This is a genomic window from Ahrensia kielensis DSM 5890 (assembly GCF_000374465.1).
In the GTDB taxonomy this organism is placed as follows: Bacteria; Pseudomonadota; Alphaproteobacteria; order Rhizobiales; family Rhizobiaceae; genus Ahrensia; species Ahrensia kielensis.
This window is the reverse complement of record NZ_KB894528.1, coordinates 115,343-173,013: the sequence shown is the minus strand read 5'-3', so window position 1 is coordinate 173,013 and position 57,671 is coordinate 115,343. Positions and strand designations below refer to the sequence as shown.

Here is a 57,671-nt window from a genome sequence, read left to right as displayed (position 1 = left end):
ATCCGCATCGGCATCCGCATCCGCATCAGCATCGGCATCAGCGTCGGCATCCGCATCGGCGTCCGCATCCGCATCGGCGTCCGCATCTGCATCGGCGTCGGCATCCGCATCAGCATCAGCATCAGCATCAGCATCGGCGTCCGCATCCGCATCGGCATCGGCATCGGCATCAGCATCGGCATCGGCATCGGCGTCCGCATCGGCATCGGCATCAGCATCAGCATCCGCATCCGCATCCGCATCGGCGTCGGCATCTGCATCCGCATCCGCGTCCGCGTCGGCGTCAGCGTCGGCATCAGCATCAGCATCCGCATCAGCATCGGCGTCCGCATCGGCATCAGCATCAGCATCGGCATCGGCATCCGCATCGGCATCCGCATCGGCATCGGCATCAGCATCCGCATCCGCATCCGCATCTGCATCCGCATCAGCATCGGCATCCGCATCGGCATCAGCATCAGCATCCGCATCGGCGTCGGCATCAGCATCCGCATCCGCATCAGCATCGGCATCTGCATCTGCATCGGCATCGGCATCCGCATCAGCATCAGCATCAGCATCGGCGTCGGCGTCGGCATCCGCATCCGCATCCGCATCAGCATCAGCATCAGCATCGGCATCGGCATCGGCATCGGCATCCGCATCGGCATCCGCATCCGCATCAGCATCCGCATCGGCATCGGCATCGGCATCAGCATCGGCATCTGCATCTGCATCGGCGTCCGCATCAGCGTCTGAATCGGCGTCAGCGTCCCCTTCAGAGTCCGGATCTTCAGGATCAGGGTCTGTCTCAGGGTCCGGATCTTCTGGATCAGGGTCTGTCTCAGGCACTGTACGAGGCTCAGGATCTTCTGGATCGGAATCGGTATCAGAACTAGCTGAACCTAATCCAATTACGGCCGAAGCGGCTCCCACTCCAGCCAGAGCGCCGAGAACCCCCAAGGCACCAACACCGTCAGCGCCTGCCACAGGGATAATTCGAAGGAATAACGCTTCCTCCCCTCCGCCGAGAACCTCCGTCAAGACAGAAAAAAGTCCGTTGTCATCAACGAAAAAAACTTCGATACCGTCTTGGTTTAAAAAATAATCCTCAAGGCGAAATGTTTCACCATTCGCCATTCTAACGAGGAGATCGTTTCCGACTTGATCGGCTGACACAACTGAATCGGCGTCAGCGTTGACTATCACATCACCCTGCCCTCGAACCGTAACATTGATTACCTCTCCATCATTTACGATTGAGACGGTATCAGGCGTGCGGGTGGTAATAGACATAATCGTTCCCCTAAGAGTTTTTTTTATTGAATTTTATAAAGCGTACAAATTCTACTTTCGTGATCAGGACCAACACCTCAGCGAGACAACTTAACGCTACCTCACGTTGCATTTCTAATAATTAGTATCGAATCTGATTTATTAAGAATCAGTGAATCGTTGTATTTTGTGAGTATTCAAAGATTAAAAACCCTATAAAACCAATAAAAAAACCTCTACTAAATGTAATTTTGAACTTCGAAGAATTATCGCTATACACTCCACCATTGGTTGCATTTTAACTAAATCGATTTATGAGCCCAATTTCACATCGCAACCCGTTTCATGAATTTACATTCCAGCGCGGTGTTACCCAACGTCACTTAAGGGCGTTTTGGCTATCGTATTTTCTAAGAATTAGACTGTGGAAAATATGCTTATTTAGCTTCGTAAGGCGCACCTTACCCGCTTGCATGAATGACATCAGTTTGGGGGCAGCTTCGCATTGCCGCCAGATAGATTCGCGCTTCCGTTTTCATTTGAGAACAGATCGTAACAGCAATCAGTATCGCGATGATTTTGTGTATTAGCTTTTTTTGGCAGCCTAAACATGTCAATCGATCAAGGCTCGCCTAGCGCGTTCAAGAACGCCCCGATGGCTTTTTTCATCCCAGTTGAAATGAGACATTCGCAATCAAGCATTAAGAGAGAACAAGAAACGCTCGACCTTCAGCATGAGCTGTGTCTTGCTCATGCTAAACTAAATTATAAACATACAAATAGAATAATGGCGGAGACGAAGGGATTCGAACCCTCGAGACAGTTACCCATCTACGCCCTTAGCAGGGGCGCGCCTTCGACCACTCGGCCACATCTCCGAGACCGTTGCTATATAAAAGATGTTATGATTTCAACGGTAATTATGCTGCGAATGGATTTCTTTTGTTAAAATCAAAAGAAGAAGTGCCCATTTGGCTATAATTCATATACCGCTAGCCCATAATTTTACCACGAGACAGCCATGACAATCAAAATAGACGCCCATATTCAAGCTTTACCTGCAACGATTCCCTTTGCGGCTCCCGAACGCACGGAAAGAGAATCAGGCAAACAATTTGTGGCGCGTCTTGGCGCGAATGAAAATAATCTGGGCTGTTCACCAAACGCGATTGAAGCAATGGCGCGTATCGCCAGCCAAAGCGTCGGCCAATATGCTGATCCTGAGAACTTTTCACTGCGGCTCGCACTTTGCCAGCATCTTGGCATTGAAATGAATAATGTCGTCATTGGTTCAGGCATTGATGGGCTGCTTGGCTTGATTGTGCGTATATTCTCATCGCCCAAAGATACGATTTTGACGTCGGCTGGTGCTTACCCGACTTTCAATTACCATGTCGCAGCCTATGACCGCACATTACTGACTGTGCCTTACCGCGATGACCACGAAGATCTTGATGCACTGGCTCAAGAAGCACAGAAAACACGTCCAGCCATTGTTTATGTGTCCAATCCGGACAATCCGATGGGAACATGGTGGCCTGCCAAAGATATTGAAAACTTCATCAACAAAATCCCTGAAGACACATTGATCATTCTTGATGAAGCCTATGGTGAAACAGCCCCCGAAGGCACCCTGCCCGCGATTGATTGCACGCGCGCGAACTTGCTACGCGTTCGCACCTTTTCAAAAGCGTATGGCATTGCAGGCCTTAGGTGCGGCTATGCCATTGGCAACAGCGCATTGATTTTACCTTTCGAGAAAATCCGAAACCATTTTGGCATCAATATTATGGCGCAGGCTGCAAGTGAAGCAGCCTTGAAGGACCAGAAGTGGCTCATCCAAACACTTGAAACAAATACGCAAGCACGTGATCGTTTGAGCGCAATCGCAATCGAAAACGGTCTAAAACCAATAAAATCTGCAACGAATTTTGTGACCATCGATTGTGGGCAAGATGGCGCCTACGCAATGCAAGTTCTCAAAGGCCTCATGGAACACAGAATTTTTGTGCGCAAACCAATGGCCCCTGTTCTTGATCGCTGCATCAGAGTTAGCACCGGTAAAGATGAAGAAATCAATCAGTTTTCAACGGCACTTGCCGCTGTGTTAAAAGATTTACAATGAGCGACGAAAAAACAATTACCGGTCATGATGCCATTACATTGGCGCGTGAAAGCCGTCACACACTCATCGAAGATATTTTCGCGATTTCCATCGGCGTTATCCTCGTTTCTTTTGGTGTATTTCTGTTCAAGCTTGCCGGCATCGTGCTTGGCGGCGTGGCCGGCATATCGCTGATCGTCAGCTATGCAACGGGTCTCAAATTTGGGCTTTTGTTTTTCGTTATAAACTTGCCGTTTTATTTTTTCGGCATGGGTAGCATGGGCATTCGTTACATCGCCAAAACATTTTGCGCGGTGATGGGCATGTCTGTTCTTGTGCCATTTTTCCCAAATTACATTGAGATTGGCACCGTACATCCAACGCTTGCGGCCATAGCAGGCGGCACCATGATTGGGCTGGGCTTGCTGGCGTTATTTCGTCATGGCGCAGGTCTCGGCGGCGTCAATATTTTGGTATATTGGCTGCAAAACAATAAAAACATGCGCGCAGGATATGTTCAGCTTGCGATCGACTTTGTCATTTTAGGCGCAGCGGCTTTTGTCGTCACGTGGGAACAGCTATTCTGGTCCGTGATCGGTGCATTGATTTTCAACATGATTTTGGGCGTCAACCACAAACCTGGCCGTTATATGGGTGCCAGCTAAGCGCCTCGTCTTCCAAATCATTGCCAAGCATCAGCACAGACTAATACATGTTCTATAGACGCGCCCCAATGTGGGCGCGGCAGTACACCAATTAGTGTGTTGTCATCCACTCACGTGCTGAACGCAATGCTGAAGCAATTTCAGGTTTTGACATATATTCTGAAATCTCGCTGCGAAGCTGAGCTGCTCGCGGTGATCCTTTGATCGCTGCAATGTTAAGCCATTTATGTGCTTCAACAAGATTGATTTCGCAGTCGCGACCTGTCGCAGCAACCAAACCCATTTCAAAAAGAATATCAGCAGTAGCGCCTCCGCCGATTGCTGCCATATCCGCATTTTCCATCTCAAAACGTGCCATTTTACATTCCCCTGTACATTATCACTGTTGTTTTATTTCTATCGAGCCTGTTTGAAGCCCGTTTTTGTTATGGGGGTAGAATGACCCTAATTTTTGAATTCCTTGCTAAAAAGCGTCCTTAATTTTGAGCAAACACGATTAAAATACTTTATAAATTTATATTATCGTTAAACATTCAACACATTGATTTTAAATAGTAAAATAGTAAATTCTCATCTCGTAAACCATATGGGCTTCAACCATTCATTCACCTTGATTTGTGGAGGCCATAAAAATACGCGTTAAATTTGAAATGCATTTTACCTAAAATGATCTGCATAGATCGTTCAACTAGTCTGTTGATGCTGCTCAGCTCCGCGTAAAATATCATTTTACTTTTACGTGTGCGTCAATATTATATATCGCAGGCTGGTCGAGCGTGACCGGACACATCGGGAGGACATCATGAAGAATACTTTTTTTGCGGCACTGGCCGCGACTGCATTGCTCACAACACCAGCGATGGCAGCAGACATTGAAGGCAATTGGCGCACTGCAAGCGGCGAGACTGCAAAGATCGCTAAATGCGGCGGGTCATTTTGCATTAATCTGACAACGGGCAAATATAAGGGCAAACAAATCGGCAAGGTTTCAGGCAGCGGCCCTTACACCGGCACGGTGACTGACCCTGCAGATGACAAGCAATATTCTGGCAAAGCAACCGTATCAGGTTCTACTATGAAGATGCGTGGCTGCGCACTGAAAGTGTTCTGCAAAACACAAACGTGGAAAAAGCTCTAATCTTTCAAGCATCATCAAGACTATAAAGGCGGCCATCTGGTCGCCTTTTATTTTGTCCAGCGAGCAGAGCCCTTTAAACTCTAGCAGAACGTTAGTTGGACTTCTGGCCGAACAAAATGCTTTGGGCGGCATCATTGCCCGCAATGTTTGACTGCTTATCCAAGTCTTGGGCAATGGACATGCCGCGTTTTACAGCAGGACGGTCCATCAACGCCTCATACCAGCGTTTAAGGTTGGGAAATGTGTTTAAGTCTTGTCCTTGGCGTTCATGCCGGCTTATCCAGCCGATGCAGGCGATATCGGCGATTGAATAGTCAGCCCCTGCAAGCCATTCATTGTCAGCCAATCTGCGATCCATCACGCCATAAAGGCGGTTGCATTCATTTGTATAACGATCAACCGCGTACTCAATTTTTTCAGGCGCATAAATGCGGAAATGGTGCGCTTGGCCAGCCATAGGCCCAAGGCCGCCCATCTGCCACATCAACCATTCTTCAACCGCAACTCTGCTGCGCTCATCGGCCGGATATAGTTTTCCGGTTTTACGCCCAAGATATTGAAGAATTGCGCCAGATTCAAAAATCGAAATCGGTGCGCCATCTGGACCATTGGGGTCAACAATTGCAGGCATACGGTTATTCGGTGCAATCTTGAGAAAAGATGGCTCGAATTGATCGCCCTTCCCGATATTCACGAAATTGACGTTATAAGGCAGGCCTAGTTCTTCCAATGCGATGGTAATTTTCCATCCGTTGGGTGTCGGCCAATAATATAGTTCGATTGCAGCTGTCATTTTCATCTCCCGATGCAAGCAAATAAACAGACCATTTCCTTACTGCCAAGGCCGCCTGTCTCTGAGTTCGTCTGTTTTGTTCATTGCTGCAGATAGAAACCTGAACGGAATATGAATGAGGGTCTCAGCAATGGTTCACCGACAGTCCCGCATATTGTCCTTACACAATGAGGGACAGACAATGCTAACACGCCGCTTCACTATTATTTGTTTGATTGCAACGCTCTTCGCAATGGCAATCGTTTCGCTGCTCAATAATACGACACGTCCAGCTTACGCTCTGCAAATCGATTTTAGCACACCGTGCGTTTATCAGGCTCCTCATAGCTGCCGTGCGCAATAAGGAATTTACTTATGACTAATATTTATCAAAAATATCTTCGTCCGAGCTTACGCGTTGCTGCTCTTGTCATGCTTTTTGTAGGCCCACTTGCAGGCATCGCCTCAGCCATTGCTGATGGTAATAGCAAAAGCACCAATGGCGCTGGTTTCGTACTTTATGTATCTTTGATGCGCGGATAAGAATTCTACTTAATTTTCGTCAATTGACTGTCATTATTGTTGGTCTATAAATGGCCATGAAAACAGAAAACAAAATACACGCGGGCGCATCGGCGCTCAACACCCCCTCTACAAAAGCGAATTACTTGCTGCCGCCTGCTGCGCTGCCCCAATATTTCGATAATGCGGCAGACGCTGTTGCTGCGCTGACTGCGCTTTATGAACGCAACACGACTTTCCTGTACGAGCATTTCAATAAACTCATCAAAGGCGGTGATAGTGATAAGCGGGTTCGTGCTTACTACCCCGCGCTTTCGATACGCTCAGATAGTTATGCAAAAGCAGATTCGCGTCTGGCATATGGTCATCTGGCTCAGCCTGGCCATTATGAGACGACGATCACACGGCCAGACCTATTCAAAAATTATCTCACGCAGCAAATTGATCTTTTGATACGCAACCATGATGTCAAAGTGGAAGTGTCAGAAAGCGGCACGCCAATTCCGCTTCACTTTGCCTTTAAAGAAGGCACCTATGTCGATCAGTCAGATCCCGACGCCATGGTTCGCCCGCTTCGCGATATTTTTGATGTGCCAGACCTTAATGTTACCAATGATGACATTGCCAATGGTGATTTTGAGCCGCGTGAAGGTGAGCCATCACCGCTTGCACCGTTTACCGGACAGAGAATTGATTATTCTCTTGCGCGACTTGCTCATTATACAGCAACAAGCCCGAGCCATTTCCAGAATTTCGTTCTGTTTACGAACTACCAGTTCTATATCGACGAATTTTGCGCCTATGCGCGCAATGAAATGGCTGACCCAAACAGTCAATATATCGCATTCGTTGAGCCCGGCAATCTTGTGACGAAACATGGTGAAACATCCCATGCTTCTGGTGTTGAACCACAACGGCTGCCGCAAATGCCTGCCTATCACCTCGTTAAAAAGAATGGCGGCGGCATCACGATGGTCAATATTGGCGTTGGCCCTTCTAATGCGAAAACGATCACGGACCATATCGCCGTTCTTCGTCCCGATGCTTGGTTGATGCTTGGCCATTGCGCCGGCCTTCGCAACACGCAAGCGCTTGGCGATTATGTTCTTGCTCATGCTTATGTGCGTGAAGATTCAGTGCTGGATGATGACTTGCCATTGTCCGTTCCGGTTCCTGCGCTTGCAGAGGTTCAAGTTGCGCTTGAACAGGCGGTTGCCGAAGTCACTGGCCTTGAAGGCTATGAGCTTAAAGCAATTATGCGTACGGGCACGGTTGCGACTATTGATAACAGAAACTGGGAACTGCGCGATCAACGCGGGCCGGTTAAACGGCTTAGCCAGTCACGTGCTATCGCCTTGGATATGGAATCGGCGACGATTGCAGCGAATGGTTTCCGCTTCCGTGTGCCCTATGGCACATTGCTGTGTGTTTCTGACAAACCGCTACATGGCGAGTTAAAACTGCCGGGCATGGCAACCGATTTCTACAAGCGGCAGGTCAATCAGCATCTGATTATTGGTATTCGTGCAATGGAAAAGTTAGGCCAGATGCCTTCGGAACGTTTGCATTCACGTAAGCTTCGCAGCTTTTCAGAAACTGCATTTCAATAATAGCACAGGACATTTGTATTATTTGTAAGATTAGTTGAGTTCCACAAATAGCACTTTGAATGGAACTCACTAGCGCGGCACGCATTGTAGACCCACACAAGGTGATATCTATAGAGCGCCATATATTTACGCTCAAAGGTATCACCTCACTGCAATGCTTTGTTCGCTTTGAACATGGCCAATTAAGAGGTCAAATCATGACTTTACGTAATAATATTATTACCCTTACTTCAGCTGCAACGCTTGCCGCACTGCCGATCGCTTCAACTGCCTATGCGCAGGATGCCGGTGTACAGCTTGGACAATTAACATGCGAAGTTGATGGCGGAACAGGGTTCGTGTTCGGCTCCTCTAAAGATATGACATGCTCATTCACACCCGCTAATGCCAGTGAACCAACAGAAACCTATGTTGGTCAAATCGACAAATATGGCGTGGATATCGGCTTTACAGGCAAATCAATTATTGGCTGGACTGTCGTTGCAGCCGAAGCTGATAAATATGCCCCTAATGCTCTTGCCGGCACATACTCTGGCGCTTCTGCGTCCGCAGCTTTTGCAGCAGGATTGGGCGCAAATGTCTTGGTTGGCGGCTCTGCTGATTCATTTGCCCTTCAACCGCTCAGCCTATCAGCATCTGAAGGGGCCAATATCGCTGTTGGCTTTACGCAGATCACACTTAAATAAAGTGACATTAAACTCATGAATTAATATTGGCTCGGCTATTAATGCCGAGCCTTTTTGTATAAGTTCCATAGGCATTGTTCGGGCTTGAGCCAATGCTGCAAATCACGCATGCTCTGCACAGATTTTGAGGACCGACATGCCAGCACTTCCCCGCTCTACAATGCCCTTATTTGTTGGGTCCGCCTTTCTTATGTTTGCGGGCGGCGTTAACGGGTTGATCTTGCCTTTGCGCGGATCAGTCGAAGGCTTTTCGTCGTTTTCACTTGGCCTATTGGGTACGGGATGGGCGATTGGTTTCGTGCTCGGCTGCCTGCTGGTGCCGCGCACGGTGCAACGTGTCGGCCATATTCGCGCATTCGGCGCCATGACTGCGCTGGCTGTCGTCTCAATTCTTGGCTCGCTTATCATTATACATCCTGCGGCGTGGATACCGCTGCGCGGTGTTGCCGGATTTTGCTTTGCTGGCGCAGCGATGATCGTGGAAAGCTGGCTCAATGAGCGTTCTGAGGCCAATGTTCGCGGCCGCGTGTTTGGCATTTACACGATGGTCAATTTGGCAGCGGTCACAGCTGGCCAGATGGTCATCACATTGGGAGACAGCAATGCGCCCCTATTCTTCGTTATCGCTGCGATCTTCTATTCACTCGCTTTGCTGCCGACGGCGCTTTACACAGCCGAACAACCGCAACCTTTGACAGAGACAAAGCTTGATCTTGCAACGCTTTGGAAAAACTCTCCGATTGCCGTTGCGGCGGTTATTCTTATCGGCGTTTCCAATAGTGCCTTTGGTACGTTGGGTGCGGTTTACGGCGAACGCATTGGCCTGTCTGTGCCTGCGATTGCCCTGTTTATGAGTGTTTCAATTCTTGCAGGTGCCGTCGCGCAAATTCCCATTGGCTACATTTCTGACAAAATGGATCGACGCATTGTGCTTGTGGCTGTTGTAGCTATTGCAGCACTGTGTGATGCTTATTTTGTATTTTGGGAGCCACAAAGCGCGACAGCCGTACTGATTGCATCAAGTCTTTTTGGTGCCTGTATTTTTGCCATGTATCCGGTCGTTGTTGCCCATGCCAATGACCACGCACCAGACAATTATTTTTTGCGCACATCATCAGGACTGCTGCTCTTGTTTGGCTGCGGCTCAATTGGCGGGCCGCTTATTGCCGGTGGCGTCATGTCATTTGTCGGCCCATCTGGCCTGTTCATCACAACGGCTGCGGCTCATGTTTTGTTGATTATTTATGCCATCTACCGGATCACACAGCGTGCACCAGTGCCTATGGATGAGCGCGGCGATTTCGTGAATATGTCGCCGACGCGTATGCAAACAACTGAAACAATCGCGATGGACCCGCGTGTTGAAGAAGAAGAGCGTGAGACACAATCTGCGCAATAAAAAAGCGCGGGTTTAAAACCCGCGCTTTTATTCATTTAGAATTGATCCGATAGATTACATATTCGGATAAACGGGACCTTCGCCGCCTTGCGGTACTGTCCAGTTGATATTTTGGTTCGGATCTTTGATATCACATGTTTTACAATGCACGCAGTTTTGCGCGTTGATCTGAAAGCGCACATCATCTGATGCTTCATAATCATGTGGTGCAGTGATTGTATTGCCCGCGCTATCCACCCATTCATAAACACCAGCTGGGCAATAACGATAAGAAAGTCCTGCAAATTCAGCATATTCCGATGATTTTTGAAGTTCTTGATTCAAAACCTTCAAGTGAACAGGCTGGTTCTCTTCATGATTTGTATTTGACAAAAACACTGATGAAAGCCGATCAAACGTAAGCACGCCATCTGGTTTTGGGTAATTAATTGGCTTGTGCTTATCCGCTTTTTCAACAGAAGCAGCATCCGTTTTTTCATGCTTCAAAGTGCCCAGCGGCGACCAACCCTTGGTGAGTTGGTTGATCCACATATCAATGCCACCAATGCCGACACCAAGCGCAGTACCAAAACGTGACCATAGCGGCTTAACATTACGGACTTTCTTCAAGTCGTCGCCGATTTCACTGCTGCGCCATTCATTTTCATAGGTGATAAGCGCATCATCATTGGCCTTGCCAGCAGCTAGCGCTTCAACCACTTTTTCCGCAGCAATTATGCCGGAAAGAACGGCATTATGTGATCCTTTGATACGCGGCACATTCACAAATCCTGCCGAGCAACCAATCAGTGCGCCGCCTGGAAACGACACTTTCGGCACTGATTGCCAGCCGCCTTCAGTAATTGCGCGCGCGCCATAAGAAATGCGTTTGCCGCCTTCAAATGTTTCACGAATACGCGGATGCGTTTTGAAGCGTTGAAACTCTTCAAATGGTGAGAGGTATGGATTTTTGTAATTCAGATGCAGCACAAAGCCGACAGCAACCTGATTGTCTTCCAAATGATAAAGGAATGAACCACCACCGGTTTTCATATCAAGCGGCCAGCCAAAAGAGTGCTGAACAAGGCCCGGCTTATGCTTGGATGGATCGACCTGCCAAAGCTCTTTAATGCCGAGGCCAAATTTGCCTGGTTCGCAATCCTTATCCAAATCAAACTTGTTAATCAGCTGCTTGGCGATAGAGCCGCGCACACCTTCTGCGATCAGCACATATTTGCCGTGAAGCTCCATACCGCGTGCGAACATCGGACCGGGCGTGCCATCTTTTTCAATGCCCATATCACCGGTTGCAACACCTTTCATTGCGCCATTATCATCGTAAATGATTTCAGCGGCAGCAAAGCCTGGATAGATTTCAACACCAAGCGCTTCGGCGCGGGCCGCCATCCAGCGTGCCACATTACCAAGCGAAACAATGTAATTGCCATGATTGTTCATCAATGGCGGCATTGCAAAATTTGGCAAGCGTATAGAGCCAGCAGGCCCGAGGAATAGAAACTGATCATCCGTAACGGGTGTTTTCATTGGATGATCGGGATCATTTCGCCAATCAGGGATTAATTTGTCGAGACCGATAGGATCAACCACCGCACCTGAAAGAATGTGAGCGCCGACTTCGGCCCCCTTTTCCAGAACAACAACGGAGAGATTTTCATCGAGTTGCTTGAGCTTAATCGCAGCGGCAAGACCAGCAGGACCAGCGCCAACAATAACGACATCAAACTCCATACTCTCGCGTGGTTCATTCATTGGGTTATCGCTCATCAATGTCTCCCGATTATTTGCCCAGCATTTGCTGAGGCTGTCTTATCTTTACAGTGCCAGACCCGCTAACCAAATACAGCCAGCATAGCAATCTCCAACACTTTTATTCTGTTTGTCGTATTTAATTTTGACGTTTACGTCAATAATGCAAGATAAAATGTCGCTATGAGACTGGAATGCATAACTATGCTTATTGAACTTTGGCCTTGGAATTTCCTTTTAATGCGTAACTGTGCACGATATAGAACACAACAATGAGCGATACCGAAAATACATCTGAAATGACTGTCGAGGCAATTCATTCCCTTTTGCGCTTTTATGCCGAGAGTGGATTAGATTTCCCCATATCAGATGTCGCTTTGGATCGTTTCGAAATGGTTCCTGAGCAAGCTGCTCCTCAAAGTGTTGCACCTGTTGAAAACATCAAGGCTGAAAACAAAAAGAGCACTGATCCGCACGAACCTGAATTGATGGAAATGGACCCGCGCAAACGCATGAAAGATGCACCGCGCCCCATCGCACAGGCAAATTTAGCTGTCACTCTTCCTACAGAGGAAGTTGTTGCCAAAGCCATTGCAATGGCCGATGCGGCACAAGATTTGGATGCACTTAAGCAAGCGGTAGAAACTTTTGAGGGCTGCAATCTGAAAAGAAGCGCTCGCTCCACGATATTTGAAGGCGGAAAACGCGGCGCTAGGCTTATGATCATCGGCGGCGCGCCGACCGGTAACGACGATAATGCTGGCAGCGCGTTTTCAGGGCCCAACGGCTTATTGCTTGAAAAAATGCTGGGTGCGATTGGCCTATCGCGCCATGAAGATGTTTATATGTCCTATTGCGTGCCGTGGAATCCACCAGGAAATTCCGCACCAACGCCGCTGCATTTAGAAATGTGCGCTCCTTTTCTTGCTAGGCAAATCCAACTCGCAAAGCCCGAATTGATACTTGTGCTTGGCAATGGCGCTGTGCGTCATATTTTAAAGACGCGCCAAACAATTATGCAGGCACGTGGAAAATGGACTGAACTGCCCAATTTCGGCATCCAAGCCATTGCAACCTTTGATCCAGCGATGCTGATTACTCAGCCAAAGTTGAAACGTCATGCTTGGCTCGATTTATTATCGGTGAAAGCAAAATTAGCCGCGCAATAGTGAGTATTCCATTTGCGACACAAAGTTCATTTATATGTCGCATTTGTTTGATCTGAGCCAGTTCGAACAGCGCATAGAGCCCGCAAATTCACAGCCCTTTTAAATGGTGCAAAAGACAATGATTTTACAGCTTCGCCCCATTGCAGGACTGTTGATATCAACATTCTTCCTTCTTATCGGCTCCGGTTTAACCGGTATCCTATTGCCGCTGCGCGCAGGGCTTGAAGGCTGGTCTCCGCTGACCATTGGCTTTATGGGCGCATTTTATGCAGCATGTTTTGTTGGCGGCTGCGTTTACATTCCGCGTCTTGTTCGCCGTGTTGGTCATGTGCGTGTTTATGCCGTTGTTGCGGCCATGTTGGCGATCTCATTGATGGCCCATTCGATTTTCGTCAATATTCCGGTTTGGTTTTTGCTGCGCGGCGTTGCGGGCTTTGCTTTGTCAGGTGCTTATATGGTGGTGGAAAGCTGGCTCAATGAGCGAAGCACCAACGAATCGCGCGGGCTTGTTTTCTCTTCTTATATGGTCACAAACACAGTCGGGCTCATGATCGGGCAATTTTTGCTGATCACATCGGACCCTGCCCTCACGACATTATTCATTCTTGCAGCTATGAGCTATGCCGCAGCGATTATTCCAACCGCCGTATCGCCAGCTATATCACCGCAGCCGCCAGCAGAAGTGAAAATTGATATCAGGCGCCTTTATGCAATGTCTCCTGTTGCAACCGTTGGCGCATTTGTTACTGGTTTCACATTCGGAGCATGGAGCTATCAAGCGCCTGTTTACGGCTCCCTACTCGGCTATTCCGGCTCTCAGATCGCGATAATGCTTGTTGTGGCAATGCTAGGCGGCGTTGTGCTTCAATTTCCGCTGGGCCGCGCATCAGACAAGATGGACCGCCGCTATGTCATGCTTGCAGCGACAATGGTCGGCATTATCGTTTCTGGCATACTCACATTTTACGAACCGACCAATAATATAGCGCTGTTTATTGCCATGTTCGTGTTTGGCGGCATCATGATGCCACTTTACTCGCTCGTGGTTTCTCACGCCAATGACCACGCAGAGCCAGGTGCATTTATTGAAACATCATCGAGCCTGCTTATTGTTTATGCGATTGGCTCTATGGTCGGTCCGATTATTGCTGGCCTATTGATCGGATTGGTCGGAGGTGCGGGATTATTCTCGACAATTCTCGTTGGATTTATTGCCTTTGCAATTTTCACAATAATGCGACTGAAAGTAGCAGATGCGCCGACAGAAGAAGAGCGCGGCGAATTTGCGTATACATCTTTTGGCCGCACGCAGACGCCGGAAATGTATCAGCTTGACCCCCGCTCAGATGAAGAAGTCGACCCGTCGGAAAGTGGTGTATGAGGCTAAAGCCCCTTCATATTGGCGGATCTGCGTTCTGCAGAGCGTTTAATTCCCAAAGAACGCTCACGGAAGATGATGAAAATACCGGAGCCGACAACAATGAGCGAGCCGATAATCGTTGACCATGATGGTGCCTCGCTGAAAAGCCAGATGCCGATGGCAAGTGAAAAAATCACGGAGGTATATTCAAAGGGCGCAATGATCGAAGTTTCCGCGTAGCGATAACTTTGCGTCAGCAGGATTTGGCCAAGCCCGCCGAAAACACCTGCAGCAACCAAAAAGCCTATCTGGTTCCAACTAAGGGGCTCCCAGCCGAACGGAAGCGTCATAAGTGCAAACGCACTGGCTGTGATTGAGAAATAAAGCACAATGGTCGGCGTGCGCTCGGTTTTGACAAGCTGCCTTACCAATACAAATGCAAAGGATGCTACAATCGCCTGCAAAAGCGTTGCAATCACACCTAATGCTTCTTGGTTCTCAAACCCACCAGCGCCGCGCAAAATTTGAAGTTTCGGCCAAGAAATAACCATCACACCGACAAAACCAACCATCACCGCTCCCCAGCGATAACGACGCACGACTTCGCCCAGAATAACAGCGCCTAATACAATGGTGATTAAGGGGCGCGAATAACTCAGCGCGATAGCATCTGGCAATGGTATGCGCGTCAGCCCATAAAATCCGAGCCCCATTGCAAACACGCCAATAGCGCCGCGCCAAATGTGGCTTTTTAAATGATTAGTTTTCAGCACGCCTTTATGTTGCTGGGTAATCAACAGATAGATGACAATTGGCCAAATGGCCCAAAATGAACGGTAAAATGCGATCTGCCCAACAGGCAATTGCCCTGCAAGTTTGATCACAGTTGCCATAACCAAAAACGCGCAAACAGAAATGATTTTGAGTGTAATTGCTAAAAGCGGATTACTTTCGTCCGCTTCATTTTGATCTTCTACTGCCACGATGCCCGTCACTTTCTTTGGGCAAGCCAATAGCAGAGGCAAGACGATATGACGAGGCTCATAAATGCTCTTTGAGGAAGATGTTACAAATAATTCACCTGCATATAAAACGCCCCGCAGTTTCGTGCGAGGCGCATAAAGAGCATTAGAAATCTGCGGTTAGCTTACCGCTGCAGACAGAGAGCGTTCAATTTCTGCGACAGGATGGTTCACTAAGGTTTTCGGCAGTTCCATACAGACTTTGCTCTGCACTTCCTTATGCAAAAGCGGACGCACCTCACCGAGCGTATCAGGATCAAGCGCTAAGACGACATTATCAAAAGACCCTTTGTGTGCTTTTGCATAGAGATCCTCTGCTAGTATTTTAGAAAATGTCATCTCCATGGATTCTTTATCCGACATATCCGGCGGCTGTTTTCCTGATGGACCTTGATCCGCCAAATCGCCCGGCTTTAACGAGCCTTCAGCTTTGAGTTTGATATTGAGGTTTGTGCCAATATTGCGAAAATATTGGGCTCCTTCACCGGAGCCAACGACAATCAGTGCGTCAGCTGGAACTGTGCCTTTAGACATTTTGTCTCCTTCGGGTTTTTCATTACTTATCGACCCAATTTAACAACGCTGGCCTTCGATGATAGTTCCCCCAAATTGCCACGAAATTTTGGCCCGATTGACCATAAGAATTGAAATAACTTTAGGGGCTTAACAACAGGCCATAGATTTACCTATAACCAAACTTAAACAGTCCCTATCTCTACACCTTAAGGTCATCTATGCGCACGCAAACTGGAACAGCAATTCTACTCGAAGACTACCGCCCAAGCGATTATCAGATAGACAAGGTGGATTTAGATTTCTCTTTAGATGCGCAGGAAACTCTTGTGACATCCATCCTGTCCATGCGCCGTGCTGAAGGCGTTGCGGAAGGCGCGCCTTTAGCGCTGCATGGCGATGAACTTGAGCTCGTCTCTATGGCCGTTAATGATACGGCACTGAGCGAAGATGGTTATGAATTATCCGCAGATGGCATCAGCATATACAAGCTGCCTGCGAGCGACGTCTTTACCCTAAAGATCGTCACAAAAATCAATCCGACAGCGAACAAAAAGCTGATGGGGCTTTACCGCACATCTGGTAATTTTTGTACGCAGTGTGAAGCTGAAGGCTTTCGCCGCATCACATACTACCTAGACCGACCAGACATTTTGTCTGTTTTCACTGTTCGCATTGAAGGTGACAGCAAGACCGTTCCGTTGCTTCTTTCAAACGGAAATTGCACCGATAAGGGCGCATTAGAAAATGGCCGTCACTTTGCTGTCTGGCACGACCCACATCCAAAACCTGCTTATTTGTTTGCTTTATTCGCCGGAGATCTGGGCGTTCTGAAAGATCGCTTTAAGACCCGTTCCGGCCGCGATGTTGCTCTGGAAATCTATGTTGAACATGGCAAAGAACCACGTGCTGCCTATGCGATGGATTCCCTCATCCGCTCCATGAAGTGGGACGAAGAGGTTTACGGCTGTGAGTATGATCTGGACATATTCATGATCGTCGCGGTTTCAGATTTCAATATGGGCGCGATGGAAAACAAAGGCCTCAATGTTTTCAATGATAAATATGTCCTGGCCGATCCTGAAACGGCAACAGACCAAGACTATGCCAATATTGAAGCGATTATTGCGCATGAATATTTTCACAACTGGACCGGCAACCGCATTACTTGTCGCGACTGGTTCCAGCTTTGCTTGAAAGAAGGCCTTACAGTTTACCGTGACCATTCTTTTTCTGCGGATATGCGCTCTGCGCCCGTTAAACGGATTGCCGAAGTGCGCGGTCTTCGCGCCCATCAGTTTCCGGAAGATGCAGGCCCCCTTGCCCACCCTGTACGTCCGCGCCGCTATTCCGAGATCAATAATTTCTACACTTCAACCGTTTACGAAAAGGGTTCTGAAGTTGTTGGCATGTTCAAAACCATTGTCGGCCAGGAAGGCTATAAGCGTGCGCTTGATTTATATTTCGAACGCCATGACGGCGACGCGGCGACAATTGAAGATTTCATCAAATGTTTTGAAGATGCAACCGGTGCTGATCTCAAACAATTTTCGCTTTGGTATGATCAGGCTGGCACACCAAATTTAGCAATAGAAACCAATTATGACGAAGCGCACAAACGCTTTACCGTCAACATAGCTCAGAGCCTGAAATCTTCTGTCGTCACGGGCGATGTTGGGCCGATGCATATTCCGGTACGTTTTGGACTTGTTGGCCCGCAAGGCAATGATTTGGCTTATAGCGGTGTGACTGGTGCAGATGTGACCGGCGATGTCATTCATGTGCGCGAGCCGAAACACAGCATCCATTTTGAAGGTGTTGAACAAGAACCGGTTATTTCATTGTTGCGTGGTTTTTCTGCGCCCGTGACGATTATTCCTGAACGTGCGGACAGTGAACTCGCGTTTTTAGCGCGACACGACAATGATGAATTTGCCCGCTGGGAGGCATTGTCTAGCCTTGCGATGCGCCAGCTACGCCAAGCCACGCATGATGTTGAGAGCGGCAAAGCCGTAAAATCGTCACCAGAGCTAACAACAATTCTCCATGAGATTTTGAGCGATGAAACGCTTGAACCCGCTTATCGTGCGTTATGTCTAAGTCTGCCGAGTGAGGCAGATATAGCCCGTGAAATTGGCAGCGATATTAATCCTGATGCGATCTACACTGCACGGTCGCAAATCCTCGATGATATTGCCAAAGAGTGCCTTGCAACACTGCAAGCGACTTATGCCAAGCTTAATCCTGCAAAACCATTTGTGCCCGATGCTACGAGTGCAGGCATAAGGTCCCTACGCAACACTATCCTTGGTCTCATTGTGCGTGCAACGGGCGATGTGGAACTCGCTGCAAAGCATTTTTCTAATGCTGACAATATGACAGACCGCGCAGATGCTTTGAGCGTACTTGCGCTGCAAGCGCCAGATGCGGAAGAAACAGCTCTTGCGCTCGAAACATTCCGTGCGCGTTATGCGGATAATCCGATTGTTATGGATAAGTGGTTTGCCATTCAGGCCATGATACCGGGCGGTGGTGCTTTAGAGCGTGTGGAGCAACTGAGCAAATCGGATAGCTTCTCTTGGGAAAATCCAAACCGTGTACGAGCGTTGATCGGATCATTCTCCGTTGGCAACCCAACAGGTTTTAACAGAGTTGATGGGGCGGGATACCGCTTTTTGTGCGATGCGACCGCGCGACTGGACGATATTAACCCGCAAGTTGCAGCCCGTTTGATTACGGCAATGCGATCATGGCGCAATTTAGAAAAGAAGCGTTCTGATTTTGCGCTTGAAGCGCTTAAATCATTATTATCAAAAGAAAAGCTGTCACGAGACGTTCGCGACATTCTCGAACGTACTCTTGCTTAAAAACACGGGTAATAGTGCTTAAATTGAGCGCTAAAAGTAAATAGTTAAATTTTTTCTTAATTATTTGACTCCGAGGACTAGACACAGGGAATCACTTTTGATTCACTGTGTCTAGCTGCTTCGTTGTGTTTCGGCAGCGCGTATCCAAAATTACTGTGTAGAACAGCTATGGGGGCTGTTTTTATAAAGTGCAGCTTTGCGCTGAGGGGACTGCTTTGTCATTCGCTGATCTAACAAGATTTGATGCCGACGGAATGGAAGGTCATGCAAAGTTTCTTGCAGAGCCTGTAGCAAACCCTATCTCTGTACTTGAGCCTTATCTCAAGCGTTCTATTCCTATTCTTATTATGATTTTCCTTTGCGGGCTTTTCTTCGTGCGCGGTACGACTTTACTCGCTGACAGGCAGGCCTCTGGCGAACAAGGTCGCATGTTTGTTTCGCTTCTCGCATCTGCCGCAAAAAGCACGATTGAAGGCGCACGCGATGATGGCTTTGCCCCTGTAAATGGCTCTGACTTCGAACAGCTTCTCATTCGTGCTTTGCCGCAAGAAGCCACAAATGAAGGCCGGTTTGTTGTTGTCACAGATAGTGGTGGAGACATCATCGGTATGCGCGGCGGTGATCAATCATTGTTCGGCAAAAACCTTCCTTCTATTTTAAGCCAGTCACAAGCGCTGTTCCTATTTGGTGAATCGGCAGGCGTTCAAACACTGCTGCTTAACGGCACATCGCATATTGTAAGTGCAACGAAAATCGGTGAAGGCTCTTCCGTTGTTGCAGTGCTGCAATCGGAAGCCGATTTATATGCCGCTTGGCAAAGACGATGCGCGCTTACGGTCACGGTCTTTGCGCTAACGTCCAGCATCTTGATCATTTTACTCTACGCTTATTTTGCGCAAATCGCGCGTAGCCGTTCTGCTGGTAAAGTTTACCGCGAAACATTAAAGCGCGTTGAAACGGCCCTCGCCCGTGGTCATTGCGGCCTATGGGACTGGGATTTGGCGCATGGGCGTATTTTCTGGTCACGCTCCATGTTTGAAATGTTGGGGTATGAGCCTATCGACGACGTGCTGTCCTTTGGTGAAATTTCGCCCATGGTTCACAGCGAAGATTTAGACTTGTTTGAAGTGGCGCAGCGCGCCGCAGCACAAGAGATTACCGCCGTAGATGAAATCATCCGCATGCGTCATGCAGAAGGTCACTATGTTAGATTGCGTATCCGCACAAAGCTTGTGGAGCATCCGTCGGGTGGCAATCACCTCATTGGTATCGCTGTTGATGTTACTGAAAATCACCGCCTTGCGGAGCAGTCAGAGATTGCCAGCCAAAACCTAAAAGCTGCGATTGAGAGCACATCGGAATCCTTCTCGCTTTGGGATGATGATGACAAACTCGTTCTGTGTAACAAGAAATTTGCTGAATATAATGGCCTATCCGAAGAAGCCTTGATACCGGGCACACCGCGCAGCCAAATCTCAAAACTGGTCAGAGAACCACTTATCGAACGCCGTCTTGTCAGCGATGACAGCCTTGGAACGTCAAAAACCTATGAGCGCCAAATTGCCGATGGTCGCTGGTTGCAGGTCAATGAACGACGCACACAAGCTGGTGGCATGATCTCAGTTGGCACTGATATTACGCAATTGAAACTGCAAGAAGAGCGCCTGCAGGAAAGCAAGCGCTGCCTGATTTCATCGGTTGAACAAGTTACTATCGAGCGCACGAAATCACAGCTCAAAGCAATGGAACTTTCTGAACTCAACAAGAAGTATCTTAAAGCGAAGGAAGTCGCCGAAGCTGCATATCTGGCTAAAACCGAGTTTCTGGCCAATGTAAGCCATGAATTGCGCACGCCACTCAACGCGATCATTGGCTTTTCAGACATCATGCAAAACCAAATGTTCGGCCCTCTTGGCTCTGGCCGTTATGATGAATATGCAAAAGACATCAATACGAGTGGCAACTTTCTATTGGGCGTGATCAACGACATTTTGGAAATGTCTAAGATTGAAGCTGGGCGCGTTATTCTTGAAAAAGAAGAGATTGAACTGCGTCCGCTAATTGAAGAAAGCGTACAGATGTTGTCGCTTCAAGCGGAGCAGAAAAACATTCATGTTGAGCAAGCAATTAGCTGCGACATGACGCTCATCGCTGATCGCCGTGCAATGAAGCAAATTCTGATTAATTTGGTATCAAACGCCGTTAAGTTCACCGAACAAGGCGGCCGTATAAAAGTGCGCTGTAAAGCTCTTTCTACGGCTCTTCAAATCACCATTGAAGATACGGGCTGCGGCATACCAAAATCAGCATTAAAGCGGATAGGCAAGCCATTTGAACAGGTGCAAAACCAGTTCTCAAAAAATCATACGGGTTCAGGACTTGGCTTGGCGATTTCTAAATCACTAACGCAGCTGCATGGCGGCTCTATGAAAATACGCTCAACGGAAGGCAAAGGAACAATTGTTTCAGTACGCATTCCATTTGAGCAAGCTGCCCCATTAGAAGAGGCCGCTGAATAAACAACGGCCCCTCAAAAGTTTAGGCAGAATTAGCCGCGGTCGCCGCGATCTTTCTTGCCTTTATGATGACCTTTGTTTTTGCCATGCTTTGGCATTTCTTCCATTGTGGCAAAGCCATCATCGTTTTTGTCCATCAGTGCAAAAACCTTCTGTTGGCGGTTTTCCACTTCTTGGCGCGTTACTTCTTCATTGCCATCAAGGTCAAAGCGCTTGATTATTCCCATAGCGCGGCGCTTCTCGCCCCGTTTCTCTGTTTTAAGCGCTTCGATTTCGGCTTTGGTAACAATACCGTTTTTATCGGTGTCGAGCTCATCAAATTTTTCGATAAGTGGCGCATTGAATTCGGCTAAATCTAGCTTTCCGTCGCTATTAGCATCCATTTGTTCAAAGCGCATTGCTCCACGCTCGCCGCCACGATCTCCGCCACGTTTTTCGGCGAATGAAGCTGTGACAGAGCCAGCGATTACTGCAACACTCAAGAGTGCGATTGTTGTTTTTTTAAATGCAGACATTTTATTCTCCATGCATAATAATTGAACCTAATGGAGTTGGCTTGCCTGCACTTTTATCAGGACTACTCCAAAGGAATGTACTGTTCGAAAATGGATCGAACAGCGCGAGTATGCTCTTGAAGATGGGCCTCCAGTTGAATGATATCCGGCATATTTGTCGCCGCACATAATTCTTCTATTAGACCTTTGGTTGCGTTTTGCGGATCAAATTTCTCCGCCGAACATAGCGCAATCAATTGGCTAATCTTACTGTAAATGTCCAAAGCTGCGATCAGCTCTTCCCTGTCATTTTCAGCAATGATTTCTTCATCAAGCAGTTTCAGAATATCGCTTGCACCATGAGTATTCAAATTACGGTTCGTTAAATCACCCTTACAATTTGGTAAGTCAGTGAGCATCCAATATTGCGTTAAAAACTCAATATCGACGATACCGCCCGCAACCATTTTCAAATTCCATATCGACTTTGCAGGCTTTTCTTTTTGCAAGCGAAGTCGCATTGAACCGATATCAGCAATGGTTTTAGCGCGGTTACGCTCAATACAAATAATTGCACTTCGCTCGGCCGAAAACCGTTCCATGAGCTGCGTATCGCCGCAAATAGGGCGTGCCCGTGTCAGTGCCATATGCTCCCACGTCCAAGCATCGTCTCGTTGATATTTGGAAAAAGCTTTAAGAGACGTCGCGAGCGGCCCCTTATTGCCAGATGGTCTCAAGCGGAAGTCAACCTCATAAAGCACACCCTCCGCAGTAGGTGCAGACAAGGCAGCTATGAGCCGCTGCGTCAGGCGCGCGAAATATTGCGATGGAGCCAATGGTTTTTCGCCATTGCTTTCAGCCAATTCATCGGGCGCATCATATATCAACATCAGGTCAACATCGCTGCCGGCTGTCATCTCTTTGCTGCCAAGCTTTCCAAGAGCGACTAAGCACATAGACGCACCTTCAATTGTGCCATGCTTGGCCTCAACTTCATCGGTTACAGCAATAAGAGCTTTTTCCAGCAACATATCGGCAAGCGCTGACAGTGCTTTGGCAGTCGTTTCAGGATCAATCGATCCCGTCAGCATACGCACACCAATCAGGAAGCGTTGTTCTGCTGCAAAAATTCGTAAGCGGTCCAGTACATCTTCATATACTCTGCCCTCACCGACAAAGAAGTTCAGACGCTCCTGAAGCTCTGAATGATCGGGCATGCGCTCAAAAAAGGCTGGTTCCAACATGCCGTCAAAAATGAGCGGGCGCGCTGTAACAATATTGGCAAGGCGCGGTGCCGACGACAAAATCTTAGACATGAGCCCAAGCAGTTGCCGGTTAGAATTAAGCATCGACAACAATTGAACACCAGCAGGCAGGCCCGCCAGAAGCTTATCGAATTTAATGAGCGTTTCATCCGCTTGGCCAAATTGTGCAAAGCTATCAAGCAGATTTGGTACGAGCACAGTGAGTTGCTCGCGCGCTTTGGCTGACGATAAAGAGCGATAACGGCCAAAATGCCACGTGCGAATGATATTCCAAATATCTATCGCACGCTCAAAACCCATTGCATGTAAATTAGTTAAAGTGTCTGGGTCTGGGTCCCCGCCAGTGAAAACAAGGTTTCCTGCAGGGCCGCTTAATGTTTGACCATCTTCGAACAAATCGCCGAAATGTTTCTCAACAATTTTCAAATGCGTCATTAATTCGGCGCTGAATGCGGCAACGCCATCAATTCCCAATAGTCCAGCAATAACGGCCAGATCTTCATCGCTTTGCGGCAAGTCGTGTGTCTGCTCATCAGCGACCATTTGCACAGCATGTTCGGCACGGCGTAAAAAGCTGTATGCCGCCGTCATCTCGTCGCGCACATCAGCATCAATCCAATGCTCATCTGTGAGGCGGTTTAGCATTTCAACCGTTTCACGGTGCCGCAAACTCTCGGCGCGCCCGCCAGCAATCAATTGCTGCGTTTGTACGAAAAACTCAATTTCTCGTATTCCGCCGCGGCCAAGTTTCAAATTATGGCCATGCACGGCAATCTTTCCGTGCCCTTTGTGCGCATGTATCTGGCGCTTAATCGACTGCACATCAGAAATAGCCGCGTAATCAAGATATTTGCGCCAAATAAAAGGTTTAAGCTCGTTTAGAAAACGTGCGGAAGCTTGATGATCGCCTGCGACTGAACGGGCTTTTATGAACGCAGCGCGTTCCCAGTTTTGGCCCCTGCTCTCATAATAATTAAGCGCTGCCTCAACATTGATAGCCAAAGGCGTTGCTCCAGGATCAGGGCGCAATCTCAAATCAGTACGGAAAACATACCCATCACCCGTGCGCTCTTGCATAATGCGCACAAGACGCCGCACAAACCGGCTCATCACTTCGGTTGGGTCTTGTCCTTCGGCAAATTGCAAACCTTTTGCATCAAGATCGAAGTAAATAACAATATCAATATCGGATGAATAGTTTAGCTCACGGCCGCCAAGCTTGCCCATGCCGAGAATAACAAGGCCGCAGTCTTTGGAAGGATCTTGCAAGTCATTAATGTGAATCTTGCCGCTTTGCGCCGTAGATTTGAGCAACCAATTGACCGCAGATGTTAGGCAGTTTTCAGCAAGCTGCGATAAGAAATTCGTTGTGTTCGCAACACTATGGCACTGCGCCAAATCCCCAAGTGCAATGAGCATATGGGCTTCGTGCTTGAGCTTCCGCAGCCGCGTCATCAGCTCCGCTTCGCTCATATCATCTGTTGAGCCAAGTTGGAGCGCCTCATCAATAAGGCTCTGAATACGCTTGTTCAAACCTTGATCGAACAAGACTTCCAAACTACCCGCGAAATTCAAAATTCCGCCTCGCAGAAACGGCGAAAGGCACATGATTTTCGCTAGAAAATCTGAAAGTGCGTCATCTTTGCTTTCGATTGATGAAGCGAGCCTATCTGCCCCTGCACTTTGTGCGGCTGCAAGCAGTGTTGCCTTAGCATCAGTGACTGCCTGCACATCAGAAAAGAACAGACGTGCAGGCGTTTTATCAAACCATTTTTCAGAAGCGCTCAAATCAAACCTCGACCTATTTTACCTAGGTCTTAGCAGTTGTCTTTTGAATTGGAAATGTCAGAACTGCGCGCAATCCGGGCTCTGCATCTTCTAAGACAAACGTGCCTTTATGCATGTCCATAATTGCAGCAACAAGACTAAGACCAAGACCAGACCCTGGTTCTGAGCGGCTCTCATCCAAACGAACAAAACGCTGTAGTGCCCGTTCACGATTTTCAGGTGAAATGCCTAGCCCATTGTCCTCGATAATCAAGACAGCGTGTTTTTGGTCCTCAGAACGCCGTCCATATATGGAAATAACTGTATCTTCGCTGCGACCATATTTTACCGCATTGTCGACGAGATTTGTCAGTGCCTGCCCTATCAATTGGCGATTGCCCACCACCATTAGATTGTCATCAATAGAAGACACGAGCTTGCCGCCAAACTCATCCACCAAAGGTTCATAAAGCTCAGCAACATCTTCTGCTATTTCTGTTAGCTGAAGCTCAGTTTCGTTTTGCTTGGAATATCCTGCTTCTACGCGTGATATCAGCAGCATCGCATTGAAAAGCTGGATAAGTTGATCTGATTCAGCAATCATATCGTTTAATGCATCACGGTAATCCTCGTCCGATTTACCGCTACGCAAAGCCGCCTCAGCGCGATTGCGAAGCCGTGTTAGAGGCGTTTTTAAATCATGCGCAATATTGTCTGAAACTTCACGTAAACCGCTGTTCAACTTCTCAATACGGCCTAGCATAGCATTGAGACTAACAGACAAGCGGTCAAACTCATCATTCGCTGTTGAGACAGGCAAACGTTTGCTTAAATCGCCGCCAACAATATGTGCACTTGCTTGCGATACGCTATCAATCCGGCGCAATGCACGGCGGCCGACAAAGAACCATATTAACAAGCCACCAACACCCATCATGCCAAGAGCAAGACCAAGTGAGCTTCGAATAATTTTTCTAAATCGATCTGGCTCGCCCAAATCACGACCAACAAGGATTGTCAGTCCATTTGGAAACTTGATGCGTTGACCGATTGCGCGTGGTGCATCATCATCATCAAGTTCTTCATCCTGTTCACCAATGCGGGTGTAACGAAATGGCTTGGCTGTAAAACCTTCACTTTTCAAAACGCCGCGATCTATTTTAGCAATATTGCCCGCAAGAAAGCGGCTTTCTTGATCTGAAATCAAATAAACAAAAGCATCTGGCCGACGCGAGCGCCGATCAATTTCTCGTACCAATAACCGTATTCCACCGCGGTTATAAACACGGTTGAGGCTTTGCAATTCTTGATCCAGTGACACTTTTGTTTGGTTGACTAAAAATCCACCAGCCAAATGTGTCATGTAAAAAACAAGAAAGATTGCGCATAAGGAAAACAACAACAGGTAAAGCGCAGATAGCCGCGCTGCGGTTGTTTTCATCATAGAGGAAAATTTAATTAGCATTAGGCGCGCATCACATAACCTGCACCACGAATCGTGTGCAAAAGAGGTTTATCGAAACCTTTTTCAATCTTGCCGCGCAACCTTGAAATGTGAACGTCGATGACGTTTGTCTGAGGGTCAAAATGATAGTCCCATACGTGCTCTAATAGCATCGTGCGGGTGACGACTTGCCCTGCATTTCGCATCAGATACTCTAAAAGGCGAAATTCACGCGGTTGCAAAAGGATGGATTGGTCAGCGCGTTTTACATCGCGTGACAAACGATCAAGCACCAAATCACCAACTTGGTATTGCGATTGGTTATCGCTGGTACTGCCTCGCCTTACCAATGCTTCTAATCGTGCAAGCAATTCTGAAAAAGCATAAGGCTTAGTGAGATAATCATCGCCGCCAGCACGAAGGCCAGTGACACGATCATCAACCTCACCGAGCGCTGACAAGATCAGAACAGGCGTATTGTCGCCATTCTCACGCAGTTCAGCAACCACAGAAAGGCCATCGCGCTTGGGCATCATACGATCGACAACCAACGCATCATAGCCACCGTGGTCCGCCAAAGCGAAACCATCAATGCCATTATGGGCCAAGTCAGCGACATGTCCCGCCTCGTCTAAAGCGTGCCGTAAATACTTTGCCGCTTCGACATCATCTTCAATAATAAGAAATTTCATACTCATGTTTAACAATGCCAAGCCAAAGAGAAAAGTAAAAATGCGGCAGCAAGTAAAAGGGGACCTTGCTGCCGCAACGTTCACGGCTAAAAGTTGATACTTGGTGTACCAGCCGGAACTTGTGAGTTTAGAAGGTTAATCAACCTATCTGGACAGCGACGAAACGGCTTCGACTTTCATTTTCAAGTCTAAGTAACGCAGCTTTTCGGCCTTCTTTTTTGGCAGTTTCTAATTGCGATTCTATATCGTGTGCAGAACTTACAGGCTCATTATTCACCTCGGAGATAATATCACCCGCACGAATGCCGACATCAGAAGCACTTGACCCTGGCTCAACCGAAGTGACCAGAATGCCGTCGCCTTGATCATTCTTCATGACCGTAAGGCCGAGGTCTTCCATTGCCGTTGGCTGTACTTCAGCATTGGAACCAGAATCTGCAACGTCGACCGGAAGCTCACCAAGCTTTAGATTGACGGTTTTTTCCTTGCCGCTTCGCAAAATTTTGATTTCAACATCTGAGCCTGGATCAATAGCTGCAATCATTTTGGAAAGTGTGCGTGGGTCTTTGATTTCCCTGCCGTTGACTTCAGTAATGATATCGCCTGCACGAATGCCTGCAGCTTCAGCCGGAGCACCTTTTTGCGGCTGAGATACCAACGCGCCAGCTTGTGCATCAAGCCCCAATGACTCAGCTATATCTGCGGTTACGGGCTGTATCGCAACGCCGAGCCAACCACGCTCAACGGAGCCACCTTTCATCAGGTCAGAAATGACTTCTTTTGCAAGCGTAGCGGGTACAGCAAAGGCAATACCGACATTGCCGCCTGACGGCGAATAGATTGCAGTGTTAATACCAACAACTTGTCCAGAAAGGTTGAAGGTTGGTCCGCCTGAGTTACCGCGGTTAACTGCAGCATCGATCTGCAAGAAATCATCATATGGACCAGCGCCAATATCACGGCCTCGTGCTGATAATATGCCAGCGGTTACTGTGCCGCCAAGGCCAAACGGATTGCCAACTGCCACAACCCAATCGCCAATGCGCACATCGTTTTCATCGGCAAAATCTACATATGTGAATTCGCGGTCGTCATCGACTTTTAGCACGGCCAAATCAGTACGTTGGTCTTTGCCAATTAACTTCGCATCAAGTTCGGTTCCGTCATCCATAAGAACGGAAAACTCTGTTCCATCTTCAACGACGTGATTATTGGTAACGAGAAAACCATCTTCGGAAATGAAGAAGCCTGAACCTTGACCGATTGGGCGGGCCTCCTCAAAGCGCTCAGAGCGGCGTTGACGGTTCGGACGCGCATTACCGCTTCTATCTTCGAAAAAGCGGCGCAGTTGGTCTTCAAAGTTGCCGCGCGGATTGAATTGGAAGTCTCCGCCTTGGCTAGCGACAGGGCGAATATTTGACTTTACACGGACAGATACGACGGCCGGAGATACAGCATCTACAACATCGGCAAATCCCGGCACTGCTGCCGTTTGAACATCGACGGCATCAGCATAAGCAGGCATGATTGAAGAAGCCGTATAGCCCGTAAAGCCTGCGCCGATGACGGCAAGGGCCATTGCAGTCTGAGAAAGACGTTTTGTAACTTTTTGCATTGTAATTCCTCGAATATACCTGCTGGAGGTCAGGTGTTGATCCAGTCAAAGAATGCGAACTTTCACGCTCCTTGTATGGTCATTGATATCGAGTCTCACATTGCAGCAACCTTTCCAAAGCATGAAATAACTGTAATATTAGCACCATCATTCAGCCATATTTATTCATAGAGCAGCTGTTTAATTGACCTTAGTTACAACTTTTGCACCTTGCTCCAAAGTCTTATGAACTGGGCATTTATTAGCTATTTCGACAATTTTATCAGCTATTTCAGGGGAGATTTTTCCCTCTATCGAAATATGACGTTCAAAGCGATCTACTTTGCCTGATTTTTGCTGTTCACTTTGCGTGCATTCCTGACAGTCTTTAAAATGAACTTTTTTATGACTGACATCGACGGTCACGGCACCAAGGTCCAGCTTCTTAAAATCAGCATACATGCGCAGTGTCATCGACGTGCAAGCACCAAGTGCCGCCCCCAATAAATCATAAGGGCTTGGGCCAGAATCAGCGCCGCCAACCGATTGGGGTTCATCAGCGAAAAATCGATGACGGCCTGTCTGAACCGTATTTTGAAATTTGCTGTCACGCGTTTCTTTGACACGTATATGCTCGATTTCGGCCACACCTTGCGGTGCATCTTTAGGCAATAATTTTGTTGCCCATGCCGAGATCATTTCAGATGCGAACTCTGCATCTTCCTCTACTGACAAAAGATGATCCGCACGATCAAGAGATATGAAAGATTTGGGATGTTTTGCAGCCACAAAAATCCGTGCCGCATTATCAACCCCTACGGTCTGGTCGATGGGTGAATGCATAATCAATAGCGAAGCTCTAATTTTTGCGACTTTATCCAGCAAGTTTGTATCACGCGCAGCTTCTAAAAAGCTTTTACCGATCTTCATTTTTCGCCCAGCAAGAAGGACCTCTGCCACACCGTTTTCTTCGATTTCCGATATTTTTTCATCAAACATATGGAGCACATGTTCGGCATCGGCAGGTGCGCCAATTGTGACAACGCCTTTAATGTCTGGAATTTCTGTTGCTGCTGCTAATACCGCCGCACCACCCAAGGAATGTCCTATCAGTATAGACGGTGCTTCTCCCTGTTCGCGCATATATTCTGCCGCTTTGACCAAATCTTCGACATTGGATGCAAAACTAGTATTGGCAAACTCACCCTGACTGGAACCAAGGCCAGTAAAGTCAAATCGCAGCACAGCAACGCCAAGACGCGCAAGATGCGTGGCGATACGCCGTGCAGCGAGAATATCTTTTGTGCAAGTGAAACAATGCGCAAAAAGCGCATAACCGCGAATCTTGCCATCTGGTCGATCAAATCGTGCAGCAAGCATTTCACCAGAGATAGATTTAAATTCGCGTTTCTCAGTAGCCATAATACACCTCAGTTTGAACTTTCGGCATACTAGCGACAGTTACAGTAACCTACACCTCAAACTTTTGAGAGCAGTTATTTATCGTCTTCGTCGCCCAAAAGTTTGTTAAGGCGTTCTTCTTCTTCATGAGTAAGCGAGACTGGCCCGCTCGCGCTAGAGCTATATCGCCTGCTATAGGCGAAAGCGGCAACCCCGCCCAAGATTAATACAAATATGGGTGTGCCCCATAAGAGAATATTACGCGCAGAGAATGCAGGCCTTAGCAAAACGAACTCACCATAGCGATCGACAACATAATCCATCACCTGCGCGTCTGTATCACCTGATACCAAGCGCTCGCGCACGATGACACGTAAATCGCGTGCAAGCTCTGCATCGGAATCGTCAATGGATTGGTTTTGGCAAACAAGGCAGCGAAGATTTGCTGAAATGTCACGCGCTCTTTGCTCAAGCTGTGGGTTGCCTAGAATTTCGTCTGGATTAACGGCAAAAGACGGCGCCGCAGACAATAATAGCGCCAAGACGCAACTTAATAGAAAGCGGATAATCATTCAGCCGCCCCCGATGAGCTTTGCGACATTGGCTTTTGGCGCAGCTTAGCAGCAACAGGTGCACCGATGCGCAATCGGCGATCAGAAAGAGAAATGACGCCCGCAATAGTCATCATGAGACACCCCAACCAAATCAGCGTAATCATCGGCTTCCACCAAATACGCACGACTATCTCATCGCTACCTTCTGCTTTATCGCCCAATGACACATAGAACTGATTGAATGCGCTCGTTAAGATGCCGGCTTCAGTTGTCGGTTGGCCGTTTGCCGTATAAATGCGCTTTTCCGGCTTAACCTCGCCAACAATCTTACCGTTTCGCATTACCGTAAACACGGCCTGTTCGAAGGTATAGTTGGGACCCTGATAGGCTTTGAGTTCTTCGAACTTCATGTCAAAGCCAACAAATTGTGTTGTTTGCCCCGGCGCCATACGCAAAACGGTTTCGTCTTCAAATGTTGTGACAGCAACGATGCCAAGCGTTGTTATACCAACGCCAGCATGCGCTAATGCGCCTCCCCATGCCGAACGCGGCAATCCTTTAAGGCGCGCCCATGCCACGTTTGGTTTTGCTTTCGGCAAACCTGTTTTTGCCCAAAGGTCGGCAAGCGCACCAAAGATCAACCAGAATGCCATTGCAAAGGCTAAAACAGCCAAAATTGGTGCTCCATATATGAAATAGGCGAACACGAGGGCAGCGAACAGCGATAGTCCGCCAGCAACCCAGAGCCTTTCAAACGCTCCATAAAGATTACCCCGCTTCCAAGCCAGAAACGGTCCAAAAGGAACCGCGATTAGCAGAGGGATCATCAGCGGTGCGAATGTCATGTTGAAGTAAGGCGCGCCGACAGAGATTTTCTCACCGGAAACCGCTTCAACCAAAAGGGGATATAGCGTGCCAACCAATACGGTTGCTGCAGCCGTTGTTAAAAACAAATTGTTTAAAACAAGCGCGCCTTCACGAGAGATCGGATGAAACATGCCGCCATTCTTTAGCGTCGAAGCACGCATGGCAAAAAGCACTAATGCACCGCCGATAAAGGCGATAAGAATGAATAAGATAAACAATCCCCGCGATGGGTCATTGGCGAAGGAATGTACGGATGTCAAAACGCCAGAGCGAACAAGGAAAGTGCCCAAAAGAGAGAATGAGAACGCAAGAATAGACAGCAGAATTGTCCATACTTTTAGCGCTTCACGCTTTTCCATAACCAATGCTGAATGGAGAAGTGCTGTACCGACGAGCCAAGGCATAAAGGATGCGTTTTCAACGGGGTCCCAGAACCACCAGCCGCCCCAACCCAATTCGTAATAAGCCCAATATGAGCCCATAGCGATGCCGGCGGTTAAAAAGAGCCATGCGGTTAAAGTCCATGGGCGGACCCAACGTGCCCAAGCTGCATCAATGCGGCCTTCAATCAAAGCTGTGATCGCAAATGAAAAGCAGATCGAAAATCCAACATAGCCAAGATAAAGCAATGGCGGATGGATAGCCAAACCAATATCTTGCAAAATCGGATTGAGGTCTTGCCCTTCAAGGGGTGCAGGCACCAAGCGAATAAACGGGTTTGAGGTCAAAAGAAGAAAAGCCGTAAACGCAACGGTAATCGCGCCCTGCGTTGCCAAGACGCCCGCTTTCAAACGGGCAGGCAAATTATTCCCAAACAAAGCAACCAACGCACCAAAGAGAGCAAGAATTAGCACCCAAAGCAGCATTGAGCCTTCATGGTTGCCCCAAACGCCCGTAAATTTATAAAGCAAAGGTTTCGCAGAATAGGAGTTTTCCCACACATTCTTGACCGAAAAATCAGACGTAACATAGGCCCAAGTCAAGGCGCCAAATGCAAAGGCAATTGTCAGAAAAGTCGCAATCGATAAGGATGGAGCAACGGCGATAAATCGACGATCACCATTACGCAGTCCAGCATAAGGCAATATCATTTGTGCCAATGCTAAAGCAAAGGCCAGAACAAGAGCATAATGTCCAAGTTCAACAATCATTGTGTCTCATCACCCTTCCAGTAGCCCTGCTCTTTCAAGCTGTCTGCGACCTCTCGCGGCATGTATGTTTCATCATGCTTGGCAAGAACTGTATCAGCAGAAAATGTACCATCGGGCCCCATGATACCTTCGGCCACGATACCCTGTCCTTCGCGAAATAAATCCGGCAAGATGCCTGCATAACGCACTTTCAACGCTGCATTTGCATCCTCCACTGCGAATGTCACACCATCGCCCGAGGAGCTATCGACTGAACCTTCAACGACAACGCCGCCAAGGCGCACACGTGAACTTTCATTCGGTATGACATTTACTAAATCCGAAGGTGTGCGGAAAAAGGTCACTTGTTCACTCAGTGCCGTCAGCACGAGTGCAACGGCAACAGCCAGTGTGCCCAAGGCACCAAAGATAACAATTGAACGCTTTTGTTTGCGTGTCATTGACATTTTCTTCCGCCCTTATTGTATTTCTTTCAAACCAATATCTTTTGCAAAAGACTGAATTTGTAATTGTTTTTGTGGCTCATCTGCAAAGGCAGCTATAGCACGCTTCACGGCTGCAACAGCTTCATCTCTTTGATTTAAGACCATGCGCGCACGGATCAATCGTTGCCACTCTTCAACCGTGCCGACATTGCTTTGAAGGCGGCTATCGAGTTGCTCGACCATACCGGCAATCATTTCTTGCCGATCTACTTCATTCATCTGCTCGGCGTCTTCGACTGCCTGCTTGTCTGGTCCGGGCAGATCAATGGCTTTTTGCCCTGCCAAACGTGCCATGCTTTGTGCAGCGACGACGCGCCAATTTCCATCAATGTTTTCATTATTCACAATGAGGTTCCATTGACGGGCAGCATCATCTGGACGCCCTGCTTGAGCATTTCTCAAGCCAATATAATACAATGCGCGACCATTTGAAGGCTCTAGCGTCACGGCTTGTTGAAAAAGCGCTTCGGCTTCAGCTGTCACGGCACCGCCAGCTTGGGCCGATAACACTTCGCCTAAGCCAGCAAGTCGCGGTGCGCTTTCGCCCAGCAGCCGTATGGCGTTGCGATAGGCATCAGCTGCCTTTGCGCCCTGCCCCAAACGAAAATACACAGGCGCTAGCACATCCCAGCCGCGGCCATCTTCCGGATTTTCTGCCAAGTGGCTCTCTGCGCGCTCAACAAGCTGAACCAGTTGTTTATTTTCTTTTGTTGATTCTGCTTCCGCTTTTTTTATCATCTCAAGGCGGGCAGCCAGCGGTTGTGCCTCAATCGTTGGGGAGCCAAGTGAGGTATACATCAGCAGCGATAAGCCCGGTATAAAGATAATCGCCACAGCGCCTAGAATGCGATTACCGAAGACATGATCACGCCGCATATGCGTATCTGATTTTTTAGACCCCAGCTTGTCTTCAGCCGCTAAAAGCCGCCGAACAATTTCAACACGTGCCTGCTTTGCATCATCTTTAGAGAAAACGCCGCTCGCCAGTTCCGCATCCAATTCTGTCAGCTGATCCTTATAAACTGCGATATCGTGTTCGAAATCAGCAACCTGATTATCGACATTGTCGCCTTGGTTTGCTTGTGAAAAAGCAGGCCAAAAAGCCAGAATCAAAACAGTAAGCGTTAGTACAGTAATTAAAATCCAGAAAATCATGGCTGCAGATATGCACTCGTCGTTCAAAATACCAAGTAAATTCGACTAGGTGCGACAAAGATGCCGTGAAATGCGGCTGGTAACAATCAGCTCAAGAGCGACCAACTACCACCCTCATTTCGGCAAGCCGTTCCTTTGACCGATGATTCCACACCGCGATCAACCACAGTATGTTCATATTGGCGGCAGTCTTGCGAACCGACCCTATAGGGCTGCGAAGGCACGATGCGCCCAGAAAGCGTTTTACCTTGCCATAACACAGCCTCGCCGGGTGCCGTATATTCAAGCGCGAGATATTCGTTTTGAAGGGCTATAGATTTATCGCCGCGCACAACTTCATTGCCCTTTAAGCGCGTGATCAAACCGCCATCCAAAGCCGCAATTAACTCACCAGAAGCAAGTACCTTTGTCTTTTGAGGCAAAACAGAAGGCGTTAGCGATGTATTCAGCCCAGTAGAGGTGCAGCCCGCAAGCGCTATCAAAAGCGCGGCACTTCCTATTACAGATGAATGTCGAAGCGATGTCATATTTATCAAATACCCAAACTTCATTACTATCTTATTCTTCTCTATGACAAATGTTACGTGACAACAATGTGGCCTAATTACTGTTTACAGCGGGCAAATGCACAAATACTTGCAGCCCGCCAAGATCGCTTTTGCCAAGCACAACATCGCCGCCATAAGCGATAGCTGTATCATTCACGATCGAAAGTCCTAACCCTGTACCTGGCACTTTTTCATCTAAGCGCTGTCCCCGCTTGAGCGCTTTTTCATAACCATCCTGCGGAATTCCTTCACCATCATCTTCCACGCCAAGTATAATCCAAGGCCGCTCTGAATCATTACGCGCATCCAAGCGAGCGCTTATTAAAACTTTTCCAGAGGCCCATTTACATGCATTTTCAACAAGGTTTCCAAGAATTTCTTCAAAATCCTCTTTTTCACCAGCAAACAATAACTGATCAGCGCTTATGTCTACTTTGATTGCCAAATCAGGATTAAGTTTTCGCATGACTTTGGCCATGCGTTCAATTGCTTGAATAATGTCAGTGCGGAACGTCAAGCTGCCTTGTTGTGCCGCTATACGCGCACGGTTTAGGTAGTGCTCGACCTGCAATTGCATTGATGCGGCTTGCGCTCTCACAATTTGCGAAGAAACAGGCGTGTCGGAGCGGCCTTCATTTTGAAGCACCGCAATGGGTGTTTTAAGAGAATGAGCAAGATTGCCGACTTGTGTTCTTGCTCGCTCAACAATGCGTTTGTTGTTCTCAACGAGCGTATTCATCTCGGAAATCATAGGCTCCAGCTCTGTTGGAAAATCGCCGCTGAGCTTATCGGCGCGTCCATCACGGATTTCTCCGAGAGCAATGCGTATGCGATCAAGCGGTTTTAAACCAAACAGAATGACCAGCACATTTATGACAACGACGCCGAAACCAAAAGCACTCAATAAGCCAGCAGCATTTAGTGCGAAGTCACGAATCCCCCGTTCGAATTCGCTTTGATTGCCGCCAACTTGAAACAACGCAATGCGCCCTTCGCCCAGATCAATTTCTGATTCTTTGACACGAATTTTAAGTTTCTTTGGTCCATTCACAAAATATGTACGAACAAACTGATTATCATAGGGGACGCTGATCAAATCAGGACGCGGAAAGGTAAAGCCACTAAGCGATGGCGATTCAAGAGCACTATTGGCTGTGTCGCCGATAATTTCAACACGCCAGAACCAGCCTGATTCAGGTGCTAGAAAACTGTTTTCGCCAAGGTTAGGCGCGCCAGTCAAATTACCATTTTCGTTAATATCAACGGCACCAATTAACGAGAAAAGTTGTGCTTGCTGCAGCTCGGAAAAGTTTCTTTCTGCTCCCGCTTTAAACTGCGCCAACAATAGCCAACCTAAGATTACAATAGCCAGCACGGTCCACGCGCTGGATAGTATGGTAACCCTGCGTGTGAGCGAAAAGGCTTTCATGCCTATTTCAAGTCCTTGGTTTCTTTCGATGAGGGATCGGCCATCCGATAACCAAGCCCCCTTACGGTCTCAATCAAATTATGTCCTAGTTTCTTGCGCAAACGCCCAACGAACACTTCAACAGTATTGGAGTCGCGATCAAAATCCTGATCATACATATGCTCAGTCAATTCGGTACGTGACACAACCTCTGACTGGTGATGAATTAAATAAGATAGCAGCCTAAATTCATGGGATGTGAGTTTAAGGGTTACCCCATCGACAACCGCCTTTGATGCTTTCACATCAACGCTTAGTGGACCACACCGCAATTCTGAGGAAGCATGACCGGCTGCACGCCGGATAAGAGCCCTTACCCGCGCTAAGATCTCTTCAATATGGAAAGGTTTGGTGACATAATCATCGGCACCAGCATCGATGCCAGATACTTTGTCACTCCAGCGGTCACGGGCAGTCAAAATTAAGACCGGCATTGAACGGCCATCTTCACGCCAGCGCTGTAAAACGCTTATGCCGTCCATCTGGGGCAGACCTATATCGAGAACGACACAATCATAGGGCTCTGTATCACCTAGATAATGCCCCTCTTCGCCATCACTAGCCGTATCAACGACATATCCGGCATCCTCTAGCGCCTGCTTAAGTTGGCGGTTTAGATCAGCATCGTCTTCGACAACCAGAATGCGCATAAAGCTCCCCCGTAATGATTCTCTTGTTGTTCATCATCAAAGATGAAATCTAGAGCACACTCAAGGTGCTATTATTGCGGTATATAAGCGACTTCCCGTTTAGGTCGTTCACCATTACTCGCTTGTGTAAGAATAACGACCTTACACACATTCCGGCCACCTTGTGTTGTAGCCTCAGCAGCAACAAGTGTTGAAGCTTGCCGTGCTGCATATTGCTGCCCTGCCGCAAAACAATTGTCTGCGGCAAGTTCTATTGCTTGCGCACTTTGCGCTGAATAGCTCATGGCACTCAAGCTGAGCGCGGCTGACATGGTATATTTAAATAATTTTCTCATCATGACACCACATATACAATTATCTGCCTGAATGGGACATGAACGCTCGCACGTCAATTTATTTAAGAAATTTTTGTTGAAGCAGAAACCCGTCCAAAGATTGTAATAATACCTGCAATTGCTGTTACCAACTGCAAAAGTCCGCTGCTTAAGCTCTCGCGCAAACCATCATCAATTGTGATGCCAAAGAAAGCGGCTAACGTAGCGATAATGCTGACTAAGGCTGCCCAAATCGTTTTTGATAGGTACCAAGGTTTATTCTCGTTCATGTTTATTCCTTTCGGTTTGATGGTTTAAGTGATCTCGATATGAACAAATGCAGGGATACCCTCCCCCACTCTTTGGCTAAGTTGTGCGATACGCACCGACAGCGATGTTGGTTGTTCACCGAACATGTCGTTCGCCATGGTGGCTGCAAGAAGAAAATCCGGCTGGCTGGTTTCAAAGCTGCCGAGGGTGACCTGAGCACTATCCAAAATATCGATTTTGTAACGCTCAAACGCTTCGCCAAACGGTATATCCAAGCCAAGCCAACTGTCAGCATTGGTGCGGCCACGGCGGAACCATTTAATCAGAACATTATTGTCTTCTGAGCGGCTTGCATGAATATGAACGGGAGATAGTGGCTTTAGAGCACGTAGACCGCCTTCTGCGGTAAATGTAGTGTAATAACGGTCAGAAAAATCTTTACCGGCTTCACCAATGCGGAAATTCAGAACACTACCAATCTCTGCATCCCTTAGCCCTAATGGCGTAACTGCATCATTGAGAAGGATGAATTTTGCACCGATGCTCGCACCGTATGATGAGAGGTCTTCTGTCCCCCCTTGCCCGCGCAAAAGTGCAGATAGTCGCCAAGTATCGGTGCTGATTTCCTCAGCATTGGAAAACTGCAAAACCTCCCAGTATCCATTCGCGACCTCAACTGCAGCAAGGTTTCGACCAGCGAATAGTGACAGCATATCAATGCTTTCCAATTCTCCGCTTCTCAAATCGACATCGATTGTATTGGCATAATCAAACCTGCCTGAAGCGGCAGGTATAAGAGGTGTAGCCAATGTTCCAATCGTTGCGTTCTGTTCAATAACACCGCGCAAATCGAACCCTTGCGTCGTTGCGCTTGCGAAAATATTTTGAGCACGTTCTGGCGAGCTTAAAGATGCGACACGCAACTGCTCATTTTCAGACGTCCCACTTATCAACGGCAAATCAAGCACGGCCAATTCAGGTGGGCCGCCAAATGCACCATAAAATGCTGCAGTCTCTTGGCCACCGGGCAATGTTGGCAAAACTGGAACTTGCCTTGGTTTTGAGATTGAGCGCGCTTCTATGGCCATAAAATCACTGAGGGTGATTTGCTCAATTATGAAATGCTGATCAGGAGCATCATCAAATGCGATCACATCCCCCGTACTCAATGCGCAATTTGATAAAGGCAAACCAAATTTGATTGTTTCACGGCCTGACCAAGCGTTTGACAAAATTCGATCAGCAAATTTACGCGCTTCATTTGCATCCAAGATCGCTGGAACATCTAAAACGACTTGGCGGTCTGCTGTATGTTCTCTTCGCCTAGAATAGCTTGTTCGCGCCTGATAATCTTGGAGTTGGTCCCGAAACCCAATCTGCACCTCGTTTGGCAGTTCACTGACCTGAGATAATGTTCGCTCGATAATTGGCTCGTTGCCATCAAGAACAATTGCTTCGCTGTCAAGAATATGCGTCTGATAAGCATCAATGCTTGAAAAACATAGGTCATCTGCATCACTCGCGATGCCGCCAAACAATTTAAGCAACGGCTCTATCGTTGCACGCACACTTGCAGGCGTTGATAAAACCATACCTGTAATCGAGCCATTTAAAGTGTCAGTTTTGGGGTGTGGCAAACCATGATCATTGAAAATAGCTGTAATAAGCTCAGCAGCAACGGCAGTTCCAAACCGGCCATTCATCCAGTGGCCACGTAACCAATTTTCGCCGTCTCCCCACACATTAACATTCAGCGGGAATGCCGGCAGCGGTCTTGCATCCCATGTCCAGACATACAGCCTTTCAGGATCAACCATCAGCTTGTTTGTTAAAGTTGATAGCGGATTAGCGGCAACACCTGACGTCCAATGATTATGGTGCGCACTTAAAAAAGCACGTTGAACATCATCCTCACGGCTACCGTTTGAAAAATAAGGTAACTTGGTTTCACTCGAATTCTTATCAATGAAAGCATTGGGTTGGTTTGCGCCGCAATGAATTGCAGAACAACCTATCTCCATCATGAATATTGGTTTTGATTCTGGTACCCAGCTTGTTGGCGAAGCCTTTTCGACGCCGCCAATACGTTCGAAATGCTGGTTACTCCACCATGATTTCAAATCCTTATATCGGTATGTCCATGGTTTACCGTATGCGCCATCGGTGATCGGTGTACGAACACGCAATTCACGGTCTGTGTAATTGGCATAATACCAATCAAAGCCTTCTCCAGCAGTAATCGCTTGCGTCATCGCGTCGGTGTCAGAACTCCACCGCATGCCATCTGAGTTGCTATGACCGACCTCCCCATCCGATGCGCGCCAATCCGTGAGCGGCATATAATTATCAATGCCGATGGCCGCGATATTGGGAGACGCCCACAATGGATCAAGATGGAAAAACACATCGCCTGATCCATCTTGAGGATGATATCCAAAATACTCAGACCAATCTGCGCCATAGATCAGCTTTGTATTCGGCGACACAATTTGTGCTGCATCATTGGCTAAATCAATCAGCGCTTCAACAAAGGGGAATGTATTGGCAGCACCGCGCGCAGTTGATAGCGCGTGCATTTCACTGCCAATGATAATTGTGTCCACGCCACCCGCTAATTCTGCGAGTTTGGCGTAATGCAAGATCATGCGGCGATAACCAAAATCATTGGAATTATTGAAGATCACCCCATTAGATGTATAGAAGTCATTTGCTTGTGCTGATCCAACAAAATTGTTGATTTGCGCTTTAGCGGTAGCCGACCCATCCACACTGCCACTTTGTCCAACCGCTGGATGAGGTGTTATACGTCCGCGCCAAGGATAAGGCGGCTGACTGCCACCCGAATATGGGTCTGGCAGCGTATTGTCTGACGGAACATCTACCAGAATAAACGGATTAAGGGTGACGCGAAGACCGCGAGATTTCAGGTCTACAATTGCAGCAATGACACTGGCATCATTTGGTGTTCCACCGAATGAAGAGCGCTCATTTTCCTGCGATATCTCATGAGCATCGGCGAATTGACGTGTGACCCCGCTCACCTGCCAAGGCTTCGTTTCTTCCAACGAGTTTCGGGTTACAATTCCGGGGCGGATTTGAGCGTGGCCCGCTCTTAGATCATCCGCATACCAAGCCAACACAAGCGATACATGTTTCAGGTTTGGACATACAGCTTGCAGCTCATCAATCGACGCTTGCCAGTCTGTATCAGCGTGAAGAACATGACGATTGAGCTCTAGTGTTTCTAGCTGATCAATGCGCGCCAATACGGGCGCCGGATCAAGACCATGTTCAGTGGCCCCTGGAATGATGCTGACGGCATGCACATCTTTTTCAAGCTGGCCAATAGGACGCATTACCTCGACTTGAATTTGAGGCAAACGGTGGCCGTAGCGCTCAAGCGGCATGCGCTCAATTACGATATAGGCGGTTCCCCTAAAAGCTGGCGCATTTCCAAAGCCTTGCTTTGCCTCAATCAAGGCATCAGGCAATTGCGCTTCACTACCGTCATAAAAGCGGTATTCTATGTCACGGACATCAATTTCTTTTCCGTCTGCCCAAATTCGTTTTATGCCAGCAATTTTGCCTTCACATATTCCAAACGCCGCACTGGCAAAATATGAATATGTTGTCATTTTGGGACCATCGGTAACAGAGCCTTTGCCGCCCTGACGTTTTGTGGTTTTCTTTTCTTCAAGCCGCGTCGCCCAGATGACAGTTGTTGTCACGCGCGCATAGCCATAAACCCTACTCATGGGCGTACCGTCTTCGGCAGACATTGGCCTTCCACCGGAAAGGCGTGCTCCTTCGATTGTACGGGTGGAATTGATTATCGATTGATCAATAATGTTGCCTGCGACAGCGCCAAGCGCAGAACCAATAGCCGCGCCAACAGGGCCGAAAACACTGCCAACGACAGTGCCTGCGGCACGCAATAATAAGGTGGCCATTGATTACTCCAGATTTAAACGATCAGGAAATTGAAAGGTGCCGGATATACGGCGACGCCATTGCGGCACGAGCGATGCTTTACAAACGGCATGACGCTCATAGGCATGGATAATTTGTCCATCGCCTGCATAAATTGCGATATGTTTGGAGACTGTAAAACTGCTCCACCGGAACAATAAAACGTCCCCAATAGAGAGTTTGTTGGCTGTAGCTGGTATTAGGTATTTACTCGCCGCAGCCATAAGCAAATCTTCAGATGCACATTCCGCCCAATCACGGCTGTAACTATGCTCGAAACTTATGGGCATGCCGCCAAGCTCGCGCCAGACACCCAATAGCAAACCCAAGCAATCGCACCCGACATGTTTGCGGCTCATCTGATGCCTATATGGTGTGCCGATCCAACTTTTTGCCGCCTGAAAAACGGACATGCCAAGCGGGTTATGGGACAATCGGCCCTCCATCTAAACGTGTTTCAACATCAAGATAGTTCAGTGCATTTTCATTGCCGGGCATATGCGGGAAACCGCGAAAATTTACTGAATTTGAAAACTTTGCTTTGCAGGTTTCAAAGCGCTTATCGCACCCTGCAATGATTTCAAAATCTGTCCCTGTTACAGGCGCAAATTGCATAGCTTCAACAACACTAATTCTAACAGCGCTACCATGGCGCTCAGCGCTAGCCACGGTATAATGCTGCCCTGCCATTGAACCATTTTTCCACACAAGGCTGCCGCCAGAAAACCATCCATCGGCAAACAGTCCAAATGCACCTGATAGAAATGACGTGACGCTATTGGAGGCGTCATTAAGCACTGTGCCTTGCGCTTTATAATTTTGCGACGATACATCAACACCGCAGCGTTGATCCCCAAGGTCTGCATCACAGCGCTTTATAAAATAGCGACCTGACTGTTGATCAAGGTTTACTGCTTGGCTACGTAACTCAGCCTTAAAATAATTATCTTCTCGCGTGATTTCGCCTATGTAATATTTACGAATAAGCGACTGCTGCTCTGGTGCGGCCCAATTGACAAGCCACTGTGAGACCGAGGCATCATCATAGACGCGAGCCGCTATATCAACTTCTGAAATGCGATCTGATTTCAGTGCACCTGCGACTTCGCTTGTTTCACCAGAAAGCCCCAAAGCGCTATCCATTGCACTGGCATTTAAACCCGTTTCTGGTTCACAGCTAACGCCGTCAACAATCAATGTTTTATCATGATCTGTGAAACCGAGTTTTACCCCGTCAGAGCGAAGAATTATCCAAGCATAACAAACCGTTGTTACTTGACCTCGCAAATGTTCTTTAAGTGGTTCGCTAATTTCAATCAAAAGCGTAACTCCAAAAGCGTAATATCGGATACTTCACCAGCGTTATTGACGGTACGTGTTGCAATCAGTTGCTCGTTTTCAAACCGCACCGGAACATCAAATTCAAAGCCAGCAGAGATTATCGCAGCGACGGGAGGAGCTGCGTCAAACACAAGCTTTCTCGTTACTTGATCAAATGTAAAACCAGAAAAAACTTCCTCGCCATCAATCGCAATGCGCAAAGATTCCTCAATGGGATGAGTAACTTGGCGGCCATTTTGAAGAATTAGATTCATGGCGTTCGTTACGCCATCACCAACACCGATTTGAACATCAATTGCACTGACAGCTTGATTGTTGCCTGCATGCGTCTGTTCATGACCCAATTCGCATTTTGGCGATACCCAGCTTTCAATGCATAGACTGTATCAACCAAAACATCAGAAGGATCAGTCGCAGGCAGATCACCGGCAACACCCGTTGCCACATAGCCAAGCTTACCCCATTCCCAAGCCGTTTCATCGACCGCGGTATAGTCAAGAAAACCGCGCGGCTTATTCACACCATCGCCATTGATAAATGCGGCACCTTCTTGTTCTGCAAAAGCTGATTCAACTTCTGCGGCAATCCATTGATCAATATTAACGGCGCTATCTTCAAGCAATGAAGATGTTGCAGCGGGCATGGCATAGAGTTCCATTGTGGGGAACTGAAGTTCAGCCAGTTGACTAGGCGATGTTTCTGGCCGCGCATCGGTTTCTCCTACCCATCCAACGACGGGGCCGGAAATAGCAAACGGCTTCTTTAACACAGCGCCCGATACCTGACGCACGCTCGCAAGAGAACGAATTGGTGAAATCTGCTTTAGCCGTGAGCCGATTGCAGTTTCGGTTTCAGCTGGCACCAAGAAACCATCGTCAGGGCCAGAGCCGTAACTCATCGCCTTGCCTTCAAGGTTACGCAAAGCACGTTCATCACCACTTCGCACGTATCGCTCAAAAGCTGACTTATGTTCACCATTGCCTAAACTGAGGCTGTGGCTACCACCGAGATTTGGGCGCGATGCTTTCGCGATCAATCGCTCCAATACACGTTTTTGTTCATCAACCGCATTGTTAATTCGGTCCACCTTATCCACCGTTACGACATCTTCTCCAAGCTGCGTCTCAAGCTGTCGAAGGCGTTCATCATTGGCTTGTTTGAAGGCATCAAATGCCCCCATGAAATCGTCAAATGCTTCAGCCACTTCTTGAGCCTGACCACTTGCGACGGGTGCAATGGACGTGTTTTTTCGTTCCGGTGCGATTGCACCAGAGTGTTTATTTTTAAAAGTCATGCTTTTTCCTAAATTATTTAAACCGGCTGGCTGCAAGGCGAATTTTGCCTGCCAGCAAAGCCGTGCTTGTTTCATTATGTTTTTGCGTAAAACCAGCGGCATCCCGCGCGCTTGCCAATGCAGAAAAGCCTTTGGTGATAATTGTCTTGGCTTGACTGCGTGAAAGCCCTGCATCCCGCACGAGCCATCGTTCGAATGTGCGCATAGTGGGTAAATTTCCCTGCGCTTTAACCTGAGATATACGCGCTTGTGGCAACATCGGAAATGTCACGATAGACACTTCCCAAAGATCTGCCTCTAAAATGCGCCTTACTTTCCCTGCTTTTTCGCGGCGTGCACGCACCGTTTTGAAACCAATGGAAAGGCCATCAATAGCGCCCTCCCTCATCAGTGCATGCACCTCTTTCGCGCGCGCAACTTTCAAATTCAGTTGACCTTTTACGAAAAGGCCATTTGCGTCTTCACGCATAGCAACCCAATGCCCAATCGGTTCATCGGGATTGTGTTGGAACAGCAGCTTAATATCCGATATCTTTTTGGATTGTAGCGACTTGGTGAACGCGCCTTTTGCAATCACCTCATTGCCGAGATCCTCAATATCAAACAGGCTTGCATAACCGCTGAATGTTCCATCGGCTTCAACGGCTGCTAGCTGCTGGTCTGCGAATTTATGTTCAATCTTCGGCGTAAGCGCTTTGGTCAATTTATGGTTGTGCATTAAATATCGCGCCCCTTATCTTCCTGGGTGGATTGAAGTTGCGAGGAACGTCGATCAACAAAACGCAGTGCAAACCCAAGAGCTGTCCAAATCGCTAGGCTTGAAAACGCAGCCCCCATCAACGCAATCTCAAAATCGTTAAGCCGACCGCCAAAAGAAAAGCTATCGGCAATCCAAAGTCCTGTGGGAAAGCCAAAAACCAGACCTGCTGTCAGCCCAGTCAAAAAACGGATCGCCGCTTCGCGTTTGCCTGCGGGCAGAACATAGGCCAAAGAAATTGCCGAACCTGCCAGCGCGCCTAGAAGCTTTGCGATCCATAGAGTTTCAAAAGGTGAGATATCGGGAATATATTGTTTCATTTAATTGCCTCCTGCCCCATGGGAGAGTAGCCAACGGCCATACGTTTCTCATCGTCACTTAAGAATGATGCGGCCTCTAGGCGCGTCCACAATGCATCGCGTTCCGGCCGCAGGCTTTCAACTTGATCAAGATCAAGCTCAAGATGAAACTCAGATGAGCGTGATTGCTGCATCCAAGCGCTCATCGCGCCTTTTATGCGCTGAAGCAGCGGTAAAACCGTAAGGCGGAAGAATGCACGGTGCGCTTCTTGGTAGTTCGCATAGGCATTATCGCCTGGTATGCCCAGCAGCATAGGCGGCACACCAAATGCCAGCGCAATATCACGGCTCGCTGCGTTTTTAGCTTCAATAAAGTCCATATCCTTGGGCGACAGGCCCATTGCTTTCCAGTCTAATCCACCTTCCAGCAACAGGGGTTTTCCAGCATTATTGGGACCAGAATATCCGTCTTCCAGTTCCTTTTTTAATTGCTCATATTGTTCAGGCGTAAGATTGCTGCCATCGCCCGGTGCATAAACCAGCGCGCCAGAAGGCCGTGCCGCATTATCAAGCAGCGCTTTGTTCCATTCGGCGGCCGCATTATGCGTATCCAGTGCCATCAACCCTGCCTGCAAGGGCGCAAAGCCGTTCACATCATCAAGAGGATTGAACAGTTTCAAATGCAGCAATGGCGGCGGCTCATTCACGCTTTCGATATTGATATGCCGCTTTTTGTTACCCGTCTGGTATATATAAGCCTCTGGCCAGCCATACTCATCGAGCGCGCAGCTTACATAGTCTGGGCGTAGTGCAAAAACATTCCCGAACGGGGCGTCATCATGGCCTACCCGTTCAACATATGCATTGCCGGACAAAAGCAGATGGCCGCATAGCGCTTCAATAAAATCACCACGCGATTGGAATGGATTAGGCTGTTCAATTAAGCTAATCAGCTTGTCATTTTCCAACTCCTGTTCACCCTCATAGGCCAACCAAGGCACAGAACCTGCAGCTTCTGAAATCATTCGCACACAGCGATGAACAACAGCATTGCGCATGAACCCTTGTCGAGACAAAGCCTCATAAGATGCGCTCGTCCACCCCGCCCCCAACACATTATGGAGCGCGACAAAACCTGAAGATCCATAAAGCCCTGCCTGCTTTTTTTCACTTAGGTTGGCCTTATTTGAGCGTGCAAAAACACGCGAAAACCAGCCGGTTTTCTCGGTCATGAATGTTCCTGACTTTAGTTTGATTTAAATAGTTCGGATGCGCGGCTTGGTCGGCCGTTGCATCAATAATTGATTGATCGCCCACACGCACGCATCCAGCCTGTCTGGCGAGCGCCGTGTTGACAGCCCCTCATTCGTGAAATCGCACATTTCGTCTTCAAGCTCAGGCATAACACCAACATGGTGCACGCGCCCTTGCTCGTATAAGGCTGCAACGGGTTCAGCACGCAGATATTTACCGCGCGAAGCATGTACCGATAAAACGGGCACAGTCGCATCAATTGCACGGATTACGCTTGCGACCATTTCACCGCCCTGATTGACCTCCGCTAGCAACATATCTGCTTGCCAGGCATGAAATTCACCAATGGCGCGGCTTGCCCATTTTGACGGCGTTGCCGCCTTCACCGTTCTATCCGCAAGCACATAGGCATGACCGGACTCATCACAACCTGCCACCACAATGCCACAAGCATCTGATGTTGATTTTGATGTGGCTGGCGGATCAATTGCAACAATGATGCGCGAGAGCTGCGGCGCAGCTTTCACCCGTAAGTTTTCCAACTGTTCTATGTTCCATAGCGCGCCTTCACGCGCCTCTATCAATTCGCCTTGCAGTTCTTGCCTGCCGAGGCTTGTATTACCGTATCGTTCGTTCACATGCGCTAGAAAACTTGGCGCGAGATTTGATGCATTTTCAAAAGTTGTCATATGCGTCAAACGCGTCGCATCATCTGCCATCAACATTTTTAATAGCGGTATCGGTTTTGGTGTTGTCGTCACCAATTGGCGCGGGTTGTCACCAAGCCGCAAACCAAACTGTAACATATCCCAACATTCTTGTGCGTATGGCCATTTACATAATTCATCACACCAGGCCGCAGAAAATTGTGGCCCGCGCAGCCGCTCTGGGTCATGTGCAGAATATGCTTCTGCTACAATACCGTTTGGCCAAAGCAGGCGTCTTCTTGTCGGTTCATAACGCGGCCTTTCATAAGGTGCGTTTGCACAAATACCAGCTGGCCCCTCAATCATAACCTCACGAATATCGGCAAATGTTTCACCAACCAAGGCAATCGGCCCAATTGGTGCGACCCGCAATAGGCCAGTTGCTATAGCATGCACCCACGCACTTCCCGCCCTCGTTTTGCCTGAGCCACGCCCACCCAATAACAACCATGTGCGCCAGTTACTGTCGCTAGGCGGTCTTTGAGATTGGCGCAGATTGAGTGTCGAACTCGCTGCGACTTTTTTGACAGTCGCAAGAGACCTCATTTTCAAGTAGGATTGCATCGGCACGTTTCCTTGCGAGCTGTTCAATCCTTTCTTCAATCTCAATCAGTACATTTTTAATTGCAGTTTCTTCATCAGGCCGATCAATGTCATCACCATCCTGCTTCTGAGCAAAGTCTTCTAGCTTCTCTACAACCTTCAATGTGGATTGAAGATTGTCTATGGCAGCTTTCGTAAAAGGCTCACCTTGCGGGTTCATCTCCAAAAGCATTTTTGCCTGGTTCCGAAGACCATCCAGCAATGCTTGAATAAGTTTTGGTTCCATGTCCTCAACTTTCGAACGTATATGTCATCAAAAAGCCGGCTGCTGTTACAACCGGCTCATCGACGCAATTCCGTGATTATGTCATGACAATACACCGCTACCGTCACGCTGTCAAGAATATATTCCTAACTTTTGAAATTATTTAAATCGAGATCATTTATGTCTATTGATGACCAATACCCGCCGCTTAAACCAGAACACAGTGGAATGCTGGGAAAATGCCCCCGCTGCGGCAGCGGCAAATTATTCTCAGGTTTTTTAGGCATTGCCGATAAATGTAATGTCTGCGACCTTGATTATGGCTTTGCTGACGCTGGTGATGGGCCTGCATTTTTTGCAATTTGTTTAGCAATCGTGCCTGTAGCAGGCTTTTCGGTATGGCTGGAAGTCTCCGCTGGTGCACCCTATTGGCTCAATGCACTTTTAACTGCGCCGTTTCTCATATTGGCATGCTTGCTACCCATGCGCCCGCTTAAAGGTTATCTCATTGCGAGCCAATATTACTTTAAAGCGCGTGAAGGTCGTCTTGATGAGCTTAAAAGCGATACAGTCGACCCTGAAGTTAACCGCGATTAACGTCGCCTCTTGTTGCCTGTTGCGAAATCGGGCAAAACAAGCGGCATAACGCAGTAATGAGTGCGCGGTCGGGGCAAATGCGACTATGAGTAATCCACTGAATAATGATCCACATACTAAGGCAAAGCCTTACAAAAAATCATCATTTCTCTTGGAAATTGATGCGTGGATCGATTCAACCCTTTATGAGGGGAAATTCGCAGCTGGCGAAATTTGGGAAGATATAACAATTTTCTTTCGGCGCTTTCGCCCTTACGGCGCCAAACGCGTTTTTTTCGAATTAGTGGGCGAAGGCTTTACCCTCGGTATGGGCGGCCTTATTGTTATGCTTACGCTTGCCCTACCCGCAGCCGATGAAATTTCGTCCAACTGGATGGACCGCAATGATTTTGCGGTGACATTTCTGGACCGTTACGGCAATGAGATCGGTCAACGGGGCATTCTTCATTCCGAAGCTATTCCTATTGAAGAGCTGCCAGACCATTTAATCAAAGCCGTCTTAGCTACGGAAGACAGACGTTTTTTTGAACATTATGGGCTGGATTTCTTAGGCCTTGCACGCGCAATGACTGAAAATGTGCGCGCAAATTCAGTTGTACAGGGCGGTTCAACACTTTCACAACAGCTTGCTAAAAACCTGTTTTTAACGAACGAGCGTACACTCGACAGAAAAATCAAAGAAGCCTTTCTTGCGCTATGGCTGGAATCAAACCTTAGCAAAGATGAGATTTTAAAGCTCTATTTAGATCGCGCTTATATGGGCGGCGGTACATTTGGTGTCGCAGCTGCCACTGAGTTTTATTTCGACAAAAATGCGCGTGATCTCACATTAGCGGAATCTGCTATTCTAGCTGGTCTGTTCAAGGCACCGGCAAAATACGCACCGCATGTGAACTTGCCTGCTGCGCGTGCACGCGCCAATGAAGTTCTGACCAATATGGTGCAGGCAGAGTTTTTAACCGAAGGCCAGGTTACTGGCGCGAGGCGCAACCCGGCTGACGTCGTCATTCGAAACGATGCTGATAGCCCTGACTATTTTCTTGATTGGGCTTTCGATGAAGTGAAAAAATTCATCGTCGACAACAAAATCCCGTCGCGGTCCGTGATTGTGCGAACCACTGTTGATCTTAATCTTCAACATGCGGCTGAGGAGTCTATAGAATTCTACCTTCGGCAAAATGGCCGCGAATATAATGTTACTGAATCAGCAGCTGTTTTGATTGAAAACAATGGTGCCGTTCGCGCTCTTGTTGGCGGGCGTGATTACGGCCTTAGCCAATTCAACCGTGCAACTCGCGCCGAAAGACAAGTTGGCTCCTCGTTCAAACCATTTGTATATGCAGCAGCTTTAGAAACAGGCTTGAAACCTGAAAGCATCGTAAGAGACGAGCCGATAACTTGGCGTGGTTGGTCTCCGCAGAACTATAACCGCCGTTATTCCGGTTCGATCACCCTTGCTAACGCACTCGCTCGTTCGATAAACACAGTGCCCGTTCGGCTCACACGTGATTATATTGGTGGCACGCAGCCCGTCGTTGATCTTGCTCACAAAATGGGTGTCGAATCTGAAATCAGCGGCCACCATACGATGGTTCTAGGCACGCATGGTATGACGGTGCTTGATCAAGCCACAGGCTATATGACATTTGCCACGGGCGGTATTGCAGGGCTTAGACATGGGTTTACGCAAATTATGTCAACCAATGGCGAAATTCTTTATGATCGACGTGCGACGCCTCCCACGACAGAGCGCGTATTATCTGAAGAAGCCGACATTGCCATGAACAACATGCTTGTGGGTGTTACAGAATTTGGTACAGCGCGCCGCGCCGCAATTGAAGGTTTCCGTGTCGCAGGAAAAACCGGCACCACTCAGTCCTACCGTGATGCATGGTTTGTAGGATACACAGGCAATTTTACGGCCGCAGTTTGGTACGGCAATGATGACTATACACCGACCAACAGATTGACGGGCGGTCGACTACCAGCAGAAACTTTTCAACGTATCATGGCATATGCTCTACAAGGGGCCGAACTTAAACCTCTCGTTGGCGTTGAGAACTCTATTCCCCTGCCCCAAACAGATAGCGATGCAGAAGTTGCAGATGAGATCGGCGCTGAAGACGATCAACAATTAGCACAGATGCGCCCACGCTTGCTTTCGAAAGCAACATCAGATTTCTTACAGAATCTCACTTTAAAGCTGGAAAATACACCGCCACTAAAGCGTGACCATCAAAACATTTCCAGTACTAGCAATTGATTTGAATATGATGTCCTACACCATGAGCACTCGGCGACTATTCCTGAATATGATCTTGACTGGTTGCGAAGCTAAACATGTTTAAGCAGTTAACCCCAATACTCATAGCACTCATCATCGCTATCGCTGGTGGCATTTATTCGGCGGATGTCATGACGCGCGAGTTTGCAGGGTTTGGTGCCCTTCAATATGGCGCATGGGTTTCTCACCCCCAAACGGGCACACAGGACGCTGACCCTTATGCGAGAGCTAGCGCAGCACGAACAGGCGAAATAGCTCTTGGCAGCGCCGAAGGGTTGGTTTTCATCGCTGCGCATGACGATCAAAAGCAAATAATAGTTGCTTCTTGTGATTACGTTATAGAAGGCAAAACACCTGCTGCGCGTGTTTGGTCGCTGCGTATAACGGATAAAGACTTGTTGCCTATTCTTACTCAGAGTGGTGCAGTTAGCGGTCTTCATTCTGGCAACACATTAAGAAACGGCCAAAACGCCTTTAAAGTTTCAATCTCATCTGAAATCGCTGACGGAAATTGGATTCCTCAAATGGGAAATGGCGAACGCCGTTTTGTCTTAACGCTTTATGACACCAGCGTTGCGAGCACGACGGGCGTGAGCGAAATAAAAATGCCAACGATCAAAGCGATAGGCTGTGATAATGAGTAGGTTCATTTTAGCCATTTTCGCCGGTCTCATCGGTGCCGCTATATTGCATCTTGCAATTATCTTCATGCTTCCTTGGCTATCAGAGAACAGCAGCGCGGCTTATATACAGAACATTGCCGCCCCTTTTGAAACTGTCGTTCTTAAAAATGATGTATCGACACAGCAGCATAATCCTCACATGGACCCACTGTTTGAAACTGCTTTATGCCGTTATGATTTATCTGAAGGTGCCGCGCGGTTCAGTGCTTCTGGCCACCCACTTTATTGGTCATTATCGGTCTATGATGCGTCAGGGACTGTATTTTTCAGCGCAAATGACCGAATTGCCGATAGCACGAATGTTGATCTTGTTATTGCGAACAAGCAGCAACTTCGTTTTGTCAGAGAAAATACGCCCGATGAAATATCTCAAGCAATAATAGCACCCACAGATTCCGATATGGGCTTTGTTTTACTGCGCGTATTTTCACCAGATGCGAGCTGGAAACCTGTCGTCGACGATTACTTGAGCACCATTCAATGCCAAGCTATTGATATAAAAAGATAAGTTCCAACCCTAGAACGGCCTACGTTTTCTCTTGGCGCCAAGAGCGCCTCTTAATGGCGTGCCATCAGTTTCCGGAGGAACAACATCCGTTCGCTCATATTGAACGCCCGTGAATAAAATAATCTCTGCATCACCCTGCTCTACATGAGTGGTTTGACGCGATAATCTTCGTGACTCGAACTCTTTAAACGCAACGATACTGCTCATGTGAGCCTCCATCTTTGGAGTTGCGACCAGTGTAAGCTTAGTCACTGGTTGGTTAACGTAATCCTAACAATTTTAAGCTATTTTCCCTAGGTAAAGTAACAGTAAATTGAGTAAATAGTATGGGTATTATGCATAATCATGTCGTAACATTAGTGCGTGATTTCTGTGCACTTAACCGGCCTAGCACTATTAAAAAAACACAGTTGCAAGATCTTTTAATGGAATATCAGAACTGCTTGTCGCCAGACGATCTAAAGACAATTTGTAGCCTTTTTGCGCAAAATAACAATGTTCCAAAACCATTAATCATTGCATTGTGCCATCACAGCGCCTCTATCTGTCACCCGCTTCTCTTAGCCTCTAGCATGCTGACGAGCGATGACCTGATCGAAATCATTGATGCTAAAGGTTTGGAACATGCGCGCATAATCGCTCGGCGCAGCAATATCGATCCTAAACTCCGGTTTCATCTACGTGAACAAAACGATGAACGCATTGATCGTGCTCTCGAACTTCGGCAAATGCCGTTGCCTGTAGAAGGCAGCGTATCTCCGGCGTTTAAGAATATTCGCGTACACCAGATCAATTCGGCCCTGGATAAAGAGTTCGTACAGCTCACTAAAGAAAGCGACATTAGTTTTATTCACACTGCATTAGTGGATAATTTGGCGCTCGAATTTGTGAGCGTTCGTAATCTTTGCAGCAATTTTACTTCGCGCAATTTGCCAATAGCGCTGCATTATTTACGGCTGTCTACTCAGACCGCTTGGCTTGTTTTTGTATCTTTGGCGCATGAAACAAACCTTAGCGACGATGTCCACGCTCAGTTTATCAAAACATATGACAACCTTGATTACTCAATATCGGTCGCGACTGTTAAATCATGGCAGCAGGATGATCTAAGGGCTCGGAAAATTTACAGCAATGTTGCCAATCAATCGCGCTCAGAGCTTATAAAAAAGACTGCAAGCTAAACAATCAGGACTGTTTCTTTTAGCACCTGCGCCGATACACCCTCAATATCGACGACCCAAAAATCTGGATCAAAGCGCTCTTCACGTATGAAGCGCTCATTTAAATCAAGATCCGTCTGCCCTTCTGCAAGAAGCGAAAAAGCACGTGAATCGCGATCTAGTTCTTCTTCTGATGCAACAAATTGCGGCACGGGTTCATAAAGACAATAAGAGCGAGTTTCCACATCATAGAGTGTGATGAAAATCGCGCCAGCACCATCCGCACCGCGCCGCCTAATATAGGCCGCGCCCTGATGCAGCGAAGCCATTCTGGTAATAGCTGAAATTACTATTGATGATGCAAGACGCGCCATTTTAAATTCTAATTGATCAGGCCAACGGCCGTCATTTTAGTAACGAGTTGCTCATCAATCTTACCGGTAGTCGGCAAGCGGAATAGGCTTTGAAACTCTTTAATCGCGTTTTGTGTATTTGACCCAAGTACGCCGTCAACCGATACCGTTTCATTGCCAAAAGCCCGAAGACCAGCCTGCACCTTTGCAACGGTATTAGACTTCATCGTTGAGATATCCTGAACCTGCCTTGCAGGTGGGATATAGGCCGCAACTTCATCTTTTGGTTCGGCTTTAATTTCTACCGCTGGTGCTTTTGGTCGTGCTTTAGGCACAGCCGCTGTGACAATAAGATTATTACGAGCGCTAAGTGCTAGCTCATCATAGCTTAGATCAATTCCCTTAAGACCGACATTTGCCTTATAGCTTTCAATCGCCGAACGCGTTTTCGGGCCAGTCAGGCCGTCGAGATCACCATCATAATATCCAAGCTCCGCTAGCAGTTTTTGAAGTTCCGCAAGCGCTTTTTTGCCATTATCTTCAACATCAAGCGAAGCGTTTTCCTCACTTGCAGATGCAATCTCTGGACGCGGCATGACTGTTGGCAATGGCTTTGGTAACGACTGTGTGCGTGTTTCAGTGTCCGTATCATAAACAATACGTGTCACTTCTTTATCTGGTTCACTGGATGCAACCGGCAGATCGAGTTCATCGACTTGCAACGCGCTATTTTGGCTTACAACGCGTGTTTCAAATATAGCCGCAGGATGTTTGCCGCTCTGAAAAAACAGTGCATTCGAGAATACGAATCCAACGGTAACAACGGCGCCAACTGTCCATGCGATATTGGATGGCTTGCTGAGTAAGTGGCCATACCGCGCTGACAATGCGTCCAACAAACCGTAAGGTTCGTCATCAAATTGATCATCCAACCTTGCGTGCGTCATGGCTGATCTCCTTGTTATTTACCTGTAAACTATTCAGTCTCACATGCGGCAGCATGTCTTTAAGCTGGCTTAGAGCAGCGTTCTGCTCAGCGTTGCTGTTTGCTGTATCTTGGTCTGGAATATGGATAGAAATTCTGGTGCCAACACCCTGCTTGCTGGATATTGTCATTGTGCCGCCATGTAGCTCAACAAGACCTTTCACAAGAACGAGACCAAGACCAGTACCTTCACAATTACGCGTTGTACTATTGTCCAACTGCGCAAACGGCTTGCCGATTTTCTCTAGCTCATGTGCTTCCATACCAATGCCGGTATCTGACACTTCAAACCAAAAGCCCGATTTGTCCTGATCTGCATCAACCGTCACAAAGCCGCCCTCATGCGTATATTTTATCGCATTGGAGAGCAAATTGATGAGTATCTGTTTGATTGCGCGACGGTCGCCATTAACGTGTTTTAACTCGCCAACCATACGGTCGTTAATCTGAACGTTTTTAATCTTGGCCTGCCCGGAAAGCATCGCGATACAATCGCGTGCAGTTACGCCGAATTCAAACTCATCGCGGTGAATTTCGTAAGCGCCAGAATCTAATTTTGATACATCAAGGATCGTATTGACCAATGATAGAAGATGCGTGCCTGCACCATGGATTAGATTGACATATTCCTCTTGTGTTTCCTGCGGCAACGAGCGGCCAATGTCACTCCGCAGCACATCGGAAAAACCAATGATCGCATTAAGAGGCGTGCGCAATTCATGGCTCACAATCGTCAAAAAGCGGTTATTGTTCTGCTCTTTGGCATTGGTGTCTTCAGGCTCAAATACAACTTCTTGTTCTGCGTTTTCAGTTTCTTGTTGTGTGATTTCATTGACTGCCGACACAGCAATGTTTGCACAATCTCTTTGTAAAACAAGGGCCATCGTCTCGTAGCGCGGAACACTATTCGCAGCGTTTACGTTGGCGCGAACTGATATTTCCACTTGCTCGTTTACATCCGAGCGAAGATCCGAAAGTGCACGCAAAAAGCTGACACGATCCGTTAAGTGAAGCCGTTCAGCGAGGTGCTCACCCGCTTTAATCCGAAACGAACCGATACAAAAATCATGGAGCGCCTCGCCTTTTGCATTGAGACAATGCCCGCTGGGCGCTTCAGCTGTTCTTGTATTTTGTATTTCTTGATGTGCAACAGTGTCACTTGATGCTTGAGCTTGCTGCGGCAATAAATCTGCCTTGTAAAAGCTTGCGCCCAATGCTGCGAGCATAATGGCTGCAGCGGCAGGATGCGTGCTTGCCACAAAGCCTGATGCTGCGAGCCAAACGGCTCCATTTGCTAGAAACGTATAATGCGGTGCAGCTTTACGTTTTAGCATTACCAAGCTCAAAATACTGCTGGCTGCTAATGCAAAGCTTGCAGTTACAAGCACAGGCGCATCTACCTGCATAGCAATTAAACCTATACCGGCGCTTGCTGTTCCAAAACCCAACGCGCCAAGACGCAACGTTATATCGGCAGATATATCAGCTTTCTTTTGCTCAATAGCTGAATGCGTTGAAGGAACGCAAATGGCGCGCCTCGCAACGTTTTTGGCTGACTGATAAAATTCGCTGAGATATGACAACGTTTAAACACTCGGTACAAAATAAACAAAATAGCAATCGCTAACTTGTTTCATTTTGACCATTAGGCTTTAACGAATGCATAAATTTGCAGGCTAGCGGACGCGAATATGCCAAATTTTTCTCAAAATCGTTTGGTTTTATAAACGTGGTAAACAGGCGCTTAACAGATGCAAAGCCTCTAAAAACAAGAACAATTTATCGATTGCTAAAATTTGATTTATATTTTGCTCAATTTGCAACGCCAAAACTGAATAAAATTTCAGACGCTTATGACATCACTGTTGCGGGACCGGCTTTACGCCAAACAGGATGAGACGATGCGATTTATATTCAAGCTTATGTTTTATGGATTCTTGGCTTTAGCAATTTTGCCAAGCTTTGCTGATTCTCCGATTGAAACGTCAATCAAAGAAGAGCAAAGCCAAACCGCGCAAAAAGAAACAGCCTTTAACTCTGTTGAAGCACTGCAATTAGCAGCCAGTGTTGCAAGCGATGTGAGATCTATCTGTAGCCGTGACCCATATGTTTGTGAAACAGGTCAGAAGATTGTTATAGCCACTTTGGAGCGTGCAAAACACGGAGCCTATATCGTTGCTGGCATGGTAGAAAACCACCGTGACAAACGCAAAAATGAAGCCGACATAACGATTACCGGCAGTGTTCAATAACTGGGCTTAGAATACTTTGGTGTTTGGGTTGCTGCTTTGCATAACCGGGCCTATGTAAACGCTGTTAAAGTCAATAGCGGGGCAATATGGCCAACGACATCAAAACAATTATAGACGATTTTGAATTTCTCGACGATTGGGAAGATAAGTACCGTTATGTCATCGAACTTGGCAAAGCCATGCCAGAACTTGATGAAGCGCAGCGGACAGCAGAAAACAAAGTAAATGGCTGTGTTAGCCAAGTTTGGCTCGCGACATCCTGCACGGATGAAGTCAAAAAAATCATTCATTTTGATGGCGCTTCTGATGCTCACATCGTGCGCGGCCTCGTTGCGATTATGATCGCCGCTTTGTCTGATCGCCAAGCAAAAGATATCGTAGATTTTGATGCTGAAGGCTTGATGAAAAATTTAGGGCTTGATAGCCACCTGTCGCCGCAACGTTCTAATGGTTTGCGTGCAATGATCGAGCGCATGAAGTCAGACGCTAAAGCTGCGCTCGTTTAATACATTACATTTCTGGACGGTAATCTTCTTGTCCCCAATGACGCGGCTTTGAAGATCGCGTTCTCACTTGGGGCGGGTTATAGTGGCGTGCTAACATAGACAGCGCAGTTTTAAGCATAAGTTTTGCTGATCTTCGCGGCCATTGCCTCTCTCTTTCTATATCTTCCATTCCTTTTAAGAAACAACACACATCAACCAGGACGCCAGATAATTCAGGGCCAACAGCATCAATTGCCCGCTGCATGCGTGTGCGTGCACCTATTACTCGATCTGAAAATGTTTGAGACGGCCTGCGACCACCTTTTCCACCATTTAGATGCGCTGTTGGATCCCATGAAGCCGTTATTTTGGGACCCAATTGTGCATATTCAAAATCGATACGAAGGCGCTCTCCAGCATCAAACTCTGCCGAACTAAGCCAAGCCTTTTTCCCCGCGCCATAAGCTCTATAG

General features: G+C 47.7%; 53 protein-coding genes, 1 tRNA gene and 1 pseudogene (2 of these 55 running past the window's edge). 18 read left to right on the top strand and 37 right to left on the bottom strand.

All coding sequences use genetic code 11. From position 1 onward, the window contains the following. Positions 1-1,275: part of a hypothetical protein coding region (locus C504_RS16950; RefSeq protein ID WP_018687392.1), annotated on the bottom strand (this coding region is incomplete at its 3' end). Its footprint begins 8 nt before the window's first position; the window shows 1,275 of its 1,283 annotated nt. 767 nt (positions 1,276-2,042) lie between these two features. Beyond that, positions 2,043-2,132 (bottom strand) — tRNA-Ser (locus C504_RS0100810). A gap of 143 nt (positions 2,133-2,275) precedes the next feature. Here C504_RS0100810 and C504_RS0100805 point away from each other — a divergent pair. Together C504_RS0100805 and C504_RS0100800 are read left to right on the top strand one after the other, a co-directional pair. Next, positions 2,276-3,379, top strand: coding sequence for a pyridoxal phosphate-dependent aminotransferase (locus C504_RS0100805; RefSeq protein WP_018687391.1), 1,104 nt, complete (start codon positions 2,276-2,278; stop codon positions 3,377-3,379). Continuing rightward, positions 3,376-4,023 carry a YitT family protein gene (locus C504_RS0100800; RefSeq protein ID WP_018687390.1) on the top strand — a complete coding sequence of 216 codons (648 nt, stop codon included), beginning with the start codon at positions 3,376-3,378 and terminating at the stop codon, positions 4,021-4,023. Before C504_RS0100805 ends, C504_RS0100800 begins: the two co-directional genes overlap by 4 nt. Positions 4,024-4,114: 91 nt before the next feature. On the opposite strand, the gene C504_RS0100795 is transcribed toward C504_RS0100800, so the two are convergent. Continuing rightward, positions 4,115-4,381 carry a sel1 repeat family protein gene (locus tag C504_RS0100795; protein WP_018687389.1) on the bottom strand — a complete coding sequence of 89 codons (267 nt, stop codon included), beginning with the start codon at positions 4,379-4,381 and terminating at the stop codon, positions 4,115-4,117. A gap of 444 nt (positions 4,382-4,825) precedes the next feature. Between C504_RS0100795 and C504_RS0100790 the strand changes: the two genes are divergently transcribed. Then, positions 4,826-5,161 (top strand): DUF2147 domain-containing protein, encoded by a 336-nt coding sequence (locus C504_RS0100790; RefSeq protein WP_018687388.1) that lies wholly within the window; start codon positions 4,826-4,828, stop codon positions 5,159-5,161. A 91-nt stretch (positions 5,162-5,252) separates the two neighbouring features. Here C504_RS0100790 and C504_RS0100785 read toward each other — a convergent pair whose 3' ends face one another. Continuing rightward, the gene (locus C504_RS0100785; protein ID WP_018687387.1) at positions 5,253-5,954 is read right to left on the bottom strand and encodes a glutathione binding-like protein; all 702 of its coding nucleotides are present in this window, start codon (positions 5,952-5,954) and stop codon (positions 5,253-5,255) included. Between the two features lie 354 nt (positions 5,955-6,308). Here C504_RS0100785 and C504_RS18660 point away from each other — a divergent pair, with 354 nt between their 5' ends. From C504_RS18660 to C504_RS0100760, 4 genes are all read left to right on the top strand, one after another. Next, complete coding sequence (locus C504_RS18660) at positions 6,309-6,476, top strand: hypothetical protein (RefSeq protein WP_018687385.1); 168 nt, start codon at positions 6,309-6,311, stop codon at positions 6,474-6,476. Between the two features lie 50 nt (positions 6,477-6,526). Then, on the top strand, positions 6,527-8,065 hold the full coding sequence (locus C504_RS0100770) for an AMP nucleosidase (protein ID WP_018687384.1): 1,539 nt from the start codon (positions 6,527-6,529) through the stop codon (positions 8,063-8,065). 197 nt (positions 8,066-8,262) lie between these two features. Next, entirely contained in the window at positions 8,263-8,751 is a 489-nt protein-coding gene (locus C504_RS0100765; RefSeq protein ID WP_026317102.1) for a DUF992 domain-containing protein, read from the top strand. Positions 8,752-8,887: 136 nt separating this feature from the next. Next, positions 8,888-10,150 carry an MFS transporter gene (locus C504_RS0100760; protein ID WP_018687382.1) on the top strand — a complete coding sequence of 421 codons (1,263 nt, stop codon included), beginning with the start codon at positions 8,888-8,890 and terminating at the stop codon, positions 10,148-10,150. A gap of 54 nt (positions 10,151-10,204) precedes the next feature. Here C504_RS0100760 and C504_RS0100755 read toward each other — a convergent pair whose 3' ends face one another. Then, positions 10,205-11,914: an electron transfer flavoprotein-ubiquinone oxidoreductase gene (locus C504_RS0100755; RefSeq protein ID WP_018687381.1), complete on the bottom strand. Its 1,710-nt coding sequence runs from the start codon at positions 11,912-11,914 to the stop codon at positions 10,205-10,207. Positions 11,915-12,168: 254 nt separating this feature from the next. Between C504_RS0100755 and C504_RS0100750 the strand changes: the two genes are divergently transcribed. Both C504_RS0100750 and C504_RS0100745 read left to right on the top strand, forming a co-directional pair. Further along, complete coding sequence (locus C504_RS0100750) at positions 12,169-13,065, top strand: uracil-DNA glycosylase (RefSeq protein WP_018687380.1); 897 nt, start codon at positions 12,169-12,171, stop codon at positions 13,063-13,065. A 118-nt stretch (positions 13,066-13,183) separates the two neighbouring features. After that, on the top strand, positions 13,184-14,446 hold the full coding sequence (locus C504_RS0100745) for an MFS transporter (RefSeq protein WP_018687379.1): 1,263 nt from the start codon (positions 13,184-13,186) through the stop codon (positions 14,444-14,446). A gap of 2 nt (positions 14,447-14,448) precedes the next feature. Here the strand turns inward: C504_RS0100745 and C504_RS0100740 are convergent, their stop codons facing one another. Next, positions 14,449-15,408: a DMT family transporter gene (locus tag C504_RS0100740; protein ID WP_245555086.1), complete on the bottom strand. Its 960-nt coding sequence runs from the start codon at positions 15,406-15,408 to the stop codon at positions 14,449-14,451. A 159-nt stretch (positions 15,409-15,567) separates the two neighbouring features. Further along, positions 15,568-15,981: a host attachment family protein gene (locus tag C504_RS0100735; protein ID WP_018687377.1), complete on the bottom strand. Its 414-nt coding sequence runs from the start codon at positions 15,979-15,981 to the stop codon at positions 15,568-15,570. Positions 15,982-16,181: 200 nt separating this feature from the next. Between C504_RS0100735 and pepN the strand changes: the two genes are divergently transcribed. Together pepN and C504_RS0100725 are read left to right on the top strand one after the other, a co-directional pair. Continuing rightward, entirely contained in the window at positions 16,182-18,827 is a 2,646-nt protein-coding gene (gene pepN / locus C504_RS0100730; RefSeq protein ID WP_018687376.1) for an aminopeptidase N, read from the top strand. A gap of 215 nt (positions 18,828-19,042) precedes the next feature. Then, complete coding sequence (locus tag C504_RS0100725; RefSeq protein ID WP_018687375.1) at positions 19,043-21,346, top strand: PAS domain-containing sensor histidine kinase; 2,304 nt, start codon at positions 19,043-19,045, stop codon at positions 21,344-21,346. Positions 21,347-21,375: 29 nt separating this feature from the next. Here the strand turns inward: C504_RS0100725 and C504_RS16945 are convergent, their stop codons facing one another. The 25 genes and pseudogenes from C504_RS16945 to C504_RS0100600 form a co-directional block, all read right to left on the bottom strand. After that, complete coding sequence (locus C504_RS16945; RefSeq protein WP_018687374.1) at positions 21,376-21,858, bottom strand: EF-hand domain-containing protein; 483 nt, start codon at positions 21,856-21,858, stop codon at positions 21,376-21,378. 62 nt (positions 21,859-21,920) lie between these two features. Further along, positions 21,921-24,890: a bifunctional [glutamine synthetase] adenylyltransferase/[glutamine synthetase]-adenylyl-L-tyrosine phosphorylase gene (locus C504_RS0100715; protein WP_018687373.1), complete on the bottom strand. Its 2,970-nt coding sequence runs from the start codon at positions 24,888-24,890 to the stop codon at positions 21,921-21,923. A 22-nt stretch (positions 24,891-24,912) separates the two neighbouring features. Further along, complete coding sequence (locus C504_RS0100710) at positions 24,913-26,334, bottom strand: sensor histidine kinase (RefSeq protein ID WP_018687372.1); 1,422 nt, start codon at positions 26,332-26,334, stop codon at positions 24,913-24,915. Then, positions 26,334-27,005, bottom strand: coding sequence for a response regulator transcription factor (locus C504_RS0100705; RefSeq protein WP_026317101.1), 672 nt, complete (start codon positions 27,003-27,005; stop codon positions 26,334-26,336). Before C504_RS0100705 ends, C504_RS0100710 begins: the two co-directional genes overlap by 1 nt. 139 nt (positions 27,006-27,144) lie before the next feature. Beyond that, on the bottom strand, positions 27,145-28,620 hold the full coding sequence (locus C504_RS0100700) for a Do family serine endopeptidase (protein ID WP_018687370.1): 1,476 nt from the start codon (positions 28,618-28,620) through the stop codon (positions 27,145-27,147). A gap of 180 nt (positions 28,621-28,800) precedes the next feature. Continuing rightward, the gene (locus tag C504_RS0100695; RefSeq protein WP_018687369.1) at positions 28,801-30,021 is read right to left on the bottom strand and encodes a bifunctional alpha/beta hydrolase/OsmC family protein; all 1,221 of its coding nucleotides are present in this window, start codon (positions 30,019-30,021) and stop codon (positions 28,801-28,803) included. 74 nt (positions 30,022-30,095) lie between these two features. Then, positions 30,096-30,572 carry a cytochrome c-type biogenesis protein gene (locus C504_RS0100690; RefSeq protein ID WP_018687368.1) on the bottom strand — a complete coding sequence of 159 codons (477 nt, stop codon included), beginning with the start codon at positions 30,570-30,572 and terminating at the stop codon, positions 30,096-30,098. Beyond that, positions 30,569-32,572 carry a heme lyase CcmF/NrfE family subunit gene (locus tag C504_RS0100685; RefSeq protein WP_018687367.1) on the bottom strand — a complete coding sequence of 668 codons (2,004 nt, stop codon included), beginning with the start codon at positions 32,570-32,572 and terminating at the stop codon, positions 30,569-30,571. The genes C504_RS0100690 and C504_RS0100685 overlap by 4 nt, the downstream gene beginning before the upstream one ends. Continuing rightward, entirely contained in the window at positions 32,569-33,012 is a 444-nt protein-coding gene (ccmE, locus tag C504_RS0100680; RefSeq protein ID WP_026317100.1) for a cytochrome c maturation protein CcmE, read from the bottom strand. The genes C504_RS0100685 and ccmE overlap by 4 nt, the downstream gene beginning before the upstream one ends. An 18-nt stretch (positions 33,013-33,030) precedes the next feature. Continuing rightward, positions 33,031-34,212 (bottom strand): c-type cytochrome biogenesis protein CcmI, encoded by a 1,182-nt coding sequence (gene ccmI / locus C504_RS0100675; RefSeq protein ID WP_018687365.1) that lies wholly within the window; start codon positions 34,210-34,212, stop codon positions 33,031-33,033. An 86-nt stretch (positions 34,213-34,298) separates the two neighbouring features. Next, positions 34,299-34,739 carry a hypothetical protein gene (locus C504_RS0100670; protein WP_018687364.1) on the bottom strand — a complete coding sequence of 147 codons (441 nt, stop codon included), beginning with the start codon at positions 34,737-34,739 and terminating at the stop codon, positions 34,299-34,301. Between the two features lie 73 nt (positions 34,740-34,812). Continuing rightward, positions 34,813-36,189, bottom strand: coding sequence for an ATP-binding protein (locus tag C504_RS0100665; protein ID WP_018687363.1), 1,377 nt, complete (start codon positions 36,187-36,189; stop codon positions 34,813-34,815). Positions 36,190-36,191: 2 nt separating this feature from the next. Then, positions 36,192-36,878, bottom strand: coding sequence for a response regulator transcription factor (locus tag C504_RS0100660; protein ID WP_018687362.1), 687 nt, complete (start codon positions 36,876-36,878; stop codon positions 36,192-36,194). Between the two features lie 71 nt (positions 36,879-36,949). Next, entirely contained in the window at positions 36,950-37,216 is a 267-nt protein-coding gene (locus C504_RS0100655) for a hypothetical protein (RefSeq protein ID WP_026317098.1), read from the bottom strand. Between the two features lie 59 nt (positions 37,217-37,275). Continuing rightward, a complete protein-coding gene (locus C504_RS0100650; protein ID WP_018687360.1) occupies positions 37,276-37,482 on the bottom strand; it encodes a hypothetical protein in 207 nt (68 codons plus the stop codon). 24 nt (positions 37,483-37,506) lie between these two features. Continuing rightward, positions 37,507-41,412, bottom strand: a complete 3,906-nt coding sequence (locus C504_RS0100645) for a baseplate multidomain protein megatron (protein WP_018687359.1) — start codon at positions 41,410-41,412, stop codon at positions 37,507-37,509. A 3-nt stretch (positions 41,413-41,415) separates the two neighbouring features. After that, positions 41,416-41,865: an NlpC/P60 family protein gene (locus C504_RS0100640; protein WP_018687358.1), complete on the bottom strand. Its 450-nt coding sequence runs from the start codon at positions 41,863-41,865 to the stop codon at positions 41,416-41,418. Further along, positions 41,855-42,751 carry a DUF2163 domain-containing protein gene (locus C504_RS0100635; RefSeq protein WP_018687357.1) on the bottom strand — a complete coding sequence of 299 codons (897 nt, stop codon included), beginning with the start codon at positions 42,749-42,751 and terminating at the stop codon, positions 41,855-41,857. Before C504_RS0100635 ends, C504_RS0100640 begins: the two co-directional genes overlap by 11 nt. Beyond that, positions 42,748-43,116, bottom strand: a complete 369-nt coding sequence (locus C504_RS16940) for a DUF2460 domain-containing protein (protein WP_169385069.1) — start codon at positions 43,114-43,116, stop codon at positions 42,748-42,750. The genes C504_RS0100635 and C504_RS16940 overlap by 4 nt, the downstream gene beginning before the upstream one ends. Then, positions 43,080-44,066: pseudogene (locus C504_RS16935) on the bottom strand (phage major capsid protein); the annotation flags it as partial. The gene C504_RS16940 and the pseudogene C504_RS16935, both read right to left, overlap by 37 nt. A gap of 13 nt (positions 44,067-44,079) precedes the next feature. Beyond that, positions 44,080-44,784: an HK97 family phage prohead protease gene (locus tag C504_RS0100620; protein ID WP_018687354.1), complete on the bottom strand. Its 705-nt coding sequence runs from the start codon at positions 44,782-44,784 to the stop codon at positions 44,080-44,082. Further along, positions 44,784-45,143 carry a DUF6107 family protein gene (locus tag C504_RS0100615; protein ID WP_018687353.1) on the bottom strand — a complete coding sequence of 120 codons (360 nt, stop codon included), beginning with the start codon at positions 45,141-45,143 and terminating at the stop codon, positions 44,784-44,786. Before C504_RS0100615 ends, C504_RS0100620 begins: the two co-directional genes overlap by 1 nt. Then, positions 45,140-46,354: a phage portal protein gene (locus tag C504_RS0100610; protein WP_018687352.1), complete on the bottom strand. Its 1,215-nt coding sequence runs from the start codon at positions 46,352-46,354 to the stop codon at positions 45,140-45,142. The genes C504_RS0100615 and C504_RS0100610 overlap by 4 nt, the downstream gene beginning before the upstream one ends. A 24-nt stretch (positions 46,355-46,378) precedes the next feature. Next, entirely contained in the window at positions 46,379-47,629 is a 1,251-nt protein-coding gene (locus C504_RS0100605) for a DNA-packaging protein (RefSeq protein WP_041951473.1), read from the bottom strand. After that, positions 47,553-47,912 (bottom strand): hypothetical protein, encoded by a 360-nt coding sequence (locus C504_RS0100600; RefSeq protein ID WP_018687350.1) that lies wholly within the window; start codon positions 47,910-47,912, stop codon positions 47,553-47,555. Before C504_RS0100600 ends, C504_RS0100605 begins: the two co-directional genes overlap by 77 nt. 159 nt (positions 47,913-48,071) lie before the next feature. On the opposite strand from C504_RS0100600, the gene C504_RS0100595 reads away from it, so the two are divergent. The 4 genes from C504_RS0100595 (at position 48,072) to C504_RS0100580 (ending at position 51,963) form a co-directional block, all read left to right on the top strand. Beyond that, the gene (locus C504_RS0100595) at positions 48,072-48,488 is read left to right on the top strand and encodes a DUF983 domain-containing protein (RefSeq protein ID WP_018687349.1); all 417 of its coding nucleotides are present in this window, start codon (positions 48,072-48,074) and stop codon (positions 48,486-48,488) included. 85 nt (positions 48,489-48,573) lie between these two features. Further along, positions 48,574-50,751 (top strand): transglycosylase domain-containing protein, encoded by a 2,178-nt coding sequence (locus tag C504_RS0100590; RefSeq protein ID WP_018687348.1) that lies wholly within the window; start codon positions 48,574-48,576, stop codon positions 50,749-50,751. A 77-nt stretch (positions 50,752-50,828) separates the two neighbouring features. Then, complete coding sequence (locus tag C504_RS0100585) at positions 50,829-51,416, top strand: DUF1214 domain-containing protein (RefSeq protein WP_018687347.1); 588 nt, start codon at positions 50,829-50,831, stop codon at positions 51,414-51,416. Next, positions 51,409-51,963, top strand: a complete 555-nt coding sequence (locus tag C504_RS0100580; protein ID WP_018687346.1) for a DUF1254 domain-containing protein — start codon at positions 51,409-51,411, stop codon at positions 51,961-51,963. The genes C504_RS0100585 and C504_RS0100580 overlap by 8 nt, the downstream gene beginning before the upstream one ends. A 9-nt stretch (positions 51,964-51,972) precedes the next feature. Here C504_RS0100580 and C504_RS0100575 read toward each other — a convergent pair whose 3' ends face one another. Beyond that, positions 51,973-52,170, bottom strand: coding sequence for a hypothetical protein (locus C504_RS0100575; protein WP_018687345.1), 198 nt, complete (start codon positions 52,168-52,170; stop codon positions 51,973-51,975). A gap of 218 nt (positions 52,171-52,388) precedes the next feature. Between C504_RS0100575 and C504_RS0100570 the strand changes: the two genes are divergently transcribed. Next, positions 52,389-53,144, top strand: coding sequence for a hypothetical protein (locus tag C504_RS0100570; RefSeq protein ID WP_156815812.1), 756 nt, complete (start codon positions 52,389-52,391; stop codon positions 53,142-53,144). Here C504_RS0100570 and C504_RS16930 read toward each other — a convergent pair. From C504_RS16930 to C504_RS18210, 3 genes are read right to left on the bottom strand one after another with little or no spacing between them, the layout of a single operon-like run. Then, positions 53,141-53,497: a DUF1491 family protein gene (locus C504_RS16930; protein ID WP_018687343.1), complete on the bottom strand. Its 357-nt coding sequence runs from the start codon at positions 53,495-53,497 to the stop codon at positions 53,141-53,143. The genes C504_RS0100570 and C504_RS16930 overlap by 4 nt on opposite strands. An 8-nt stretch (positions 53,498-53,505) precedes the next feature. Continuing rightward, positions 53,506-54,423 carry a peptidoglycan-binding domain-containing protein gene (locus tag C504_RS0100560; RefSeq protein WP_018687342.1) on the bottom strand — a complete coding sequence of 306 codons (918 nt, stop codon included), beginning with the start codon at positions 54,421-54,423 and terminating at the stop codon, positions 53,506-53,508. Next, entirely contained in the window at positions 54,401-56,044 is a 1,644-nt protein-coding gene (locus C504_RS18210) for a sensor histidine kinase (RefSeq protein WP_018687341.1), read from the bottom strand. Before C504_RS18210 ends, C504_RS0100560 begins: the two co-directional genes overlap by 23 nt. 318 nt (positions 56,045-56,362) lie before the next feature. On the opposite strand from C504_RS18210, the gene C504_RS0100545 reads away from it, so the two are divergent. Together C504_RS0100545 and C504_RS0100540 are read left to right on the top strand one after the other, a co-directional pair. Beyond that, positions 56,363-56,713: a DUF5330 domain-containing protein gene (locus C504_RS0100545; RefSeq protein ID WP_018687339.1), complete on the top strand. Its 351-nt coding sequence runs from the start codon at positions 56,363-56,365 to the stop codon at positions 56,711-56,713. 86 nt (positions 56,714-56,799) lie between these two features. Continuing rightward, positions 56,800-57,219, top strand: coding sequence for a SufE family protein (locus C504_RS0100540; RefSeq protein WP_018687338.1), 420 nt, complete (start codon positions 56,800-56,802; stop codon positions 57,217-57,219). Between the two features lie 4 nt (positions 57,220-57,223). Here C504_RS0100540 and C504_RS0100535 read toward each other — a convergent pair whose 3' ends face one another. Continuing rightward, positions 57,224-57,671 carry the 3' portion of a DUF6456 domain-containing protein gene (locus C504_RS0100535; protein ID WP_018687337.1) on the bottom strand. It continues 371 nt past the right edge of the window, so 448 of the gene's 819 nt are visible here — the last part of the coding sequence; its start codon lies beyond the right edge, outside the window; its stop codon occupies positions 57,224-57,226.

Excerpts from the sequence above, each read along its gene's own strand:
- C504_RS0100575 (WP_018687345.1), bottom strand. The coding sequence starts at position 52,170 with ATGAGCAGTATCGTTGCGTTTAAAGAGTTCGAGTCACGAAGATTATCG.
- C504_RS0100800 (WP_018687390.1), top strand. The coding sequence starts at position 3,376 with ATGAGCGACGAAAAAACAATTACCGGTCATGATGCCATTACATTGGCG.
- C504_RS0100765 (WP_026317102.1), top strand. The coding sequence starts at position 8,263 with ATGACTTTACGTAATAATATTATTACCCTTACTTCAGCTGCAACGCTT.
- C504_RS0100665 (WP_018687363.1), bottom strand. The coding sequence starts at position 36,189 with ATGAAAGCCTTTTCGCTCACACGCAGGGTTACCATACTATCCAGCGCG.
- ccmI (WP_018687365.1), bottom strand. The coding sequence starts at position 34,212 with ATGATTTTCTGGATTTTAATTACTGTACTAACGCTTACTGTTTTGATT.
- C504_RS0100745 (WP_018687379.1), top strand. The coding sequence starts at position 13,184 with ATGATTTTACAGCTTCGCCCCATTGCAGGACTGTTGATATCAACATTC.
- C504_RS0100805 (WP_018687391.1), top strand. The coding sequence starts at position 2,276 with ATGACAATCAAAATAGACGCCCATATTCAAGCTTTACCTGCAACGATT.
- C504_RS0100540 (WP_018687338.1), top strand. The coding sequence starts at position 56,800 with ATGGCCAACGACATCAAAACAATTATAGACGATTTTGAATTTCTCGAC.
- pepN (WP_018687376.1), top strand. The coding sequence starts at position 16,182 with ATGCGCACGCAAACTGGAACAGCAATTCTACTCGAAGACTACCGCCCA.
- C504_RS0100770 (WP_018687384.1), top strand. The coding sequence starts at position 6,527 with ATGGCCATGAAAACAGAAAACAAAATACACGCGGGCGCATCGGCGCTC.
- C504_RS0100705 (WP_026317101.1), bottom strand. The coding sequence starts at position 27,005 with ATGAAATTTCTTATTATTGAAGATGATGTCGAAGCGGCAAAGTATTTA.
- C504_RS0100790 (WP_018687388.1), top strand. The coding sequence starts at position 4,826 with ATGAAGAATACTTTTTTTGCGGCACTGGCCGCGACTGCATTGCTCACA.
- C504_RS0100710 (WP_018687372.1), bottom strand. The coding sequence starts at position 26,334 with ATGCTAATTAAATTTTCCTCTATGATGAAAACAACCGCAGCGCGGCTA.
- C504_RS16930 (WP_018687343.1), bottom strand. The coding sequence starts at position 53,497 with ATGGCGCGTCTTGCATCATCAATAGTAATTTCAGCTATTACCAGAATG.
- C504_RS0100670 (WP_018687364.1), bottom strand. The coding sequence starts at position 34,739 with ATGACATCGCTTCGACATTCATCTGTAATAGGAAGTGCCGCGCTTTTG.
- C504_RS0100685 (WP_018687367.1), bottom strand. The coding sequence starts at position 32,572 with ATGATTGTTGAACTTGGACATTATGCTCTTGTTCTGGCCTTTGCTTTA.
- C504_RS0100615 (WP_018687353.1), bottom strand. The coding sequence starts at position 45,143 with ATGAAACAATATATTCCCGATATCTCACCTTTTGAAACTCTATGGATC.
- C504_RS0100585 (WP_018687347.1), top strand. The coding sequence starts at position 50,829 with ATGTTTAAGCAGTTAACCCCAATACTCATAGCACTCATCATCGCTATC.
- C504_RS0100545 (WP_018687339.1), top strand. The coding sequence starts at position 56,363 with ATGCGATTTATATTCAAGCTTATGTTTTATGGATTCTTGGCTTTAGCA.
- C504_RS0100660 (WP_018687362.1), bottom strand. The coding sequence starts at position 36,878 with ATGCGCATTCTGGTTGTCGAAGACGATGCTGATCTAAACCGCCAACTT.
- C504_RS0100655 (WP_026317098.1), bottom strand. The coding sequence starts at position 37,216 with ATGATGAGAAAATTATTTAAATATACCATGTCAGCCGCGCTCAGCTTG.
- C504_RS0100795 (WP_018687389.1), bottom strand. The coding sequence starts at position 4,381 with ATGGCACGTTTTGAGATGGAAAATGCGGATATGGCAGCAATCGGCGGA.
- C504_RS0100560 (WP_018687342.1), bottom strand. The coding sequence starts at position 54,423 with ATGACGCACGCAAGGTTGGATGATCAATTTGATGACGAACCTTACGGT.
- C504_RS0100735 (WP_018687377.1), bottom strand. The coding sequence starts at position 15,981 with ATGTCTAAAGGCACAGTTCCAGCTGACGCACTGATTGTCGTTGGCTCC.
- C504_RS18660 (WP_018687385.1), top strand. The coding sequence starts at position 6,309 with ATGACTAATATTTATCAAAAATATCTTCGTCCGAGCTTACGCGTTGCT.
- C504_RS0100595 (WP_018687349.1), top strand. The coding sequence starts at position 48,072 with ATGTCTATTGATGACCAATACCCGCCGCTTAAACCAGAACACAGTGGA.
- C504_RS0100570 (WP_156815812.1), top strand. The coding sequence starts at position 52,389 with ATGGAATATCAGAACTGCTTGTCGCCAGACGATCTAAAGACAATTTGT.
- C504_RS0100695 (WP_018687369.1), bottom strand. The coding sequence starts at position 30,021 with ATGGCTACTGAGAAACGCGAATTTAAATCTATCTCTGGTGAAATGCTT.
- C504_RS0100600 (WP_018687350.1), bottom strand. The coding sequence starts at position 47,912 with ATGGAACCAAAACTTATTCAAGCATTGCTGGATGGTCTTCGGAACCAG.
- C504_RS0100785 (WP_018687387.1), bottom strand. The coding sequence starts at position 5,954 with ATGACAGCTGCAATCGAACTATATTATTGGCCGACACCCAACGGATGG.
- C504_RS0100605 (WP_041951473.1), bottom strand. The coding sequence starts at position 47,629 with ATGAGGTCTCTTGCGACTGTCAAAAAAGTCGCAGCGAGTTCGACACTC.
- C504_RS0100580 (WP_018687346.1), top strand. The coding sequence starts at position 51,409 with ATGAGTAGGTTCATTTTAGCCATTTTCGCCGGTCTCATCGGTGCCGCT.
- C504_RS0100760 (WP_018687382.1), top strand. The coding sequence starts at position 8,888 with ATGCCAGCACTTCCCCGCTCTACAATGCCCTTATTTGTTGGGTCCGCC.
- C504_RS0100645 (WP_018687359.1), bottom strand. The coding sequence starts at position 41,412 with ATGGCCACCTTATTATTGCGTGCCGCAGGCACTGTCGTTGGCAGTGTT.
- ccmE (WP_026317100.1), bottom strand. The coding sequence starts at position 33,012 with ATGACACGCAAACAAAAGCGTTCAATTGTTATCTTTGGTGCCTTGGGC.
- C504_RS0100690 (WP_018687368.1), bottom strand. The coding sequence starts at position 30,572 with ATGATTATCCGCTTTCTATTAAGTTGCGTCTTGGCGCTATTATTGTCT.
- C504_RS0100620 (WP_018687354.1), bottom strand. The coding sequence starts at position 44,784 with ATGCACAACCATAAATTGACCAAAGCGCTTACGCCGAAGATTGAACAT.
- C504_RS16945 (WP_018687374.1), bottom strand. The coding sequence starts at position 21,858 with ATGTCTGCATTTAAAAAAACAACAATCGCACTCTTGAGTGTTGCAGTA.
- C504_RS0100750 (WP_018687380.1), top strand. The coding sequence starts at position 12,169 with ATGAGCGATACCGAAAATACATCTGAAATGACTGTCGAGGCAATTCAT.
- C504_RS0100590 (WP_018687348.1), top strand. The coding sequence starts at position 48,574 with ATGAGTAATCCACTGAATAATGATCCACATACTAAGGCAAAGCCTTAC.
- C504_RS0100610 (WP_018687352.1), bottom strand. The coding sequence starts at position 46,354 with ATGACCGAGAAAACCGGCTGGTTTTCGCGTGTTTTTGCACGCTCAAAT.
- C504_RS0100650 (WP_018687360.1), bottom strand. The coding sequence starts at position 37,482 with ATGAACGAGAATAAACCTTGGTACCTATCAAAAACGATTTGGGCAGCC.
- C504_RS0100700 (WP_018687370.1), bottom strand. The coding sequence starts at position 28,620 with ATGCAAAAAGTTACAAAACGTCTTTCTCAGACTGCAATGGCCCTTGCC.
- C504_RS0100755 (WP_018687381.1), bottom strand. The coding sequence starts at position 11,914 with ATGAGCGATAACCCAATGAATGAACCACGCGAGAGTATGGAGTTTGAT.